This is a genomic window from Alteromonas sp. BZK5 (assembly GCF_014349115.1).
In the GTDB taxonomy this organism is placed as follows: domain Bacteria; phylum Pseudomonadota; class Gammaproteobacteria; order Enterobacterales; family Alteromonadaceae; genus Alteromonas; species Alteromonas macleodii.
The window spans coordinates 1-57,671 of the sequence record NZ_JACSOE010000003.1 but is presented as its reverse complement, the minus strand read 5'-3'; the positions used below and the strand labels follow the sequence as shown (position 1 = coordinate 57,671).

46 protein-coding genes are annotated in these 57,671 nt (G+C 45.1%); 28 read left to right on the top strand and 18 right to left on the bottom strand.

Features of this window, described 5'->3' with window-relative positions; translation table 11 throughout:
* Positions 1 to 141 precede the first annotated feature (141 nt).
* The 3 genes from dnaG to rpsU form a co-directional block, all read right to left on the bottom strand.
* Positions 142 to 1,920 (bottom strand): DNA primase, encoded by a 1,779-nt coding sequence (gene dnaG / locus BIZ39_RS01780; protein ID WP_049587032.1) that lies wholly within the window; start codon positions 1,918 to 1,920, stop codon positions 142 to 144.
* A 204-nt stretch (positions 1,921 to 2,124) separates the two neighbouring features.
* A complete protein-coding gene (locus tag BIZ39_RS01775) occupies positions 2,125 to 2,571 on the bottom strand; it encodes a GatB/YqeY domain-containing protein (RefSeq protein ID WP_012517256.1) in 447 nt (148 codons plus the stop codon).
* Between the two features lie 235 nt (positions 2,572 to 2,806).
* Positions 2,807 to 3,022, bottom strand: coding sequence for a 30S ribosomal protein S21 (rpsU, locus tag BIZ39_RS01770; protein WP_012517258.1), 216 nt, complete (start codon positions 3,020 to 3,022; stop codon positions 2,807 to 2,809).
* 520 nt (positions 3,023 to 3,542) lie between these two features.
* Between rpsU and tsaD the strand changes: the two genes are divergently transcribed.
* Together tsaD and BIZ39_RS01760 are read left to right on the top strand one after the other, a co-directional pair.
* On the top strand, positions 3,543 to 4,568 hold the full coding sequence (tsaD, locus tag BIZ39_RS01765; protein ID WP_039224515.1) for a tRNA (adenosine(37)-N6)-threonylcarbamoyltransferase complex transferase subunit TsaD: 1,026 nt from the start codon (positions 3,543 to 3,545) through the stop codon (positions 4,566 to 4,568).
* 192 nt (positions 4,569 to 4,760) lie between these two features.
* Entirely contained in the window at positions 4,761 to 6,077 is a 1,317-nt protein-coding gene (locus BIZ39_RS01760; RefSeq protein ID WP_187446194.1) for an ectonucleotide pyrophosphatase/phosphodiesterase, read from the top strand.
* Here the strand turns inward: BIZ39_RS01760 and plsY are convergent.
* Entirely contained in the window at positions 6,067 to 6,669 is a 603-nt protein-coding gene (plsY, locus tag BIZ39_RS01755; RefSeq protein WP_014948270.1) for a glycerol-3-phosphate 1-O-acyltransferase PlsY, read from the bottom strand. The genes BIZ39_RS01760 and plsY overlap by 11 nt on opposite strands.
* Before the next feature lie 282 nt (positions 6,670 to 6,951).
* On the opposite strand from plsY, the gene folB reads away from it, so the two are divergent.
* The 4 genes from folB (at position 6,952) to BIZ39_RS01735 (ending at position 9,141) form a co-directional block, all read left to right on the top strand.
* A complete protein-coding gene (gene folB, locus BIZ39_RS01750; RefSeq protein WP_014948271.1) occupies positions 6,952 to 7,305 on the top strand; it encodes a dihydroneopterin aldolase in 354 nt (117 codons plus the stop codon).
* The gene (folK, locus tag BIZ39_RS01745; RefSeq protein WP_187446193.1) at positions 7,305 to 7,799 is read left to right on the top strand and encodes a 2-amino-4-hydroxy-6-hydroxymethyldihydropteridine diphosphokinase; all 495 of its coding nucleotides are present in this window, start codon (positions 7,305 to 7,307) and stop codon (positions 7,797 to 7,799) included. Before folB ends, folK begins: the two co-directional genes overlap by 1 nt.
* 8 nt (positions 7,800 to 7,807) lie before the next feature.
* Positions 7,808 to 8,608, top strand: coding sequence for an undecaprenyl-diphosphate phosphatase (locus tag BIZ39_RS01740; protein ID WP_014948273.1), 801 nt, complete (start codon positions 7,808 to 7,810; stop codon positions 8,606 to 8,608).
* Between the two features lie 161 nt (positions 8,609 to 8,769).
* On the top strand, positions 8,770 to 9,141 hold the full coding sequence (locus tag BIZ39_RS01735; RefSeq protein ID WP_014948274.1) for a histidine triad nucleotide-binding protein: 372 nt from the start codon (positions 8,770 to 8,772) through the stop codon (positions 9,139 to 9,141).
* 82 nt (positions 9,142 to 9,223) lie between these two features.
* On the opposite strand, the gene BIZ39_RS01730 is transcribed toward BIZ39_RS01735, so the two are convergent.
* Complete coding sequence (locus BIZ39_RS01730) at positions 9,224 to 10,918, bottom strand: dipeptidyl-peptidase 3 family protein (protein WP_187446192.1); 1,695 nt, start codon at positions 10,916 to 10,918, stop codon at positions 9,224 to 9,226.
* Between the two features lie 449 nt (positions 10,919 to 11,367).
* Here BIZ39_RS01730 and BIZ39_RS01725 point away from each other — a divergent pair, with 449 nt between their 5' ends.
* Entirely contained in the window at positions 11,368 to 12,204 is an 837-nt protein-coding gene (locus BIZ39_RS01725; RefSeq protein ID WP_049587051.1) for an HDOD domain-containing protein, read from the top strand.
* A 126-nt stretch (positions 12,205 to 12,330) separates the two neighbouring features.
* On the opposite strand, the gene BIZ39_RS01720 is transcribed toward BIZ39_RS01725, so the two are convergent.
* Positions 12,331 to 13,521, bottom strand: coding sequence for a benzoate/H(+) symporter BenE family transporter (locus tag BIZ39_RS01720; protein ID WP_187446191.1), 1,191 nt, complete (start codon positions 13,519 to 13,521; stop codon positions 12,331 to 12,333).
* A 187-nt stretch (positions 13,522 to 13,708) separates the two neighbouring features.
* On the opposite strand from BIZ39_RS01720, the gene BIZ39_RS01715 reads away from it, so the two are divergent.
* Entirely contained in the window at positions 13,709 to 14,272 is a 564-nt protein-coding gene (locus tag BIZ39_RS01715; protein ID WP_187446190.1) for a helix-turn-helix domain-containing protein, read from the top strand.
* A 217-nt stretch (positions 14,273 to 14,489) separates the two neighbouring features.
* On the opposite strand, the gene rdgC is transcribed toward BIZ39_RS01715, so the two are convergent.
* Together rdgC and BIZ39_RS01705 are read right to left on the bottom strand one after the other, a co-directional pair.
* Positions 14,490 to 15,401, bottom strand: coding sequence for a recombination-associated protein RdgC (rdgC, locus tag BIZ39_RS01710; protein ID WP_014948279.1), 912 nt, complete (start codon positions 15,399 to 15,401; stop codon positions 14,490 to 14,492).
* A 117-nt stretch (positions 15,402 to 15,518) separates the two neighbouring features.
* Positions 15,519 to 17,249 (bottom strand): sensor histidine kinase, encoded by a 1,731-nt coding sequence (locus BIZ39_RS01705; RefSeq protein WP_187446189.1) that lies wholly within the window; start codon positions 17,247 to 17,249, stop codon positions 15,519 to 15,521.
* 254 nt (positions 17,250 to 17,503) lie between these two features.
* Here BIZ39_RS01705 and phoB point away from each other — a divergent pair, with 254 nt between their 5' ends.
* From phoB to BIZ39_RS01650, 11 genes are all read left to right on the top strand, one after another.
* Positions 17,504 to 18,193: a phosphate regulon transcriptional regulator PhoB gene (gene phoB / locus BIZ39_RS01700; protein WP_014948281.1), complete on the top strand. Its 690-nt coding sequence runs from the start codon at positions 17,504 to 17,506 to the stop codon at positions 18,191 to 18,193.
* Positions 18,194 to 18,293: 100 nt separating this feature from the next.
* Positions 18,294 to 19,595, top strand: a complete 1,302-nt coding sequence (phoR, locus tag BIZ39_RS01695; protein ID WP_014948282.1) for a phosphate regulon sensor histidine kinase PhoR — start codon at positions 18,294 to 18,296, stop codon at positions 19,593 to 19,595.
* A 16-nt stretch (positions 19,596 to 19,611) separates the two neighbouring features.
* Positions 19,612 to 20,643, top strand: coding sequence for a PstS family phosphate ABC transporter substrate-binding protein (locus BIZ39_RS01690; RefSeq protein WP_080986402.1), 1,032 nt, complete (start codon positions 19,612 to 19,614; stop codon positions 20,641 to 20,643).
* Positions 20,644 to 21,067: 424 nt separating this feature from the next.
* Positions 21,068 to 23,848, top strand: a complete 2,781-nt coding sequence (locus BIZ39_RS01685) for a hypothetical protein (protein ID WP_020742896.1) — start codon at positions 21,068 to 21,070, stop codon at positions 23,846 to 23,848.
* Between the two features lie 117 nt (positions 23,849 to 23,965).
* Positions 23,966 to 26,614 (top strand): TonB-dependent receptor domain-containing protein, encoded by a 2,649-nt coding sequence (locus BIZ39_RS01680; RefSeq protein ID WP_168533576.1) that lies wholly within the window; start codon positions 23,966 to 23,968, stop codon positions 26,612 to 26,614.
* 176 nt (positions 26,615 to 26,790) lie between these two features.
* Complete coding sequence (locus tag BIZ39_RS01675; protein ID WP_014948287.1) at positions 26,791 to 27,549, top strand: DUF3450 domain-containing protein; 759 nt, start codon at positions 26,791 to 26,793, stop codon at positions 27,547 to 27,549.
* A 13-nt stretch (positions 27,550 to 27,562) separates the two neighbouring features.
* Positions 27,563 to 28,927, top strand: coding sequence for a MotA/TolQ/ExbB proton channel family protein (locus BIZ39_RS01670; protein WP_014948288.1), 1,365 nt, complete (start codon positions 27,563 to 27,565; stop codon positions 28,925 to 28,927).
* Positions 28,928 to 28,929: 2 nt separating this feature from the next.
* The gene (locus BIZ39_RS01665; RefSeq protein WP_012517279.1) at positions 28,930 to 29,448 is read left to right on the top strand and encodes a MotA/TolQ/ExbB proton channel family protein; all 519 of its coding nucleotides are present in this window, start codon (positions 28,930 to 28,932) and stop codon (positions 29,446 to 29,448) included.
* 32 nt (positions 29,449 to 29,480) lie between these two features.
* On the top strand, positions 29,481 to 29,888 hold the full coding sequence (locus tag BIZ39_RS01660; RefSeq protein WP_014948289.1) for an ExbD/TolR family protein: 408 nt from the start codon (positions 29,481 to 29,483) through the stop codon (positions 29,886 to 29,888).
* 3 nt (positions 29,889 to 29,891) lie between these two features.
* A complete protein-coding gene (locus BIZ39_RS01655) occupies positions 29,892 to 30,500 on the top strand; it encodes an energy transducer TonB (RefSeq protein ID WP_075175980.1) in 609 nt (202 codons plus the stop codon).
* 6 nt (positions 30,501 to 30,506) lie between these two features.
* Positions 30,507 to 31,856 carry a tetratricopeptide repeat protein gene (locus tag BIZ39_RS01650; protein ID WP_014948291.1) on the top strand — a complete coding sequence of 450 codons (1,350 nt, stop codon included), beginning with the start codon at positions 30,507 to 30,509 and terminating at the stop codon, positions 31,854 to 31,856.
* Between the two features lie 348 nt (positions 31,857 to 32,204).
* On the opposite strand, the gene BIZ39_RS01645 is transcribed toward BIZ39_RS01650, so the two are convergent.
* Both BIZ39_RS01645 and BIZ39_RS01640 read right to left on the bottom strand, forming a co-directional pair.
* Positions 32,205 to 33,773: an AMP-binding protein gene (locus tag BIZ39_RS01645; protein ID WP_187446188.1), complete on the bottom strand. Its 1,569-nt coding sequence runs from the start codon at positions 33,771 to 33,773 to the stop codon at positions 32,205 to 32,207.
* 112 nt (positions 33,774 to 33,885) lie between these two features.
* A complete protein-coding gene (locus BIZ39_RS01640; protein ID WP_239218740.1) occupies positions 33,886 to 34,359 on the bottom strand; it encodes a hypothetical protein in 474 nt (157 codons plus the stop codon).
* 117 nt (positions 34,360 to 34,476) lie between these two features.
* On the opposite strand from BIZ39_RS01640, the gene BIZ39_RS01635 reads away from it, so the two are divergent.
* From BIZ39_RS01635 to lysC, 7 genes are all read left to right on the top strand, one after another.
* Entirely contained in the window at positions 34,477 to 35,703 is a 1,227-nt protein-coding gene (locus tag BIZ39_RS01635) for a PQQ-dependent sugar dehydrogenase (RefSeq protein WP_187446187.1), read from the top strand.
* Between the two features lie 399 nt (positions 35,704 to 36,102).
* Entirely contained in the window at positions 36,103 to 38,913 is a 2,811-nt protein-coding gene (locus tag BIZ39_RS01630) for a bifunctional aconitate hydratase 2/2-methylisocitrate dehydratase (protein ID WP_187446186.1), read from the top strand.
* Between the two features lie 116 nt (positions 38,914 to 39,029).
* Positions 39,030 to 39,260, top strand: coding sequence for a hypothetical protein (locus tag BIZ39_RS22135; RefSeq protein WP_239218738.1), 231 nt, complete (start codon positions 39,030 to 39,032; stop codon positions 39,258 to 39,260).
* Positions 39,261 to 39,405: 145 nt separating this feature from the next.
* Entirely contained in the window at positions 39,406 to 40,359 is a 954-nt protein-coding gene (locus BIZ39_RS01620) for a DNA ligase (RefSeq protein ID WP_187446185.1), read from the top strand.
* A gap of 360 nt (positions 40,360 to 40,719) precedes the next feature.
* Positions 40,720 to 43,332 (top strand): bifunctional aconitate hydratase 2/2-methylisocitrate dehydratase, encoded by a 2,613-nt coding sequence (acnB, locus tag BIZ39_RS01615; RefSeq protein ID WP_187446184.1) that lies wholly within the window; start codon positions 40,720 to 40,722, stop codon positions 43,330 to 43,332.
* A 72-nt stretch (positions 43,333 to 43,404) separates the two neighbouring features.
* Complete coding sequence (locus BIZ39_RS01610) at positions 43,405 to 43,854, top strand: DUF192 domain-containing protein (RefSeq protein WP_014948302.1); 450 nt, start codon at positions 43,405 to 43,407, stop codon at positions 43,852 to 43,854.
* Positions 43,855 to 43,914: 60 nt separating this feature from the next.
* Positions 43,915 to 45,264: a lysine-sensitive aspartokinase 3 gene (gene lysC, locus BIZ39_RS01605; RefSeq protein ID WP_014948303.1), complete on the top strand. Its 1,350-nt coding sequence runs from the start codon at positions 43,915 to 43,917 to the stop codon at positions 45,262 to 45,264.
* Between the two features lie 64 nt (positions 45,265 to 45,328).
* Here lysC and BIZ39_RS01600 read toward each other — a convergent pair whose 3' ends face one another.
* From BIZ39_RS01600 to lptD, 8 genes are all read right to left on the bottom strand, one after another.
* Positions 45,329 to 45,910, bottom strand: coding sequence for an SOUL family heme-binding protein (locus BIZ39_RS01600; protein WP_014975692.1), 582 nt, complete (start codon positions 45,908 to 45,910; stop codon positions 45,329 to 45,331).
* Between the two features lie 227 nt (positions 45,911 to 46,137).
* Positions 46,138 to 48,162 (bottom strand): methyl-accepting chemotaxis protein, encoded by a 2,025-nt coding sequence (locus tag BIZ39_RS01595; RefSeq protein ID WP_014948305.1) that lies wholly within the window; start codon positions 48,160 to 48,162, stop codon positions 46,138 to 46,140.
* Positions 48,163 to 48,444: 282 nt separating this feature from the next.
* A complete protein-coding gene (locus tag BIZ39_RS01590; RefSeq protein WP_156085947.1) occupies positions 48,445 to 49,272 on the bottom strand; it encodes a symmetrical bis(5'-nucleosyl)-tetraphosphatase in 828 nt (275 codons plus the stop codon).
* A gap of 7 nt (positions 49,273 to 49,279) precedes the next feature.
* On the bottom strand, positions 49,280 to 49,654 hold the full coding sequence (gene apaG, locus BIZ39_RS01585; RefSeq protein WP_014948307.1) for a Co2+/Mg2+ efflux protein ApaG: 375 nt from the start codon (positions 49,652 to 49,654) through the stop codon (positions 49,280 to 49,282).
* Positions 49,655 to 49,661: 7 nt separating this feature from the next.
* The gene (rsmA, locus tag BIZ39_RS01580) at positions 49,662 to 50,489 is read right to left on the bottom strand and encodes a 16S rRNA (adenine(1518)-N(6)/adenine(1519)-N(6))-dimethyltransferase RsmA (RefSeq protein WP_187446183.1); all 828 of its coding nucleotides are present in this window, start codon (positions 50,487 to 50,489) and stop codon (positions 49,662 to 49,664) included.
* Entirely contained in the window at positions 50,486 to 51,472 is a 987-nt protein-coding gene (pdxA, locus tag BIZ39_RS01575; protein ID WP_187446182.1) for a 4-hydroxythreonine-4-phosphate dehydrogenase PdxA, read from the bottom strand. The genes rsmA and pdxA overlap by 4 nt, the downstream gene beginning before the upstream one ends.
* 13 nt (positions 51,473 to 51,485) lie before the next feature.
* Positions 51,486 to 52,799 carry a peptidylprolyl isomerase SurA gene (surA, locus tag BIZ39_RS01570; RefSeq protein WP_258312597.1) on the bottom strand — a complete coding sequence of 438 codons (1,314 nt, stop codon included), beginning with the start codon at positions 52,797 to 52,799 and terminating at the stop codon, positions 51,486 to 51,488.
* Positions 52,800 to 52,827: 28 nt separating this feature from the next.
* Complete coding sequence (lptD, locus tag BIZ39_RS01565; RefSeq protein WP_187446181.1) at positions 52,828 to 55,080, bottom strand: LPS assembly protein LptD; 2,253 nt, start codon at positions 55,078 to 55,080, stop codon at positions 52,828 to 52,830.
* Between the two features lie 409 nt (positions 55,081 to 55,489).
* Between lptD and djlA the strand changes: the two genes are divergently transcribed.
* Both djlA and xerD read left to right on the top strand, forming a co-directional pair.
* Positions 55,490 to 56,350, top strand: coding sequence for a co-chaperone DjlA (djlA, locus tag BIZ39_RS01560; protein WP_014948312.1), 861 nt, complete (start codon positions 55,490 to 55,492; stop codon positions 56,348 to 56,350).
* On the top strand, positions 56,351 to 57,277 hold the full coding sequence (gene xerD / locus BIZ39_RS01555; protein WP_061094239.1) for a site-specific tyrosine recombinase XerD: 927 nt from the start codon (positions 56,351 to 56,353) through the stop codon (positions 57,275 to 57,277). It begins immediately after the preceding gene.
* Positions 57,278 to 57,671 lie beyond the last annotated feature (394 nt).

Here is a 57,671-nt window from a genome sequence, read left to right as displayed (position 1 = left end):
AAAACAGCGCGTATTCCAGACAGCGCGTATTTTAGCTAAACTAATCTTGTTAACTTAATCTCACCAACATAAGTGTTTAAAAAAGCCTTGTGCAAAAGCCTACAGAAGAACAGGCTAACCTCTAGGTCAGTTTGCCCAAGGTTAACTCTTCTGCCTTTCCCTCATAAGCAGGTTCAATTCCTGTTTTTCCGCCTGTGTCAGCGGCTGAACCCGCGAGCGTGAAATTAAGGTTTCAATGCGGCTATCGAAATGCCCGTCCAGTAAGCGAGCGAAGCTGTCGTTGTAAACCCGTTCAGCATCCTCGTCTTTAACCAAGTGTTCTTGTAACAATAATTTCGCGATAGTAGAAGAATGGGGATGGTCGCGGAAATTTTCAACAAGCTGCGCGGTTTTTGCTTGAGGGTGACTCACGCAATAGCGATGCACATCGCGTAATAAATCCATGCCAGCAGCGTTGCTGCCCGCAAAAATATCAATTTGAACGTCTTCACATAGTGTGGCTAATTCAGGTTTATCAAGCAGCAAGCGTATCAGCATGCGAAGCGGTGATAGTTTAGGCTTGTTTACTTGATTGCGATTCGGAGAATAAGCTTGCTTCGAACCTTGATTGGCTTTGGTGATATCTTGCTGAAGTTTAAACCGATCGAACTCGCCAGTGTGCTTGGCTAGTTCTTCCAGCAGCATTTGCTTTTGATCATCACCTAATGTGCTTTCGATAAGCGGCATTGCCGCTTTCTTAAGGGCAATTTTACCTTCTGGCGTGCCCACATTGTGCGTCTTTAATAAGTTTTCAAAGAAGAAGCGGGATAACGGCATAGCGTCATCTAGCATTTCCATAAACGCATCTTTCCCCACCTGACGCACCATCGTGTCAGGATCCTCGCCGTCGGGTAAGAATAAAAACGAAATACGCACGCCGTCTTTTAACGCGGGCAGGGCGTTTTCTAACGCGCGCCATGCAGCTTCACGCCCTGCGCGGTCACCGTCATAACAGCATACAATGTGAGACGTAGCGCGAACCAGCATTTGAATATGTTCAGGTGTGGTAGCTGTACCTAGCGCAGCAGTAGCAATATTAATGTCGAATTGACTTAGCGCCACTACGTCCATATAGCCTTCTACAATAACGACGGTATCCAGGCTACGATTTTTTTGTCTGGCAGAATAAAAGCCAAAGAGCTCACTGCCTTTGTGGAAAATGCGGGTTTCTGGCGAGTTTAAGTATTTAGGGCCGCCGTCATCTAATACTCGGCCGCCGAAACCCACAACACGACCCCGTTTGTCCCGGATAGGAAACATAATGCGGTCGCGGAAGAAGTCGTAGGTACGCCCTTGGTCGTTTTTATTGACCAGCTTTAAATCGACCAGCTGCTTGATGCGCTGTGGATCTTTGCCAAAGGTATTTAGCAACGCGTCCCAACTGTCTGGTGCGTAGCCAATTTCCCATTGCTTAACGATATCGCCGCTTAATCCACGGTTTTTCAAGTAGTCGATGGCTTTTTTGCTATTACCATTTTGACGTAACTGGTGCTGGAAGAACCGCGCAACTTGCTCCATGACTGCATAATCGTCTTGCTGTTGCTGCTTTTTCTCTTCGCTCATGGCAGGGCGACTGCCCTTTTCACGGGGGACTTCAAGCCCGTGATAGCGCGCTAGCTCTTCTATCGCCTCGACAAATTCTAAGCGGTCGAACTCCATAATAAACGAGATAGCGTTACCGTGAGCGCCACAGCCGAAACAGTGGTAAAACTGTTTGTCTTGACTAACAGTGAAAGATGGCGACTTTTCGTTATGAAAAGGGCAGCACGCTTGGTAGTTTTTACCTGCTTTTTTAAGTTTAACTCGGCTATCTACTACTTCTACCACATCGGTACGTGACAGCAGGTCGTCTATAAAATCGCGAGGTATCTTTCCAGCCATGAGGGTACTTTCAAAAAGGGTTAGTTAAAAAAGATTCAGTTCAAAAAGAATGAGAAAAGCACAAATCGTAACTGCGCTTCAAGCGACAGGCTACAACATTATGAAAACAGTAATCTACTTTAACAGGGAAGTGTAAAAATGAGAACAATGAAGGTGTGACAATGCACACCTTCTACACGCTTCTCTTTTACGAAAGGGCAGAGTTTAAGCGTTCAAACGCGCCTTAATTTTTGCACTCAAAGCACCCATGTCGGTGCGGCCTTGAACCTTAGGTTTCAAGGCGCCCATGACTTTACCCATATCCTGCATACCCGATGCTCCGGTCGCAGCCATGGTTTCGTCGATAAGTGCATTTAGCTCATCGTCAGTCAAAGGCTGAGGTAAGAAATCTTCAATGTAAGTGATTTCTTCACGCTCTTTGCTAGCTAGGTCGTCGCGATTGGCTGCGTCGTATTGCGCGGCGGCGTCTTGGCGCTGCTTAACCATTTTGGTTAGTACCGCTAAGATTGCACTGTCGTCTAGCGTAATTTGCTCATCGATTTCTTTTTGTTTAATGGCAGCCATTGCCATACGAATAGTACCAAGACGTACTTTTTCTTTTGCACGCATCGCATCTTTTTGCGCAGCTTTTAAATCATCAATTAGTGCCATGATGTTTCCTGATTTTTTATTAGTAGAGTTCATACCAATCCGCATAGATCATTGCCCACTCAGAAGATAATCATCTATGCGGACTGGTATTATTAAGCCCCAGGTTGAAAATCAAATGCAACCATTTGAAAAGGAAAAAATGGAGTCGATAAGAATAAGGCCAAAAAATAGAGGCCCAGAAACGCGAAAGGTGCTGCAATTGCAACACCTTTCAGACTCGTTACTTAACCCTATATTAGTAGAGTTTTACGCGACGTGCGTTTTCACGAGCTAGCTTCTTAAGATGACGCTTCTTAGCGGCAGCTTTCTTGCGCTTGCGTTCCCAAGTTGGCTTTTCGAAGAATTCACGACGACGAACTTCAGAAAGAACACCTGCTTTTTCACAAGAACGCTTAAAACGACGCAGCGCCACATCAAACGGCTCGTTTTCTCTAACTTTAACGATAGGCATTAAACACTCACCTCAAAACTTTTACTGTGTAAATCCGGGTAAAATTGTGCGCTAAAAAGGCCACCCGGGTTAAAAATGGTGCGAAATTCTAATCATATCTACAGAGAAAGTAAAGGATGAATTGCCAAAAAATAGCCAATATTGTGCATTTACCGTTCATTTACCTGTTCACTGGCATTCCATGAATGCAGGATTAAAGGTAAACTCTGCGCTCGTTAAGCACCGTGTTGTTTAACTCGGCTTGTATAAGCGCCCTTTTCAGAATGTTCTCTTGCTTAATTCCCTTTTGAAAAATGGTGATCAAAAGTGTGGAATCAGATGATCCTGACTAGGGTAGTGTTATGATCGCGGCGGGATCATAAAGATGATCGCATCAGATCGCCAGAATTATTTTCTCAGTTTTTGATATTTGCTTAGTCATTATGGCTCTCAACAATTGTGTGAACACGTGTTGTGATAAAAAGACGACAGCAAATCCAAAAACGAAGCATTGAAGTTAGTAGTAAAAGGGTTACTCCCCATGCGTATTTTAGGAATAGAAACATCTTGTGACGAAACTGGCATCGCCGTTTACGACGATGAAAAAGGGTTGCTGTCGCACGAACTATATAGCCAAGTAAAGCTGCACGCAGACTATGGTGGTGTTGTGCCTGAACTTGCGTCACGGGACCACGTGAGAAAGATCATTCCTTTAATTGAAAAGGCTATGGAAGACGCTAACACCCAACCATCAGAGATCGACGGCGTTGCTTTTACCCAAGGCCCCGGTTTAGTGGGCGCATTGTTAGTGGGTTCGTCTGTCGGGCGTTCATTGGCCTACGCGTGGAATGTGCCAGCAGTGGGCGTTCATCATATGGAAGGGCATTTATTAGCGCCTATGCTTGAAGACGACGCACCTGAATTTCCTTTCGTTGCTTTATTGGTTTCAGGTGGCCACTCAATGCTAGTTAAAGTCGAAGGCATTGGTCAATATGAAGTACTTGGTGAGTCTATTGATGATGCCGCTGGTGAAGCCTTTGATAAAACCGCCAAGTTACTTGGCCTTGATTACCCAGGCGGCCCTCTTTTAGCAAGATTGGCTGAAAAGGGAGAAGCGGGACACTATAAGTTTCCTCGCCCGATGACCGACAGACCAGGACTAGATTTCAGTTTCAGTGGTTTAAAGACCTTTGCGGCGAACACCATTCGCGATGCTGACCTAACCGGTGGTGATGCTGAGCAAATAAAAGCGAATATTGCCTACGCGTTTCAAGAAGCAGTAGTTGATACGCTTATTATAAAATGTAAGCGAGCATTAAAGCAGACTGGCATGAAGCGTTTGGTTATTGCTGGCGGCGTAAGTGCAAATACGATGTTGCGCAGTGAGATGAAAGCCCTGATGCAAGAGCTAAAAGGTGAGGTGTTTTATCCTAGCTTAGCGTATTGTACAGACAATGGTGCCATGATTGCCTATGCGGGCATGCAGCGTTTGAAAGCAGGGGAAACCTTGGCCTTGTCTTCACAAGCCAAGCCGCGCTGGCCCCTTGATACTTTATCGGCGATTTAGGTATTCATAAAAAACCGGTAATTAGGCGCCACACCTCGTTGTAAACGCTACTATGTCTTCCCTAAGTTCACTGGGGAAATATTGAGCATAGCAAGCAGGTAAAACAAAAAAGCATAAATAAAAGGCAATGGGAGCGCATTCCATTGCCTTTTGTTTTACTAAAATGAACATTGAGTAAGGACGTTAAACACCATGCGCTTAGCAACAGACGGAACAAAACAAAATGCACTGCTATTCTATTTAGCATTGTCGTTATTTATTTCGCTTACCTTTGCAGCGCTCACTGCGTCCAATGCATTTGCATCAAGCAAAGCACCCTTGAATGACCTTGTAAAAGGCCTGAAGCAAGAGCAGCAAGATCAGTATGTCGTGCTCATTTCTCTTGATGGATTTCGCCACGACTATATCGAATTACACAACGCGCAACACCTTGGTGCTATTGCAAAGAAAGGGGTAAGAGCGTCGTCTATGACCCCTGTTTATCCTTCAAATACCTTTCCCAACCATATTTCACTTATCACTGGGTTATTACCGAAACACCACGGCATCGTGAACAATCGATTTTTTGATAAGTCTCGCCCAACGAAAGAAGGCTACGCGCAGTACAAGCTGGGTTACGGCGGCATGGACAGCACGTGGATTACGGCAACGCCGCTATGGAACTTAGTGGAATATCATGGCATGAAGGCAGCTACCTTCTTCTGGCCAGAGTCTGATTCACGCATATCAGGTACCTTGCCTAGCTACTTCTATCACTACTCTAAATACGCCGATTACCAGCAGCGGGTAGATCAAATTATAACTTGGTTGAAACTGCCTGAGGTGTCGCGCCCTCGCTTTATTGCGGGTTATTTCTCGCTTACCGATTCGGTTGGACATGATGAAGGACCTTTTGCCGACAAAACCAATGATGCGGTGCAGGAAGTGGATGCGCTTATTGGTCAACTTTATGAACGCATTAACGCATTAGATTTGCCGGTAAACTTGGTAGTGGTGTCGGATCACGGCATGACACCCATTGATGAAAGTCAGCTTATAGAAGTTGAGTCTTTATCTATACCTGATAGCTTCATTATTGAAAATGAGGGAGCGCAAGTTCATCTTTACGCCAAAGTGGGCGTGAACGATAAACAAATCACCGAAGAAACAGAACGTCTTACCCATATAGCCGAAAACCGTTACATTGTGCTCAATGATACCCAGCGCGCTGAGCGACATATGGAAGTGGGAAATAGAACCGGCGATATTATTATTGAGATAGCCCCGCCAGCACGCTTTAAAAACGCCAACAGCATGCATATTAGTAAAGGTGGGCATGGCTACATGAACACGCTGCCTGATATGGGGGCGACATTTGTTGCAGTGGGACCTGCGTTTAAAACGAATACCACCCTACCTGTGTTTAGCAACCTGGAGGTTTATCCTGCGTTGGCCAAAATACTTGGCATTGCGCCGGTTACGCCGATAGATGGTAAGTTAGATGTGCTGGAAAAGGCGCTTACTCTTTAACTTTTCCCTTATCCCATACTTTACTTTCATTGCCCGCTAAAAGACGGGCAATGTTGTCTTTGTGGCGTAGAATGATAAGCAGCGAAAGCATTGCCACGGGCACGGTATATAAAGGCTTAATCAAAAATGTAAATAACGGCGCAAGAGATACTGCGATAAGCGCGCCCAATGAAGAATAGCCTGTAAGAAACACCACTACTACCCAACTCAAAATAAGCAAACCTGCTAAATCGAGCCCAATAGGCAGCATAGCGCCAAACGCAGTGGCGACGGCTTTTCCACCTTTGAAACCAAAATAGAGCGGAAAGATATGCCCTAAGCACGCAAAAATAGCAATGACGCCTAACATAATTGGCTCTATGCCCAGAAAGTAACTGCCGTAAACGGGAATAGTGCCTTTTAGTATATCCATGACAAGCACGAGGAGTGCTGGAACACGACCGCCCAGTCGATACACATTGGTAGCACCTGGGTTTTTAGAGCCGGCGGTTCGTGGGTCTGGTAAACCAAACAGCTGGCTTATAACCACAGCACTTGAAAGTGAACCGAAAAGATAGGCAACAGCGATCATCAAAAGAGTTAGCGAAATCATTTTGTCATTCTAATTATTAAAAATATTGCCTTTTATTACGTTAAATTTGGTGTGTGCAAGTTCAACGGGGGGGTAGTCGCATTAAATTGTGAAACCTTGGTTGCTCCCAGTTGTCATACAGCGGTATAGTTGTGCCACACAAGCGTAAAGCTACTCCATCCAAACGCGATATACCACCGTTTACCAGCAATATGTGGGTGAAAGCGCAGTAGTAAGACCAGTAGTAGGACCAATAAAAACGGCGAAAAACTGGTTTGATAACAGTACAAGATGAAAAATTCCATGGGAAAAATTTATATAACAGGGCTTGAAGTAGACACCCTGATTGGTGTTTATGATTGGGAGCGAGTAAGAACCACCCAGCTACTTCTTGATGTAACACTTGATGTTGATTTAAGCGCTGCGATGCAAAGCGACGATGTTGCAGACACTGTAGACTATGCAAAAGTGGCAGAGTGTATTGTAGAAGTAGGCAAAGAAAGCACATTTGAGCTACTTGAAGCTCTAGGTAATAAAGTGATGGACGCCGTTCTTGATAATTTCACCGTTGCGTCAATAACGCTTAAAATTGTTAAGCCTAATATCCTTCCCAATGCGCAAACGGTTGCTGTTGAAATGCGTAAAGAGCGCAATTAATGTCACAACACACCATCTTAATCAGCATTGGCTCTAATATTGAACGTGAGCATTACACCAAGCAATCTTTAGTTGCCCTGAAAAAGCACTTCTCAGATGTTGCAGTGTCTTCGGTCTACGAGAGCGAAGCGGTGGGCTTCAATGGAAGCCCTTTTTATAACGCCGCTGCTCGGGCGACGACATCAAAAAGTATAGAAGAGGTGTGCGCAATTCTTAAAGCCATTGAAAAAGACAATGGTAGGGTGCATACAGACAAAAAATTCTGTGCCAGAACCCTTGATCTCGACTTGCTTACCTATGATAGTAAGGTGACCACAACCCCTGTGGTTTTACCTCGCGAAGAGATTTGCTACAACGCGTTTGTGCTTTGGCCGTTAGCTGAACTTGTTCCCAACGACATTCACCCTGAAACGCAAGAAACCTATGCCAAAATGTGGCAAAACTTTGATAAACAGAAACAGCAATTATGGCCGATTGACTTTACTTGGAGTTAAGCAAAGGAATGACACTTTTTGAAATTATTATTTTAGCAATTATTCAAGGCGTTACTGAATTTCTTCCTATCAGCAGCTCTGGACACTTGTTGTTGCCCGCTGAACTTTTTGGTTGGGTAAGTCAGGGCTTAGCGTTTGATGTCGCCGTTCATGTGGGAAGCCTGCTTGCGGTTATGATCTATTTTCGTCAAGAAATCGCTCAGATGACCGTAGCTTGGGTAACACAAGGGTTTAGCAAACAACAATCTACCGACAGTAAGCTTGCTTGGTACGTTATTGTGGCAACTATTCCAGCGGTTATTATTGGCTTTTTAATGAAAGGCTGGATAGAAGAAAACGCACGTACAGCGCTGGTAATAGCGGGTACCACTATTATTTTTGGTTTGCTGCTATGGTACGCCGATGCCACTGCAAAACGCGAACAAGAGCTTGAAGGACTGACACTTAAGCAAGCCATCTATATCGGGTTAGCCCAAGTATTGGCACTCATTCCTGGTACATCTCGCTCAGGTATTACGATGACCGCAGGTTTGATGTTAGGCCTTAAGCGCGAAGCGTGTGCACGCTTTTCCTTTTTGCTGTCTATTCCAGTTATTTTAGGCGCGGGGCTTTTAGCCACTCTCGACCTGCTTAATGCCAACGAAGCGGTAGACTGGTATGCGTTGCTTTATGGCGCGGCGTTTTCATTCGTAAGTGCATACCTTTGTATCTATTTGTTCCTAAGCTGGATATCGCGTATCGGCATGCTGCCTTTTGTTATCTATCGCTTGGCGTTGGGCGTAATACTACTGTGGTTTGTTTTCGCTTAAGTAAAGAAAAAGGGCGCTATTCTTCGTATGAGGGGGTTATTCGCATGAGAATGTGCCCCAGCGCCGCACAATAGCACTTAATTTTTAATTATGTTCGCAGGCAAATGTTTTAACACCGCTAACATAATTGGTAATCACCTAATTGGTAAGGGAAGTGAGATATGGCAGAAACAATATTTGACAAAATCATCAGCAAGGAAATTCCAGCGGATATATTGTACGAAGATGAATTGGCGCTGGCGTTTAAAGATATAAACCCTCAGGCACCGACTCACTTTCTGGTTATTCCGAAAAAGCAAATTGCAACGGTAAATGATATAGCCGAAGAAGATCGCGAAGTGGTGGGGCACTTGTCATTTGTTGCAGCAAAAATTGCAAAGGAGCAAGGGTTTGCTGACCAAGGCTTTCGTACGGTAATGAACTGTAATGAATACGGTGGTCAAACGGTATATCACATTCACCTTCACGTGTTGGCAGGCAAACCGCTAGGCTGGCCTCCTTACACTGAAAATATGAAGCAACACGTAGAGTAGCGTGGAAAGATAGGAATACAAAAATGCCGCCCTTGATAGTTATCTCAGGGCGGCATTTTTATTTTATGAGTACAGTACTTACTTAGTTAGCAAGCCCCAGTACTTTCTTACCTTGGTTGAAGTGAATATCAACTGGAATGCTCGCTGCCTCTAGGCGCGCTAAATCTGAAGCAAGATCGGGTTTAATTACACCCATAGTTTCTACTAGCTTCGCTACGCCATCGTAATCGCCGTCACCTTGTAACGTAAGGATTAGTTCAGATAGTGCTTCTACTGCGGCGCCCATCTTCTCCATATTTACGCGATACATGCCGTCTTCTGTTTTCTCGAAGGCGCCTTGCTGGGCAAAGAAGTTAAAGCGGATCATGTTCGCTTTTCCGTGTGCAGAGCTTGCGCCGAAGCGCACAGAACGGAAGATGCCAGCCATAAAGGTAACGTAATAATCTTCTAGTGTACCTTCAGTGATTTCACCTTTTTCAAGAAGACTTTGCACCATGTACAAACCTAGAATATCCGCTTTGCCTTCTTCAAGAGCCGACGCATGCTCTTTAAGTGCTCCGCGCACAGTCCCTGAACCATCTAGAGTATTCTTAATCCCTAAACCGTGTGCCACTTCATGAAACATGGTGTTCGCGAAAAAGGCGTCGAACGTAATGTGTTCACGTTGCTCTGGTACAATTAACGTATCCGCAATAGGCACCAAAATTGTATCGAACTTTGCACGCATTGCGTTTTTAAGCTGCAGACGGCGGGTACCTTTTTCTAGCTGTACTCGCTCGTCATTGGGCAAGTTAATTGCAATGGTCTTACTGCCTGCATTAGAGTGGCCGGCATAATAAATAACATCATAAGCGTTAAGGTCTGCATCAGAACCTGGCATTTCCGCTTTATATGCCTTAGCAACCGGAAGGCCTTGCTGTAATTCAGGTAAGAAGGCCGCGTATTTAGCTAGCTTTTCACTCCATGCTAAATCTTTAATGAGTACATAGGCTTCAAACGCTGCGCGATAGCCAAAGAGCTGATCTTCGTAGCTTTCAATAGGACCGATAACCAGCTCAACAGGGTTGGTTTTCATATCCATCCACGCCATGTCAGAAGCCAGGTAGTCGTTTGATAGTAGGGCTTCAGAACGCAGCTGCAAATATTGTTTAAAGCTTTCATCTTCAGCAAGCTCTGACGCTTTTTTAAGTAAGTCAGACGCCTTCATTAATTCGCTTTTAAAGGCTTCAGAATAAGGAACCGAATAAAGGTTGCCCGCTTCATCGCGCTTCACCATGGAATAAAGGCCTTGTTTGTCGCCAAAATCTGCCGTGGCAAATTCCTCTTTTTCCATATCATGGGGGTAGAACTCAGCGCCCAGCGCTTTGTCTTCATAGCCACTTAAAAAAGGCGTATCGCCATTTAAGCGATCCCAAGGTCCATAGTTTATCGCTGCAAAGTGGCGAACTTTTTCGTCACTAATTGACGAAAGAAATGCATCTTTATCTTCAAAGAACGCTTGTTTCCAGAACAAGTCGTCCATGATTTTCGATGCATCAATTAACAGTGAAAGCATTTTGTGTTGATTGTCACTAAGGTGTGACAAATCGCTGGTAAGATCTACGCCGTGATAAATAGACAAGCGAGACTCATCAACAAGTAAGGTTTGCTCAGAAGCGGTTTCAGGCTTTGCTGTTTGAGTTGGTGTTGTATCGGCGCTTTTGCTGCACGCGGTCAGCATAAATAAACCCGCTACTGCAGCTGCAATAGGAGAATAAGTTGTAATTGTTTTTTTCATAATGACTCTTACCGTGTGGTTTAACCGCATTGATTTACAGTATGCGGGGCGGTGAATAGATAGCTCACTATAGCTATGCTTTTGATTTAATACAAAAGTATGAAAAATATTTGCTTAATATCAATAGTGGTTTGCTACCGGTTGACTATACTTTTAAAAAAAGCTCTGGTGGTTCTACCGTTGCTAATAATTCGCATCGACACTGTATTTTTTAGTTGGTCGAAACTAAAGCGCTACTATAGTATGGTGATAGAAATACCATAATAAAACAATAAACGGTTTGTATTTTAGCGTGAAGCATAGAGGCCTATGTAAGTTAACGCACGGAATGCAACGCACAAACATCGAATCTATTTTAGTCATCAGTTTTGCTGGTGGTCGAGATGATTAACTGGTAAAGCAACCTATCGCCTTCACGAGGCTATTTGGAACTTTCTAAGGGTAGAAATATGTCTACACAGAACGCGCTTTCAACCATTTTGGTTGAAAAAATTAACAATGACACACTCGTCCTTCCCACGCTTCCAGCTATTGCATTGAAAGTCCGCAAAGCGGCAGACGATCCCGATATTAACTTAAACGCGATGGGTGATGTGATTGGTCAAGATCCATCACTTAGCGCAAGAATGATCAAAATTGCGAACAGTGCTTATATGGGCCGCAGCGTAAAAGTGACCTCGATCAGCCAAGCGGTTACACGAATTGGTTTACGCCAAATTAAAAACATCTCTACTGCACTCGCTATGGAGCAATTATTCGTCTCTAAAAACGATGTAGTTGCACGCTATTTACAACAAGAGTGGGCAAATACAGTTAATATCGTGGCTAACTCTATGGCGGTGCTTCAGCTCTACATAGCGCGTACCAAAAAGCGTGAAATGAGCATGGATACCATGACACTAGCGGCACTGGTTCACAACATTGGTGTTCTGCCTATTTTGACCGAGGCTGAGCGTCACCCTGAAGTCTTTGCGAACCCTTCATTTCTTGAAGTGGCAATCGATAAATTAGCTGGCCGTATTGGTGCAAGTATTATGACAGAGTGGGGCTTCGGAGAAACTTTCGTTAACGTTTCAAAAAATTGGAAAGACCTAAGCTACATGCCAGAAGAGTTAACCTACATTGATTTCGTTCGTGTTGGCGCTGCAGTCTCAGGTGCGGTAGACAGTCAAAAAGATGCGATCTTAAACTTAGCTATTCAGCGCGGTGTGGTTGAAGATATGGGCGAGCTTCACTCTGGTGAGTTTGAAGAGCTTGCAAGCGCAGCGAAGCAAATCTTCTTGTAAGTATTTTAAGCTACAAAATACTGCAAAGGCCGGTACAGAAGCACAACTTCAGTACCGGCCTTTTCGTTAGGGGAAGCTGACAAATGGAAAGCTGACAATGAAACAGCACAAAGCAAACAAATGCTGCTACGCGCTAACAGGCTTCTTTTGAACGTAAAGCAGCAATAAACCTAACCCCAATCCCCAAACCGCTGAGGTCATGGAATATAAACTAAACCCTGACGCCGTACACAGCATGGTAAGCAACGCAGGAGCCCTGTGGTGCTCTACTTCCATAGCGCGAACCACCGCTCCTTGCAGCGTAGCTAATAAGGCTAGTCCAGCAAGCAGGTGAATAATGATACTGGGCATATTCACAAATAGCGCAACGACCACAGACGCAAATAGCCCCATGAACAAATACGCCACCCCCGCTGCTATAGCGGCTTTATAGCGCTGCGACTTTTCATTATCCGCTTGCTCGCCCATGCATAGCGCTGCCGTTATCGCCGCTAAGTTAAAGGAAAAACCACCGAAAGGTGCTAATAAGGCTTGAACAATGGCAATGCCTGACAAAATGGGTTTGTGGTCGGGCGTATAGCCATGGGCGTGATGAATAGCTATGCCTGGCAAGTTTTGAGAAAGCGTGGTGATAAGAAAAAGGGGAAATGCTAATCCAATGGCAGCACTCAGTGAGAAAGTGGGCGTTACCCAAATAGGCTCGGGCAGGGTGAACATTGATGACAGCCCAGGTGAGTCGCTTGGTAAAGCAACTACACCATCTACACTACTCATAAACAAACTAATGGTCACCGACATGACCAGCAACAGCAGCATAAGGTAGCGGGGGAATAGTCGGCTTCCTACTAAATAAGTCGCGATAAATAATGCGACTAAATACGGCGCGTCATTAACATCACTAAATATCGCAAGGCATATAGGTAAGAGAATGCCGGCCAAAAGCGCCGATGAGATTGCTGGAGGAATTCGGCTTATTTGTTTAAGCAGGCTACGACTTTGCGCTGTTACAAGAGAAAGCAAGGCACATAGTATAAATGCACCAATGGCTTCACTTAAACGGTACTCATCGACACTGGTTAACAAAAAGGCCGCGCCAGGGGTAGACCAAGCGGTAACAACGGGCAGTTTGGATAGCCACGAAAACAGAATGCAGGTAATGCCCATACCGAGCCCAAGCGCCAACAACCAACTCACTACCATGTCGTTGCTGGCGCCGGCCTTACGCGCTACATCAATGATAATGACAACAGAGCTACTGTAACCTACTGTAACCGCGGTTAGCCCTGCGCTGATATGACTTAACTTCCATTTACTCATGAAAACCCTCGTGATGGAATTTCGATTTGGAATCGACTGAGCGATAAAAACACGCTTCTAGAGTCTATCGAATGTGATATTCTACCTTTTTGTGCGCTATAACGTACAATAGGTAATTTAACATCTGTGCGTTATAGCGCACAACTTTTTTATTAACATCAGCGACAAAATAAAAGGCCTTCATTACATGACAAAAGCAAATGCGCAGCCTTCTGCTATTTCAAGAAGTATTGCACAGCACCTGCAGTCTGTTCGTAAAACTCGGGGGCTTTCCCTTGATAAAACCGCGCAGTTGACGGGAGTGTCTAAAGCCATGTTGGGGCAAATAGAACGAGGTGAGTCCAGCCCCACAATCGCTACCTTGTGGAAGATAGCAACCGGTCTTGCGTGTTCTTTTTCTTCTTTCTTGTCAGGTGATGAAACCGCACCTACGTCCCAACGTGCCGATAACAAGTTCGCTAACGACCCAAACGTAACCATAAAAACGCTATTTCCGTTTAACTCAGCCACCCAGTTTGAAATGTTTGAACTATGCTTAACGGACTTTCATGAGCAGCACTCTTCGGCGCATCAAATAGGCGTCACCGAACATATTCACGTACTACAAGGAAAGTTAGGGGTTTTGCAAGATGGTCAATGGCAAACCTATCAAGCGCAAGAGCAATGTATATTGCGCGCAGACCAGCCCCACGGTTATCGAGATGAAGTAGGAGAAACGCGCTTTATTGTGGTTATTCACTATCCCACTTAAAGCGGTTGGGCAACTTTGTTGCAAAAGCTAGGAAAAAGGCTAGGAAAAAGGCTAGCAAAAAAGCTAAGAAGCATTTGCGCTACATGACAATTGCCAGTTCAAACAAGTAAGTTAATTAACAGGCCCTAAAAAAAAGCCTAACTACCCCAAGGTAATTAGGCTTTTCGATAGCGCTAGGCTATCTTTCTCATCGGCTTAATATTTATTTGCCGTTCGTTTATAAACTATCGTCGTTAAGATTAAGCGCACCACGAAGGAAGTTTAGCAGTGTACAAATTTCGGCTGACATAAGCGCGAACTCTGCATCAAGACGCGCTTCAACCTGATCTTTTGGCACATCGTCAGTTTCTTCTTTAATCCGATCGGTGAACTTAACACGTTTAATGGCGCCATCCTCGCACATAATAGCCGTTAACGTCTCTGCATATTCGAATGCTACCTTTTGAACCAACTTACCGGCATCCAAATGAATACTAATTTCTTCGCTATCTAGCGGCTGGTTCTTACAACGAATAACGCTGCCCGTGTCATCGGTAGATTTAAGCTCAGCTTCTTCAAGTAGACCTACACCTTCTGGTGTTGACTCAGTAACCCAGTGCGTAAGCTCGCTTTGAAGGCTTCTACGCGTAAATGGCACTACTGGAAGTGAGCCTATGGCTTTTCTTACCATGGCCAAAAAGGCTTCGGCTTTGCCATCAGATGATGCGTCTACTACGACTAAGTTGTCAGCAAGCGAAATAAAGCCGTGAGTGTAGGTGTTTTTCGTAAATGCCTGGGGCAGCAAGCGGGTTTGAATTTCTTGTTTAAGATCTGCCTTGGCTTTTTTACCTACTGGCGAACCGGTTTCCATTTCAATTTTGGCCACCATTTCGTCAAGCTCGGCATTTACCACTGCGCCGGGCAAGATCTTTTCCTGTTTCTTTAGGGTTATCCAAAAACGCTGTTGAACAACATGGAACATGGTGCCTTGCTTACCCGCCTGAGAAAACGGAGAGGCGAACCCCATGGTTGCTAAATCCTGGCTGCCGCATGGGCGAAAAGCGTGTTCGTTAAGGGCACGTTCTAAATCGCCCTCGTCTAGCGATAACGGCTGAGTAATTTGATAGGCTTTTACATTTTTAAACCACATAGTGTAAGCATTCTCTTGATAAAAATAGGGCGCAAGCCTACCAACGTAAGACTCGCGGTGCAATTGAATAAAAGGCCCTAGAAAGCGGGCACCTTAGATTGATAGTGGCAAGAAAGGTTAAGCACTCTTTTTCGGAAAACGAATGGTGTACTGTAAGCCGTTGCCAAGCGTACTGTCGGCCTCTATATGTCCATGCAGTGACTGTGTAACCAGGTTGTACATAATATGTGTGCCTAGACCGCTACCACCTTCTCCGCGTTTGGTAGTAAAGAAGGCATCAAACAACTTACTGAGCTCTTCTTCGCTTAAACCTTTTCCGTCATCTTGGTAGTTAATCACCACGTTTTCACCGGCTTCTTTCACATCTAACGTGATTGTGCCCGCTACATTGTTTTCAAAGCCGTGTGTGATTGAATTAACCACCATATTGGTAACGATTTGAGCGATGGCACCAGGTGCACAGGTCACAACTAAATTGTCGGGGCAGGATACGTTAATTTGATGTTCAGTATGCTTAAAACTGGGCTTAAGCGACTGAATGATCTCGTTAATATAGTCGCCCAACACAAATTCGCGCTCGGTCTCGCTGGTTTGGTCAACGGCCACCTGTTTAAAGCTGGCGATAAGGTCAGATGCGCGCTCTAGGTTACTTAAAAGTAGTAGCGCAGTTTGTTCCGCTTCATCGATGAAGCTTGCCATGTTCTTACTGGTCAGGCTTTTATCTTCGAAGTCGGTTTTTAAATTGTTAAGTCGCTCTTGTAAAAAGCTGGCTGCGGTCACGCTCACGCCTAATGGCGTGTTTACGTCATGCGCGATACCGGCCACCAGACCGCCAAGCGACGCCATGCGCTCCGACTCGACCAATTGCTCTTGCGCTTGATGAAGTGTATCCATCGAACTGGCTAGCTCTTGGTTACGTTTGCGCAGTTCGGCTTCTATATACTGACGATTTTCGTTTTCCTGGCGAAGCTCTCGCTGGTGGGCAATAAGCTCGTCTTTTTGCTGCTCTAAGTCGAGCATGATCTGAGACAACGATGCGGTTTTCTTTGCCACTTCTTGTTCTAAAATCAGGTTTTGGTCGTCTAGCTTCTTGTTGGCAAGAGTGAGTTCATTCTGCGCGTCTTTCAGCTTATTGTTTGAAATAATCAGGTCGTCAATAACGTGGTTGTAAGATTCCTTAAGCTGTAATAGCTCGTTGTCATCATCGAGCTTTATGCTGAGTTTGCTCTCTTCTGGGTGCTGAGGATCGAAATTACCCATTTGCTCGGTAATGGTTTGCAGCGGTTCAGAAAGCATGGTGCGAAATGCGGTCATGAACAAGAAGACCAGAAAGGTGGTTTTTACTAACGCATTACCGATAAGAAAAAATACGCCTACTTCAATACGGCTAAAAATAGTATCAAAGCTAGAATACAAGGTAACGTCGCCAACCGTAGATTCGCGACCTGAGAATTTAAATACTAGTGGGAAGCTGTAGCTAAATACGCCGCCGGGATGATCTTCAATTATTTCACGGTCAACCGGAGCAGGAGAGCGCTGAGCACGGATGCCGTACTCGGCAATGTAGTTACCGTTTTCACCACGAACTTGAAGCCCTTCAACAATAGGCAATGACATAAGGCCTTCGGCGATGGCACGCACTTGGTCGTGGTTAAGTTCCCACAAAGCGCGGGTCAGGCTAGAAGAAAAGGTGTTTTTTAGCGTTTGAAGCTCGCCTTCAACGTGATTTTTCGTGCTGAGGTATTCTGTAAAGATCTGTCCTACCGTCACTAGCAGCGTGAGAGAAAAGTACACTGACAACACTCTGGCTAAGAGTTTCCTTGATAACCCTGTCTTGACCGCAGCCATCGATAAACACACCCCTGTTACATCAGACCTTTTAAATCACCGACAACGCTTGGTAGTTGCTCACCTTTGCAACAATAACAGTCGGTTTTATGTAATTTCAAGAATATGCGTAATCGTATGAATAAACAAGATTATGGTTTTAAACTTTGGAACAAGCTTGTATTAAACTTGACACATAAATGTAATCGTTTTAATAAAACTGTCACAGACCACATTAATAATAACGGCGTTTAAAAATGAGCAGGAATATTACGATGTCTCGTACAGTGTTGGTGGTTGAGGACGAAGCGCCTATCCGTGAAATGCTTAAGTTTGTGCTTGAGCAATCTGGTTTTAACATTATTGAAGCCGAAGATTTCGACATCGCGCAAGAAAAAATTTGCGAACCTTACCCAGATTTAATCTTATTAGATTGGATGTTGCCGGGAGGAAGCGGTGTACAGCTAGCTAAAAGTTTAAAGCAGCACGAGTTTACTCGTGACATTCCCGTTATCATGCTTACAGCCCGTGGCGAGGAAGAAGACAAAATTCGCGGCCTGGATGCAGGTGCTGATGACTACGTTACTAAACCATTCTCGCCGAAAGAGCTTGTGGCAAGAATCAAAGCAGTGATGCGAAGAGTAACGCCTACATCAAGCGAGGAGCCCATTGAATTTAATGGTCTTAAACTTGAACCGGTATCACATCGCGTAATGGCGAATGAAGAACCGTTAGACATGGGGCCGACTGAATTTAAGTTGTTGCACTTCTTTATGACGCACCCAGAACGTGTCTATAGCCGAGAGCTACTGCTAGATAATGTTTGGGGAACCAATGTTTATGTAGAAGACAGAACGGTAGATGTACATATTCGACGTCTACGCAAAGCTATCTCTCGCCACGGACATGATGCTATGATCCAAACAGTACGCGGCGCGGGTTACCGTTTTTCTACTAAGCTGTAATAAATGTAGTGTTTAGGGAGTAACATGGTGTTATTCCCTTGATGTCGCTGCGCCATCTGGGCATGCGCCCAATTCCACCTTTAACAACGCGAGCTATTTCATGTATTACCCGTTCTCTTGGTTGAGAAGTACATTGCGCTTAGTGCTATTCCTTGTGGTTTTTGCGCTAGTCGGGTGGTATCTAGATGATATGTTATTCGCCGTTGCCATTGGCGCAACCCTGCTACTGCTATTTAACTACTGGCATCTTTACAAGCTAAATCGCTGGTTATGGCATAGTCGTAAAATGTCTCCACCTACCGTGCGTGGCGTGTGGGAACATATTTATGAAGGGATTTATTACCTTCAGCGTCGTAACCGCAATAAGCGTAAAGAGCTTGGTGAATTGGTAAAGCGTTTTAGAGAGGGGTCTGAAGCCTTGCCTGATGCGGCGGTAGTGGTTGATGCTAAGGCCTGCATTATTTGGTGTAACCGCCTTGCTCGCTTGGATTTAGGGCTTAAATGGCCGCAAGACTCTGGGCGTCGAATCGACAACTTGTTGCGCCATCCGGAGTTTATTCAGTACTTTCATGCAGGGAATTATAAATACCCCATTGAAGTACCGTCACCTACCAACCCCAACAAAACCTTTGAATACCGGATTATGCCTTATGGCGATGAGCATTTGTTGCTGATTGCCCGTGACATAACGCGGGTGTCCCAGCTTGAAGAAATGCGTAAGGACTTTGTGGCAAATGTGTCTCATGAATTGCGTACACCGCTAACGGTCATTAACGGATACCTTGAAATTCTTCCTATTGATGAAGACTCCGATCCATTCATGCAAAAAGCGATGAAAGAAATGACATCGCAAACCCACCGTATGCAAAACTTGATAGAAGACTTGCTGGTGTTGTCGCGCATTGAAGCAAGCTCGGAACGCATCTACGAAAATGTTGTGAATATTCCTGTGGTTCTTGCGCAAGTGGAAAGAGAAGCGCAGGCGCTTAATAAAGAGAAAAACCACACAATAAACTTCCACATCGACAAAGAACTCTATGTTTTCGGTGTAGAGACCGAACTGCGCAGCGCTTGCTCAAACTTGGTGTTCAATGCGGTGCACTACACACCTGCCGGTGGTGAAATTAATGTGTACTGGCGACGTAAACCCAATGGCGCGCAATTTTCTGTGGTAGATAACGGTGATGGTATTGAGCCAAATCATCTAAACCGCCTTACCGAGCGCTTTTATCGCGTGGATAAAGCGCGCTCTCGCAAAACCGGTGGCTCTGGCTTAGGTCTTTCCATTGTAAAACATGTACTAAGTCATCATAATTCCCGTTTAGATATAACCAGTACATTGGGTGAGGGCAGCAATTTCTCGTTTGTGCTGGATAACGAGTTGATTGCAGAGCAACTGTAACCCTAAGAGGCGAGAAGTGTTGGTGAGCAAAAAGCATGACAAGATGAAAGGGCAACGCTACCGCCTTTCAACGTTACTTTTAGTAATAGGCTTATTGTTACCATTTGGAGCCCTGGCTGATTTTCAAAATACTCAAAGCTCGTCATCTGCTTCTGGTAGCTATCAAGTACCTGCCTATGAACGTAAGCCTGGGGTGGCAGGAAAAATATCCTCTGTTGGCTCAGACACGCTGGCAAACTTAATGACCTTTTGGTCACAGGAATTCAAAACCCTTTATCCTCAGGTCGGCTTTCAAATACAGGCGTCAGGTTCATCTACCGCTCCGCCGGCACTTATTGAAGGTACTGCCACCATAGGCCCTATGAGCCGAGAACTAAAACCCAGTGAAATACGGGATTTTACGCGAACCCACGGTTACCCGCCTACGGTATTAAAAGTGGCAATGGATGCCATCGCCATTTTTGTGGATAGACGCAATCCGCTGCCGGGTATGACCCTTGAGCAAGTTGACGCGGTGTTTTCTGAAACCCAGTTTTGTGGCAGCAATACAGCCATTACCAATTGGTCTCAGCTCGGCGTTGACGATATAGGCTATCGTTCTCCTATCAGGCTGTACGGTCGAAATTCAGTATCGGGTACTTACGGCTTGTTTAAAGTGATGGCGCTGTGCGATGGTGACTTTAAGAATACGGTAAACGAACAACCTGGCTCTGCATCTGTAGTATTGTCCGTGGCCAGCGGTACAGGCGCGATTGGCTATGCCGCTTACGGCTATAAAACCGCAGGAGTTCGCGCTCTGCCTTTAGGTGAGTCGCTAGATAGCTTAATCCCTCTTTCTATTGATACGGTGCGCAACGAAACGTATCCGTTTGCCCGTTTTCTTTATTTAGTGATAAATAAAAAGCCTGGTGAGCCTTTACCTACTCTGGAAAGAGAGTTTTTGCGCTATATCTTGTCACAGGAAGGGCAGCAGCAGGTGTTAAGAGACGGATATTTCCCCATTCGTGAAGACGTACTGGTACGCCAACGCCGACTGCTTGACGAATAAAAAGTGCCATTCAGAATAACGCTAACCACTCTAATGCCGCTGAACAAATCAACAAGTTTTTTAGGTGGAAGCCTTTTTAAAGTCTACTTCACTCTACCTGCTATGTCATAATTGCGTCACAAATCAAAAGAGTATATTGACGAAAACTGACTAATTGGGATTGAAAGAAGGGGGCGGTTGACAAAAAATAGAGTCTACGTTCGGTCAATAAATTCAGGTTTTTACCAATTAAGTTTTGGAAAAATATACAAAAAACAAATCCCCAGTTGCCAAAGTAAGTCTTCTAAACGTTTTTTTAGCCCAAAATTGAACTTTTTCTATGAAACTTTTGTTACAGCGACTTAATGTAACAAATGTGTCATCTACCTCAGTTAAAGTTTCCGCGTTTTCAAAATCCATAACTATACCGTACCTGGAGAAACACATGGAACTTAAGCAACTTTTCAAGGCTTCAGCTATTGCTACTGCACTTGTTCTAGCAGGCTGTGGCGGCGATATTAATATCAGTGAAGGTGATATTGATAACAGCGTAACTAATAATAACGGTGGAAACACTGGTGGCGATACTGGTGGCGATACTGGTTCAGATGATACAGCTCCAGGTGAAGTAAGCTCTTTCCTAAGTGGTGAAGTTTCTGATGCGTTCGGCCAGTCGGTTGAAGTACGCGTTCTTTCTGGTCGTTTAACAGCTGATGATGCTGACGATCAAGGCGTTATCACGCTAACTAATGACACAGTGTGGGCACTTGAAGGTCCAGTATTTATTGGTAACGACAAAGCAGACAGCGTAACGCTAGCAATCGAAGAAGGTACAGTCATCTTTGGTCGCACTGGTGCAGATTACCTTGTAGTTAGCCGTGACTCTAAAATTGAAGCAGAAGGTACAGCATCTTCTCCAATCATCATGACTTCATTCAATGATGTTGTAGGCGACGAAGTTGGTGCTGGTCAATGGGGTGGTGTGGTTATTCTTGGTAACGGTACATCGACTAAATGCCCGCAAGACGGTTCTGATTGTGCGCTTCAGGTTGAAGGTGCAGAAGAGGGTGCAGTATTTGGTGGTACAGACGATACAGACAGCTCTGGTATCCTTAAATACGTAGTAGTGAAATACGCTGGTTTTGAAATTGCGCCAGACAACGAACTTAACGGTATTACGTTTGGTGGTGTTGGCTCAGGTACAGAAGTTGATTATGTACAAGTACACAGCAACGCTGATGACGGTGTAGAATTCTTCGGTGGCGCGGTAAACGCGAAACACTTAGTTTTAACAGCTAACCAAGATGACTCAGTAGACTGGGACAACGGTTATAAAGGTAAGCTTCAGTATGTTTATGTTCAGCATGCCGCTGACAACTCTGACGCAAACCGCGGTATTGAAGGTGACGGCGACGGTGGTGACGGTCTAGAATTCTCTAAGCCAATGCTCGCTAACATGACAGTTATCGGTAACACTTTCGACACTGCTGACGCTGACTCTGAAGGTCTTCTACTTCGCGACCAAACTGGCGCAAACCTAATGAACTTCCTAATCACTGGTCCAGAAGCAATGGGCGAGTGTTTAGAAATGGACACAGACGAAACGGTTCAAGCTAACCTTTCTGACGGTGATCTAACCATGACTTACTCAGCGATTGCTTGTTCTGAGCCGTTCAACACGCCAGAGGGTGCAGTAGACCTTGAAACATGGTTCACAGGCCAAGAAGGTAATCAGCTAATCGCATTTGAAGACCGTGCAAATCTTGGTCTTAACCCAGACGGTACACTTACAGCAGAAAGTGCGCTTCTTACTGCTGGTGGCGACGCATCTACATTGCTTGATACTTTCTTTGAAGCAAACACATTCATCGGTGCGATTGGTGAAGATGACTGGCGTCAAGGTTGGGCTTTTGGTTTTGGTGGCGGTAACATCGAACTAGCACAATCTGCTTCTGGCTGTCCATCAGGTACAACGTCAATTACGCCAGTAGACGGTTCAACTACTACGTGTGAAGTGTCTGGTACTATCACGTCTGACCTAACGCTTACAGAAGGTAATTTCTACGCGCTTTCAGGTGCAGTATTCGTAGGTGGTGATAAAGAAAACAGCGCAACCCTTACTGTTGAGCCAGGCGTAACTGTTTATGGCGCATCTGGTAACGACTACCTAGTAATTAGCCGTGACTCAGAAATCAATGCAAACGGTACTGCTGAAAACCCAATTACTTTCACATCACGTGACCACGTTGTTGGCGGCCTTGAGGCGGGTGAAGCTGGACAATGGGGCGGCATGATCGTTCTAGGTAACGGCGAATCAACTAAGTGTCCTCAAGACGGTACAGATTGTTCACTTCAAGTTGAAGGTGCACAAGAAGGTGCAGTTTTCGGCGGAACTGACAACACAGATAGCTCTGGTACACTTCGCTACGTTCGCGTAATGCACGGTGGTTTTGAAATTGCACCAGATAACGAACTAAACGGTATTACGTTTGGCGGTGTGGGTTCTGGTACTACTGTTGAGTATGTACAAGTTCACAAAAACGCAGACGACGGTGTTGAGTTCTTCGGTGGTGCAGTAAACGTTAAGTATCTTACGCTAACAGGCATTCAAGATGACTCAGTAGACTGGGATAACGGCTACGTAGGTAAGCTTCAGTTTGTACTTGTTAAGCACGCTGAAGATAACTCTGATGCTAACCGCGCAATTGAAGGCGACGGTGACGGCGGCGACGGCACAGCGTTCTCTAACCCTATGGTTGCTAACATGACTATCATTGGTAACGAGTTCGACACTGCTGATGCAGACTCTGAAGGTGTTCTACTTCGCGACCAAACTAATGCACAACTTTACAACTTTGTTGTAACTGGTCCAGCGGGTATGGGTGAGTGTTTTGAAGCCGACTTAAGCGATGGCGATACTACGCTACTTGCTAACATGGATGGTACCAACACGCCTCAGCTTACTTTTGAAACATCTGTACTAGCGTGTGCTGAAAACATCAAAGACTCTGGCGACTTTAGTCAAGAAGATTGGTTCACTGCGCAGGCAGGTAACAGCCTACTTGATAACACTGCAACAGTACTTAACGGTATTTACACAGTAGATGCAACAGTAGCGACTGACGTATCGACGCTAGACAGCTTCTTCTCTTCAGTAGACTTTATCGGCGCAGTTAAAGACGCTGATAACGACTGGACTGCGGGATGGACTGTTGGTCTTGAATAAGACTCAGTTCGCATAGCTAAAAACAAGCAAGTGCGTTGCAAAAGTGGCGCACTTGCTTTTAAGTTTGTAAAACACGAATAATTATCGTGAAAGTATTCCTTTCTAAAGAGGTTCATCATGAACAGACCTGCTAACAGGTTTCTTCTAAAGCCCATTAGCTTAGCCGTTGCAGCAAGCATTTTGTTTCCAACGACTATAGCCAACGCTCAATCAAACGAAGAAGAAGTGATTGAGGAAGTTGTCGCTACCGGTACGCGCTTAAAAGGTACCGCGACAGCAGTAATGGAAGAACGTAAAAATCAAGCCTTCGTAGCTGACATCATGGGTGCTGAGCAGATAGCTCGTACTGGTGACAGTGACGCTGCGGGCGCACTTCGCCGTGTAACTGGTCTAACACTTGTAGATGGTCGTTTCATCTATGTTCGTGGCCTTGGTGAGCGTTACTCATCAACACAATTAAACGGCGCAATCGTGCCAAGCCCAGATCCAACGCGTAACGTTATCCCTCTCGACTTGTTCCCGTCGAGCATTATCGAAAGCCTTGCGGTTCAGAAATCGTATTCACCATCTATGCCCGCGGCATTCGGTGGTGGTAACGTAAATATCCGATTGAAATCTATACCTACACAGCGTGTTTTCAACGTATCGGCTGCGGTTGGTATCGATACGGAAAACTCTGGTGATGTGTTAGATTATGCTGGTGGTGGACGCGATTGGACAGGTGAAGACGACGGTACTCGTGGCGTTTCAGCAGCTATTCAAGAACGTTGGGATTCAAAAAATTTCTTAGACGATCTTGAGCCAGAAGAAGCATTAGAACTATTCAAAGGTGTTAATAGAGAATACGGGCTAGAAAGAGAGTCTGCCGATCCTGACATGCGCGTTAATGTCACTTATGGTGACAGCTATGATTACGATGACGACTGGCGCTTTGGCTTTTTGGTAACTTCACGTTATTCAGCCCAAACCCGCTCTTCTGAAGAATACGAGCTACAAGACCCTGACTTAGTCGGCGATGACATTATCAATGTACGCTTCTTTGATGATATCCAAGGTACAGAGCAAACGGTGACTTGGTCTTCACTATTAACACTAGGTGTAGACTATAACCGTCAACATCGTATTGATTATAGCCTTATCGTGCTAAACGATACGCGCGACGAAATCCGCGAGATGTTCGGTAATACTGAAAACCTGAACCAAGCAGAAGGCTTGCGTATTAGAGATATTGATGTTCAGTACGAAGAACGCTCGCTATATACCAATCAACTTAAAGGCCAGCATACAATCCCAGAGCTAAACTTCATGGGTATTGACTGGACATACTCATTAGGCCGCTCGGTACGCTATGCGCCAGGTAACTTCAATGCACGCTTCGTTATGGAAGATGTGAATGAAGATGGTATTTTTGACGATGAAAACGAAATCTTCTTATCTGATGCACAAACTGCTGCTCGTTATACTTTCCAAAATCTTCACGACCGCTTGGAGAACTTTGGCTATAACGTGACTTACCCGATGACAATGGGTAAGTGGGAAACTGAGTACAAAGTGGGTGCAAGCTTTGTAACCAAAACTCGTACTGCAGAAAACCGCCGTTTCGATATCAATACGTTAGGTGTTGAAGACCGTTCAATATTAGATGGTAACGACTTTAGCGAAATCTTCAGCGACAGCGTTTTAGACACCCTGTCTTTGTCTAGCCGACCTATCATTCGTGATACGACTATTGCTGGTGATGACTATGTAGCGGGTCAAAAAATTGATGCGTACTATCTAGAAGCTGATTTCTTCTATGACAACAAGTGGCGTTTCACTGGTGGTGCCCGTTATGAAGACTTCCGTCAGGTAGTGGCGCCATTGGATCCGCGAACAAACCAATTTGACTTGAGTGATGAAGCAGATCGTTCACAGCTAGCGTTTCAAGAAGACGGGTTTTATCCAGCGCTTGCTGTAACTTACTTCTTAGAAGACGATATGCAGTTAAGAGCGAGCATCGGTCAAACAGTTGTGCGTCCTGATCTTCGTGAAGTGTCATCAGCAACTTACCTAGACCCATTAACTAACTTCCCGATTGCAGGTACACCTGGTGTAAGCACAACAGATATCATTAACTATGATTTACGTTGGGAATGGTACCGTGAAGCAGGCAACAACGTATCGGTAGGCTTATTCTACAAAGACATGGAAGCGCCAATTGAATCGGTACAGTCTCCAGCTCAGGATGGTCCACCGCTAATTCGTATTGCTAACGCAGAATCTGGTGAGGTTTATGGTGTCGAAGTTGAATTCCTACAAGATTTGGCCTTTATTGGTGACGGTATCTGGGACAACTTGTTTACTACAGGTAACATCACTGTCAGTGATTCTGAAATCGTATTAGATCGTCAGAATATTGTTGAGCAAACCGGTGTTTCTGCGGCGATTACTAATGTTGAGCGTCGTATGACGGGTCACTCTCAGTATGTACTTAACATGCAGTTGGGTTATGACTCAGATAACGGTGAACACTCTGCCTCACTCGTCTACAACGTATTTGGTGAGCGTATTCTAATTCCGGGTATCGACGGTTTCGACGATAACTTCGAACAACCATTCCATTCACTTGATATGGTGTACAAGTATTACCCAGACTTTAATAGCACTGTCACATTACGCGTTCAAAATATTCTAGGTGAAGATCGTGAAATTGAATTCAATGATACGTTGCTTAGGTCGGAGACAAGGGGTACAGGTATTAGGTTGTCATATAAATATGACTTCTAAACCTTAACTTATTACAAAGGCCGCTAACCAGCGGCCTTTTTTATGTGCAATAGATGACACTTTTGGTCTATTTATGACAGTTTCGTAATAAAACTGTCACAGAAAACTCCTATCCTACGCGCAGAAATTTATAGTCGGATACAACCGATTTCTTTTAACTTTAAAGGTTTGAATGTATGAAGCTTATCAATGCCTTGCTTGTGGCAGGTGCGCTAGCAGCGACACCCGTGCTTGCACAAGACGATGAAGTCTTAAAACCCGTTGTCGATGAGGCAGCGAAAATAAACGAGTCAGCGGCGAAATCGCAAGAAAAGATTAACGGTATTACCGATCAAATCGACAGCAAACTTCAACAGTTCAAAACATTGATGAAAGAAATCGAAGGCCTTGAGGTTTATAACACTCAGCTTCGTAAGCAAATCAATAACCAAGAACAAGAAATGGCAGACCTAAATGCTGCTATTGATGAAGTGTCTGTTGTTGAGCGTCAAATCACGCCACTAATGATGCGCATGATTGACGGCCTAGAGCAGTTTGTTGCGCTAGACGTACCTTTCCTTCCAGAAGAGCGCGCAAATCGCGTAGCTGACCTTCGCGCCATGATGGACCGTGCCGACGTTGCTGCGTCTGAGAAATTCCGCCGCGTAATGGAAGCGTATCAGGTAGAGATGGACTACGGCCGCACCATGGAGGCGTACAGCGGTATTCATTCAATTAACGGTCAAGAGCGTGACGTTGAATTCCTACGCCTTGGTCGCACAGCGCTAATTTATCAAACACGTGATGCAAGCATGCAGGGTGTTTGGAACAAGCAAACTCGTCAGTGGGAAGAGCTTGATAGCAGCTACCGTACACAAATTACAAAAGGTCTGCGCATGGCGAAGAAGCAACTTGCGCCAGACTTGCTAATGCTGCCAGTGGCAATTACAGACTAAGAGGTTGATGAGAATGTTTAACACAGTAAAACGTATCGCTGTTGGTCTAGCAGCCCTTAGCATCAGCGTTGGTGCTTTCGCACAAAGCGACCGTGCCATGGACTTAGACGCACTTCTTAAGCAACTAGAAGAAGGTCAGTTCGCACAGTCTCAGCAAAACAAACAGCGCGAGCGTGATTTCCAAGCGCAACGTGCAGAGCAAGATCGCATTCTTCGCGAAACTCGTGAAAAGCGCGACCAAATGCTTGCACAATCAGAGCAGCTTGAAACTCAGTTCGAAGAAAACGAATTCAAACTGGCTGACTTAAACGGCGCACTAGACACACGTCTCGGTTCACTTAAAGAGCTATTCGGTGTGCTTCAGCAAATCGCTGGCGACACCAAAAACAAATTCTATAACTCAGTGGTTTCTGCACAAATCCCTGGCCGTGCTGACTTCCTTGATAAGATGGCACAAGACATGGGTTCAAGCTCAAAACTTGCATCAATTGAAGAAATTGAGCGCGTTTGGTTTGAAATGCAGCGCGAAATGACTGAAGCCGGTAAAGTCACTACGTTCAAGACAGACGTTGTTGAAGCGGGCGGTGAAAAAGTGAATAAGTCTGTTGTTCGCGTAGGTCCTTTTGCACTTGTTGCTGATGGTAAATACCTAGAGTACAACGGTGTAACAGGTACAGTATCTGAACTTGTACGTCAGCCTGCTGACCGTTACATGGATTCTGCTGCTGAACTACAAGCATCAAGTGGTGAATTAGTGCAGTTCGGTATCGACCCAACGGGTGGTTCAATCCTAGGTCTTCTTGTTCAAGCGCCTAACCTTCAAGAGCGTGTAGAGCAGGGCGGTGTTGTAGGTTACATCATTCTTATCGTTGGTGCATTCGGTCTTCTACTTGCCCTTGAGCGTCTTGTAACGCTGACGCTTATTCGCATGAAAGTGAACAAACAGCTTAAGAGCAAAGAAGTAAACACAAACAACCCGCTTGGCCGTGTACTTAAAGTACGTGACGAGCACCCAGACGCCGACGTTGAAGCACTTGAACTTCACCTTACAGAAGCGATTTTGGGCGAAGTGCCTAAGTTAGGTCGTAACCTAACTATCATTAAAATTATCTCTGTTGTAGCGCCGCTTATGGGTCTACTAGGTACGGTAACCGGTATGATCAACACCTTCCAGGCTATCACCTTGTTTGGTACGGGTGACCCGAAACTGATGGCAGGTGGTATTTCAACAGCACTTGTAACAACAGTACTAGGTCTAGTTGTAGCGATTCCAATGACACTGCTTTATGCAATGCTTAACACACGTTCTAAGAACATTGTGTACATCCTACAAGAACAGGCGTCTGGCGTAATTGCAGAGCGCGCTGAGCGAGGCTAATCATGATCGAGTTTCTAGAAGCAATTCGTGATTTCACAGAAACAGGTGGCCAGGTTCTCCTGGTCATCGGTCTGCTGATATTCGTTATGTGGCTTTTGATCCTCGAGCGTGCGATGTATCTGATGGTTTGGCACAAGCAAGCCAAGAAAGAAGCTATAGCAATGTGGACAGCACGTGCCGATCGCTCTTCTTGGTTCGCAGAGCAGGTTCGTCAGAAAACAATTTCACAGTTAACCATGCGCCTAAACGGCAGCATCCCAATTATCCAGTCACTGGTTGCGCTTTGTCCGCTGCTAGGCTTGATGGGAACGGTTACCGGTATGATTGAAGTGTTCGATGTAATGGCAATTGCGGGTTCAGGTAATGCTCGTTCAATGGCCTCAGGTGTATCGAAAGCCACTATCCCCACAATGGCTGGCATGGTTGGCGCACTTTCAGGGGTATTCGCCGCTACCTGGTTAACTCGTATGGTGAAATCAGAACGCACGCATCTTGAGGATGCATTGATTATTCAACGTTAATGCTAGCTAAGCGTTAAGGTAAGGTATTTATTATGAAGCAGCACTTTCAAAACTTAGTCGATGAAGAAGAAGCAGCCATCGACATGACGCCCATGCTGGACGTCGTATTTATCATGTTGATCTTCTTTATCGTGACTGCGTCATTTGTGAAAGAAGCGGGTATCGATGTTAACCGTCCAGAAGCAGCCACTGCTGTGAAAAAGGACCGCGCTAATATCCTTATCGCTATTTCGGATAAAGGCGAAATTTGGATTAACAAACGCCGTATCGACGTTCGCGCAGTACAAGCGAACATTGAGCGTCTTCGCGCAGAAAACCCACAGGGTTCTGTTGTAATTCAGGCTGACAAAAAAGCCACAACAGAAACACTGATTAAGGTTATGGACGCGTCGCGAGCCGCTGGCGTTTACGATGTTTCGATTGCAGCCCAAGAGCAATAAATCATGCCACGATATTTAATCGCATTTGTTATTTCCCTTGCGATCACGTTAGGCCTGTTCTTCTTGATGCAATCGCTTATCAAGATGGGTGGCAGTGCACTAACTGAGCCGCCAAAGGGAAGCGTGCTTGACTTCGTAAGGGTTAAGCAGGATGAACAGGTTGAGAAAAAAGATCGTAAGCCGAAGAAGCCACCTAAGCCTGAAGAGCCGCCACCGCAAATGGAGCAGCCTCAAATGGACTCGCCTTCTCCAGATGCAGAAGGTACGTCGATGGACTTTGGTGCTGAAGTCGGTGACGACATCTCGCTAGAGGGCGGTTTGGCTCTTGAATCTGGTGACGGTGAATATCTGCCTATCGTTAAGGTAGCGCCAGTGTATCCACGACGTGCACTTCAGCGGGGTATTGAAGGTTTCGTTATTGTTGAGTTTACGGTAACCAAGCAAGGCGCAGTACGCGACCCAATTGTTGTTGAAGCGAATCCTTCAGGTATTTTTGAACAAGCGGCGATAGATGCGGCGATGAAGTTCAAATATAAGCCTCGCGTGGTTAACGGTGAAGCAACAGAAGTGTCTGGTGTACAAAACCGTATTTCGTTCCTAATTGACGGGTAACAGAATATGATGAGAAAACAAACGAATACCTTGCTTAGTGCACTGGCGTTTGCATTTGCATCGGCCACGGTATCTGTGCCTACTATGTTCATTGCTTCTAACGCTACAGCGCAAGAGGCTGAGCAGCAAGATGGACAAGAGATAAAAGCTAGCGATAAGCAAACCCGTCGCGTGCCTACGCTTCGCGGTAAAGTCTACGAGCAGCTAGCCCGTGCACAAACGGCAGCTGATGAAGCGGGCAATGTAGAAGAAGCTATTTCCATTTTGAAAGAAGTGGAAGATAAGTCTCATTCTATGAACGCCTACGAAAAAGCGATGATGTACAACTTTTTCGGCTTCATTTATTACAACAACGAAGACTATGCAAAAGCGTTGGAGTCGTTTGCCAAGGTAGTAGAGCAACAGCCTATTCCTGAAAAGTTCGAAATGACTACACTTTTCAGTTTGGCGCAGCTTAACCTTATGCAGGGTAATTACGACGATACCATCACTTACTTAGAGCGTTGGGAAAGTCTTAATGCGGGCCCTGTGCCGGTGAAAAACAAAGTCATCAAGGCCCAAGCGTACTATCAGAATAAGCAGTACGAGCAAGCCGCAACGTGGATTTCTGAAGCCGTTGCCGACCACGAAGCAGAAGGCATGATCCCTGACGAAGGGTGGTTAATTCTTCAGCGTGCTATTTTCTATGAACTCAAGCAGCCTCAAAAGGTTAAAGACGTTCTGGTTAAAATGGTGAAGCTATTTGACGAGCCTAAGTATTGGATCCAGCTAGCGGGTATGTACGGTGAGCTAGGAGAAGAGCGCAAGCAGTTGGCTATTATGGAAACCGCCTATCAGCGAGGGTTCGTTAATACATCCGCTGATGTGTTTAACATGGCGCAGCTTTATTACTATCATCGCGTACCTTACAAAGGTGCTAAGTTGATGGAGCAGGCGATGAACGACGGTGTGCTAGAGAAAAACTTGCGTAACCTTAAGTTCTTAGGCCAAAGCTGGTCACTTGCTAAAGAGCAAGACAAAGCCATTCCCGTTATGATGCAAGCTGCTGAACTGTCTGAAGACGGTGAGTTGGATGCACAGTTAGCGCAAATTCTTCTTAATGAAGAGCGTTTCGACGATGCAATTGCTGCGGCAGACCGAGCGGTTGAAAAGGGCGATTTGAGAAACCCTGGTTTGGTTTACCTGATTAAAGGCATGGCACTTTACAACAAGAAGCAATATGCCCTTGCGCTTAATCAGCTAGCTGAAGCAGAAAAGCATCAGAAAAGTCGTGCCATGGCACAGCAATGGAAGCAGTTTGTGCAGGGCGAAAAGCGTCAGGCAGACGCCATTGCAGCTGAGCTAGGTACAAGTTAAAAATCGTACTTTCGTTAATACATCATTTAAAAGGGTCGAATAATATTCGACCCTTTTTTATGCGCTAGGGAAAAGCACTTTGGGCTTCGTCGTACGCTTTTTGGAGCTTTTGTTCTGATATATCGGTGGCAATAGCAATTAGGTGGTCTACCCGCGGCGACGACTTGATGACGGGAACCAGAGTGGTGAATACGTACCAAGGCTCGCCCAACTTAGTCAGACTATGTACTTCGCCTTGCCAGGTTTGCCTTGAGGTATTGAAACAAAAATATCTGATTTTTCGATGGAAAACGCGTAAAACTGGGTATTAAGCGCCGCGCTGAATGTGCGGCGCAAGTGGGAGAGTCATTAGGCCGAACGAAGCTCTCTACGTAGAATTTTTCCGACGGTAGATTTTGGTAGCTCGTCAAGTATCGTGATCGACTTAGGAATCTTGTAATTTGTGAGGCGCTGTTTACAGAAATCAATGACGTCTTGTGTCGATACATCGCTTGAAACAGTAATAAATGCACACACTCGCTCACCTGTCTTTTCATCGGGTTTACCCACAACTGCGGCTTCCATCACGCTAGGGTGCGTTGTAAGAACATCTTCAACCTCGTTTGGATAGACATTAAACCCAGAGACAATAATCATATCCTTTAAACGATCTACAATTTTAATTGCCCCAGACTCGGTGCGAATGCCAATGTCCCCAGTTTTAAAGAAGCCATCTTGGGTCATGACTTTGGCAGTTTCGTCGTCTCGGTTCCAATAACCCAGCATAACCTGAGGTCCGCGAACTGCAATTTGCCCCGACTCGCCTTCGGCCACCGGCTTATCATGGCTATCCAGTAACGCAACTTCAGTGCCTTCTAGTTCGTGCCCCACCGTGCCAATCTCTTCTTTACCTGGAATGTTAAAAGATACAACTGGCGCAGTTTCTGATAGCCCATAGCCTTCGGTGATGGTGTTCCCGGTTACGTCTTGCCAAATGGATACTGCGGCTTGAGTAAGTGCGGTGCCGCCAGACATCGTGAGGTGTAATTTAGAAAAGTCTAACTTTGTAAATTCAGGGTGTCTTCCAAGACCAACAAACAAGGTGTTGATCCCCATGAATGCTGAAATTTTATGGGGCTTGAGTGTTTGAATGAAACCGTCGATATCCCGCGGATTGGGTATAAGAATTATCTGAGTACCTTTGGCAAAGAGCGCCATCATTCCAACCGTAAATGCATAAATATGATAAAGCGGTAATGGGCATACCAATACTTCTTCACCATCTTTGAAGCCCTCACCAATACGGTCGAGCATTTGGATGCAGTTAGCTAAAATGTTTTTATTACTTAAGGCTGCGCCCTTCGATACCCCTGTAGTACCACCGGTGTATTGCAACATGGCGAGTTCATCTAGAGCAATAGAAGGACGTGCAAATGCAGGCAGTGTATTGCCTAGCTCCACTGCTTGTGTGAATGAAACCGTACCTTCAAGGTTTGGTGCAGTGTTAGGGTCTAAAAGCTCTGTTGCCGACGTGGTGATAACGGTTTCGATACTAGTATCATCTTTTATGCTAGTGAATTTGGGGAGCAAATCACCCAGAATAACCAGAGCTTTCGCGCCACTATCAGTGAACTGGTGCTTCATCTCTCGTTCGGTATAAAGCGGGTTTGTATTTACTACAACAAGGCCTGCGCGTAAGGCAGCATAAACAACAATAGGGTTTTGAATTAAATTAGGAAGTTGTATGGCGACTTTGGTACCAGGAGACAATTTAGCTTCGTGAACAAAGTAGCGGGCTAGCGCTGATGACTTACGGTCTATCTCGGCAAATGTAAGTGTTTGTCCAAGCGCCGTATACGCTGGCCTGTCGGCAAATTTTTGCAAAACGCTTTCAATATAATCGGCTAAGCAGGTCACGTTATCAGGATAAGTTATCATGTTGCTTGTTCCTAGTAGGGCAAAGTAAGTAGGGTGTTTATGCCTTACAGTAGCAAACTCAACTTTTCATTTACATTAGGGTTGGGTTATTTAGTATTATAATTTTTAGTTATCAATTGTTTGTAGAACTATTACTTAAGTAACTATATAGCCCACCAGCACAGATGCCTGCCATGCATTGTGCGGAGAATCCTAAGGTAGTGCGAGCGCCTGCAATTAGGGTCACATTCAATATGGGCTGCATGGCAATGAGCATTAATAAGAACGACAGGCCTCCCGCTATTGTGAAAAGAATAAATCGGGTACGGTTGGAAGAGCCACTAGCATTTTGATTAAGACGCCTAACAATGAAATGTGTCGCCAAGAACGCCAACAATAAGGTAACAGCAATAATCACGCCGTAAGTAGGCAAAAGGCCTAGTGCATCTTGCCATATCATGAAAAACCAATCGCTTGGATTCATATCAACATCAATTCGAATGAGTCCGATTAAAACGGCACACGAGTGAAACGTACTTGCTAGTAGAAAGCCGACGGCCCATGATGGTAAAAAATGGAAAATAGTGCGTCGTATTAGGTTGTTCATTTTTGTAGTCCAAGATTTGTCGCACAGTGCATTAGAACAAAACTCAACAGGCCTCAAATGGTTTGAGCGTGGCAATTGGGTATACCATAGTATGTTAAGTAAAAGAGGACAATCACAATGAAGTCATGGCGTACGATGATCAGTTTACTGGCTTTTTCTTTATTGGGAGCTGCTTTGGCTCCTGCTTTTGCCGTAACTACTGCCTCTGAACTCACTCAAAAGCACGCATCTAATACTGAGCAACGTGAAGCAGGTAGCTCAAATCTAACGGCCTATGAAAATTTTGACCAGCATGTCATGACAGAAGATATCGCTACCTCACTGGCGTTTCCCAAGGCCTTAACGACGGTTATCGATAAGGCTCAGGCAAGCACCCATATATTGATAGTAACGCGAGATGGTGAGCTGGTAATTATTGACAATAAGGGGGAAAGTGCGCGGTTTTCTTTAATGCTCGATGACTTGTACACCAAAGGGCAAGGAGGCGTACTCGATCTTCTTATACCCTCGCAATTCCCTGAAGACAGAACCGTGTTGCTGAGTTATTCCAAGGGGAACGATAGTGCAAACCGTCTTGCCATAGTAAAAGGACAGCTTTTCCTTACTTCTGGCATTACTAACATTCAGCCAGTGTTAGCACTGGCACAAGCCAAAGACACGCCTGTGCACTACGGTGGGAAACTGCTTCAACTAGAGGGCAGTGCTTTACACACAAAACAGGGCTTTTTGGTTACGACAGGAGATGGCTTTGATTATCGCGAGCAAGCGCAAGTTATCAGTTCACAACTAGGAAAAGTGCTAGGGTTCACAATAGACGGCAAGCCGTTGGCCAACCCTCCTTTTCCTGATAACCCCTTTATTTTTAGTATTGGACACCGCAATCCCCAAGGACTTGTAGAGGGGAGTGATGGCAACCTATTTTTGCATGAGCACGGCCCAGATGGCGGTGATGAAGTAAACCTTTTACAACAAGGCGCAAATTATGGTTGGCCAGTTGTTACACTAGGCAAAGACTATTCCGGCGCTAGAATTTCGCCTTTTTCGACCTATCCGGGTATGACTGGCCCCATTGTAGACTGGACACCTTCTATAGCGCCATCCTCCATGATCTACTATTCCCATGGGCGTTTCCCGATGCTAGCTAATACGTTACTTGTTACCAGTTTGAAAGCCAAAGCTTTGTATGCAGTTAGAGCCGTATCGAACGAATATATCTCTACAAAAATTTTTGAGGGACCTGGGGAACGGCTGCGGGATATTGCGCTTGATCATCAAGGTAACCTGCTTCTTTTGACCGATGGTGAAAATGGAAGAGTGATCAAGGTATCGCCAAGAGAAAATTAGCCACAGAAAACATTAATAAATGAAATTTTGTTTCAAAATTGATGGTAATTTGTACTGGTATCACCATAAATAAAATGAATGTCTGTCATAAGTGCAACACTATTATTTATCTTTATTGGTCAAACCATTCAAGCTAAATATTGTCATTGATTTCAAATGATTTAATTCTAACTGTCTGAAATAGTTGGTTTAATTTTGCTTTTAATTAAAATGCGTTTTTCTAGCAAAAAATTACGTGCTTTAACACAACGACCGTTTAGGCGGGTGAATACCTAACTGTTTACTTTCAGTCATTACGTAACCGCTAAAAATCGGTTAAAATATCCCTCATTTTTATATGCGTATAGCTAAGACCGACTTAACACTACGCCCAAGTAAAACTAAGACCGAGAGAACTATATGAGTTTGTATTCAGAATATCTGGCAGAGATCGAAACCCGTAAAACGGAACTAGGTCTTAACCCTAAGCCAATCGACAGTGCAGATCTGCTGTCTGAAATTATTGCTCAAATTAAAGATACAACAAACGAGCACCGCGAAGACTCTCTAAAATTCTTTATCTATAACACCTTGCCGGGTACTACACCTGCTGCCGGTGTTAAAGCACAATTCCTAAAAGAAATTGTACTTGGCGAAGAAAAAGTAGAAGAAATCACCCCTGAGTTTGCACTTGAGCTTCTTTCTCACATGAAAGGTGGTCCATCGGTAGAAGCTTTGCTAGACCTTGCGCTTTCTGACGATGAAGCGGTTGCAAAGCCTGCGGCTGAAGTACTGAAAACGCAGGTTTATTTATACGAAGCTGATACTGAGCGTTTAGAGACAGCATACAAAGCGGGTAACGCGATTGCTAAAGACGTACTAGAGAGCTACGCAAAAGCTGAGTTCTTCACCAAGCTTCCTGAAGTACCAGAGAAAATTGAAGTTGTGACTTACATTGCAGCTGAAGGTGATATTTCAACTGACCTTCTTTCTCCAGGTAACCAAGCGCACTCACGTGCCGACCGTGAACTTCACGGCCAGTGCATGATCTCTCCTGAAGCGCAGCATGAAATTGTTGAACTTGGTAAGAAGCACCCGAATGCTAAAGTGATGCTTATCGCTGAAAAAGGCACAATGGGAGTAGGTTCATCTCGTATGTCTGGTGTGAACAACGTTGCACTATGGGCAGGTGAGCCAACAAGCCCTTACATTCCATTTGTAAACAAAGCGCCAATTGTTGCTGGTACTAACGGTATCGCACCAATCTTCCTTACTACTGTAGACGTAACTGGCGGTATTGGTCTTGACCTTAAAAACTGGGTTAAGAAGACGGATGAAAATGGTGAAATCGTTCGCGATGCAAACGGCGACCCAGTGCTAGAAGAAGCATATTCTGTAGCAACAGGTACGGTACTGACTATCGATACTAAAGCGAAGAAGCTTTACAACGGTTCAGAAGAGCTTGCTGACGTATCAGCGTCATTTACTCCTCAGAAAATGGAGTTCATGAAAGCGGGTGGTTCTTACGCCGTAGTTTTCGGTAAGCAGCTACAATCTTTTGCTGCACGTACACTAGGTGTTGAAGCACCAGCAGTTTACGCGCAATCAAAAGAGGTTTCACACGAAGGCCAAGGCCTTACTGCTGTAGAAAAAATCTTTAACCGCAACGCGGTAGGCGTAAACTCAGACGCACCACTTCACGCGGGTTCTGACGTACGCGTTAAAGTAAATATTGTAGGTTCTCAGGACACTACCGGCCCAATGACGTGCCAAGAGTTAGAGTCAATGGCGGCATCGACTATTTCACCTACTGTTGACGGTGCATATCAGTCAGGTTGTCACACGGCGTCGGTATGGGATAAGAAAGCACAGGCTAACATTCCTAAGCTAATGTCATTCATGAACAACTTTGGTGTAATCACAGCCCGTGACCCTAAAGGCGTTTACCACGCAATGACTGACGTTATCCACAAAGTGCTTAACGACATCACGGTAGACGACCGCGCTATCATCATTGGTGGTGACTCACACACGCGTATGTCGAAAGGCGTGGCGTTCGGTGCTGACTCAGGTACGGTAGCACTAGCACTTGCAACGGGTGAAGCGGCAATGCCAATTCCAGAGTCTGTGAAAGTGACCTTTAAAGGTAGCATGAAAGAACACATGGACTTCCGTGACGTGGTTCACGCTACTCAAGCGCAAATGCTTAAGCAATTCGCTGGCGAGAATGTATTCCAAGGCCGTGTCATTGAAGTACAAATTGGTACGCTGCTGGCTGACCAAGCGTTTACGTTCACCGATTGGACTGCAGAAATGAAAGCGAAAGCGTCAATCTGTATTTCTGACAACGAAACTATGATTGCGTCACTTGAGCTTGCTAAGAGCCGTATCCAAATCATGATCGACAAGGGCATGGACAACGAAGCGAACATGCTTCAAGGCCTAATTGATCTAGCTGATAAGCGTATTGCTGAAATCAAGTCTGGTGAAGAGCCAGCGCTTGCGCCAGATGACAACGCGAAATACTACGCAGAAGTGGTTATCGATCTAGATCAAATCGACGAGCCAATGATTGCTGACCCAGACGTAAACAACGAAGACGTATCTAAGCGTTATACCCACGACGTTATCCGTCCAGTTTCTTACTACGATGGTAAGCCAGTAGACCTAGGTTTCGTTGGCTCTTGTATGGTGCACAAAGGCGACATGCAAATCATCGCGCAAATGCTGCGTAACCTAGAAAAGCTTAACGGTTCTGTTGAATTCAAAGCACCACTAGTTGTAGCTCCACCTACATATAACATTGTTGACGAGCTTAAAGCGGAAGGCGATTGGGACGTTCTAGCGAAATATGCAGGCTTCCAGTTCGATGATGCTAAGCCTAAAGAAGCGGCGCGTACTAAGTACGACAACATTCTTTACCTAGAGCGTCCTGGATGTAACCTATGTATGGGTAACCAAGAAAAAGCTGAGCCAGGCGACACAGTTATCGCGACATCTACACGTCTTTTCCAAGGTCGTGTTGTAGCTGACTCTGCTGAGAAGAAAGGTGAATCACTACTAGGCTCTACGCCGCTAGTAGTACTTTCAACGGTTCTTGGTCGTTTCCCAACGACAGAAGAGTACAAGCAAGCGGTTGCAGGCATTGACCTAACTAAGTTTGCTCCACCTTCTGAAGACTTGGCAGTTAAGCCTAAGTTCGAAGCAGATGTAGCCGTTAAGCGCGTATAAGTACTTAACGCTTTAAAAGCCCCAACCTCGGTTGGGGCTTCAGACTGTTGAAAAAGCCCCAGACGAAAGTCTGGGGCTTTGATCTAATAGGCATAGTGAAATTCGGAGTGTTCACCATGCTAACCCCAAAGTCCCCACAACAATACGAGTTTGAAACGGTATATATCAATGAACTGATGCCAGAAGACCACTTGGTTCGTCTGAGCACGATGGCTATCAGGTTTATATTAATAGACAAAAACGCTTGCTTGGAAACTTACAAACTGCGACGTGATAAAGAAAGAACGGCAGGTGAAGCGTTTGCCGAAGACGTGCTGATCTCAGCTATTGATATTATTACCGACTAGAGCCGTTTCGATTAAGCGAAAAAACCTTCCTACGTACAGTTATAAAAACGAAGAAGGCAGAGTAATTTACTCTGCCTTCTTTGTTTTTGCTTCTCTATTAAAAGCGTTAAAGCAAGCAAAGGTTAACACGTTATAGGAAGAGCCGATGCGAAACTTTTTGACTGCTGTATGTGTACTTTCAATCACCGCCATTGCTAACGTTAATGCTAATCACATGCTCGATACTGTCGAGGGGCTGCAGCTTGCTAAGCAATACGATCAAAGTCGCACTGATATTAACGTAGCTGACTATTGGGTTAGTGAGAAGCTAGACGGTATTCGCGCAAGATGGAACGGTACTGAATTACTGACCCGTAATGGGAACAAGATATTCGCGCCAACATGGTTCACCGCTAACTGGCCAGAAACCACTATTGACGGTGAACTTTGGATAGGAAGAGGGGAGTTTGAACGTACGGCTTCTATTGTGCTTTCAACGCTGACAAACATCGAGCCGCATTCTGTCGCTAACGCTTCATCTAGCACAGTGTCTTCAGCAGACACTATTGCCGCAGCAAATTCTCTATCTGCAAAACGCTGGGCCAAAGTTAGATTTATGGCCTTTGACATGCCTATGATGGGTGAGCCCTTTGGTCGGCGACTCAACATGCTTAACAGCCTAAGTAAATCTACACCCAATCCAACGTTTGCAGTTATCCCTCAATTTAAGCTTACGTCTATTGCTTCACTTGATGAAAAGCTGGAGCAAGTAACCCAGGAAGGCGGAGAAGGGTTAATGCTTCATCATGAACAAGCGCTGTACACATCCGGGCGAAGTGACAAGTTACTCAAAGTAAAACGCTTTGAAGATGCAGAAGGGAAAGTACTGGCACTGCTTCCGGGAAAAGGACGATTTAAGGGAATGATGGGCTCGCTTCTTGTAGAAACGCGAGAAGGCATTCAATTTAAATTAGGAACGGGCTTTTCAGAAAATGAGCGCCAATCTCCGCCCGCTATCGGTAGCTGGGTAACCTTTAAGTACTACGGTTTGACGAAAAATGGAAAGCCAAAGTTTGCAAGCTATCTTCGCATTAGACCTCAGACAGACTTGCCCAAATAACACTTACTTACTGCCAGTATAGTCACAATGAACTGCCTCTCACTTACTGGTATTAATCGTTTACGGTTTGCTTTAATTGAAGAAGCATCGTATACAGCTAACCCCTTGTCTTTAAGTCATAAAGCCCTATAACTTTACTACATGTTAATTGCTAAAGTGACTTTGCTTATTTCTTTTTAATCGCTTTTGCCGTTTAAAAGTAATGCGATGAATAGCGATTATAAGTGAATTAAAAGGGCTTAAAATTTAAAAAATGAGTCCGTGAAGTTATACTGTTGATGATTTATTAAACACACCTTGCGTCAAGTGCGTACAAGACCGTTTACTCCCATTGCGCAAGCTAACTTAGAGGAAGAGACTGTGTTACAAGACTACCGCAATCACGTTGAAGAACGTGCCGCTCAAAATATTCCACCAAAACCACTTAATGCTGAACAGGTAGCAGCCCTTGTAGATTTATTAAAGAATCCGCCAGAGGGTGAAGGCGAATTCCTTTTAGAACTGATTTCAGAACGCGTACCGCCTGGGGTTGATGAAGCGGCCTACGTTAAAGCGGGTTTTTTAAGTGCAATCGCTAAAGGCGAAGACAGTTGTGAGCTTATCTCTAAAGAAAAAGCCGTTGAGTTATTAGGTAATATGCATGGTGGCTATAACATTGCCACCTTAGTTGAGCTACTTGATGACGAGGCGCTTGCGCCGTTGGCGGCCAAAGAGCTAAAACACACCCTTTTAATGTTTGATGCTTATCACGATGTGGAAGAAAAGCACAAAGCGGGTAATGAATACGCCACTGACATCATTAAATCTTGGGCGGAAGGTGAATGGTTTACATCGCGCAAGTTAATGGACGATAAAATCACCTATACCGTATTTAAGGTGACAGGTGAAACCAATACTGATGATTTGTCGCCAGCCCCGGACGCATGGTCTCGCCCAGATATTCCTCTGCACGCCCTGGCAGCTTATAAAATGCCCCGCGAAGGTCTAGAGCCAGAAGAGCCTGGTGTTAAAGGCCCAATGGCGCAAATAGAAGAAGTCAAAAGTAAGGGGTATCCCGTGGCGTTTGTCGGTGATGTAGTCGGTACAGGCTCGTCACGCAAGTCGGCAACTAACTCTGTATTGTGGTTCTTTGGTGAAGACTTACCGGGTGTGCCTAATAAACGAGGCGGTGGTGTGTGCATTGGTTCAAAAGTCGCGCCTATCTTCTTCAACACAATGGAAGACGCCGGTGCATTGGTGTTTGAAGCTGATGTAGACAAAATGAACATGGGTGATGTGATAGACATCTACCCGTTTGAAGGAAAAATCACCAACCACGAAACCGGTGAACTTCTCGCTGAATACAGCTATAAGTCGAAAGTGATTCTGGATGAAGTGCGCGCAGGTGGGCGTATCAACCTGATTATTGGTCGTGGTCTTACCGAGAAAGCGCGTGAGACATTAGGCTTAGGCCCGACGGACTTATTCAGAAAACCTGAACAACCAAAAGACAGCGGCGCGGGTTTCTCGCTTGCCCAAAAAATGGTGGGTAAGGCGTGTGGTGTTGAAGGTATTCGTCCAGGCACCTACTGCGAACCTAAAATGACTACCGTGGGTTCACAAGATACTACAGGCCCTATGACTCGCGATGAACTCAAAGATCTAGCTTGTCTTGGCTTTACTGCCGATTTAACCATGCAATCATTCTGTCACACTGCCGCTTATCCAAAGCCGGTGGATATAGAAACGCAGCACACGCTACCTGATTTTATAATGAATCGCGGTGGTGTATCGCTTCGTCCTGGCGATGGCATTATTCACAGCTGGTTAAACCGCATGCTGCTGCCAGACACAGTAGGCACAGGTGGTGACTCCCATACCCGCTTCCCATTAGGTATTTCATTCCCTGCGGGTTCAGGTCTGGTCGCGTTCGCTGCGGCTACTGGCGTTATGCCGCTAGATATGCCCGAGTCGGTACTAGTGCGATTTAAGGGAGAAATGCAGCCGGGTATTACGCTACGCGACCTAGTACACGCCATTCCGCTATACGCCATCAAACAAGGCCTGTTGACGGTCGAGAAAAAAGGCAAGATCAACGCCTTCTCTGGCCGTATTTTAGAAATCGAAGGACTAGAGAACTTAACCGTAGAACAGGCGTTCGAGCTTTCTGACGCGTCGGCGGAGCGTTCTGCAGCAGGTTGTACTATCAATCTATCTGAAGCGTCGATTGCTGAATACCTGCGTTCAAACATTACCATGCTTCGCTGGATGATTAACGAAGGTTATGGCGACCCTCGTACGCTAGAGCGTCGAGCGCAAAAAATGGAAGAATGGTTAGCTAACCCAGAGTTGATGCGCGCCGATGCAGATGCTGAGTACGCTGAGGTAATCGAAATTGACCTTAACGATATTAAAGAGCCAATTGTGTGCTGCCCTAATGATCCTGACGATGCGAAAACCTTATCTGACGTTGCAGGCGATAAGGTAGACGAGGTATTTATTGGTTCATGTATGACAAACATTGGTCACTTCCGCGCAGCCGGTAAGCTACTTGAGCAGTACAACAAAACACTGCCCACCCGTTTATGGATGTCACCACCGACTAAGATGGACAAAGCTCAATTAATGGAAGAGGGCTATTACAACATTTATGGTCGTGTAGGTGTGCGTACGGAAATGCCGGGCTGCTCACTATGTATGGGTAACCAAGCACGGGTTGATGCGGGCACAACAGTGCTTTCAACATCCACTCGAAACTTCCCTAACCGCTTGGGCGATGGGGCGAATGTTTATTTGACCTCAGCCGAGCTTGCTGCTGTGGGTGCCATCGTTGGGTGCATCCCAACTGCTGAAGAGTACATGGAATACGCCAGCAAAATTAACGCAATGTCGGGTGAAGTATTCCGCTACTTAAACTTCGACAAAATGCCTAGCTTTAAAAAGGCTGAGGAAGAAGCAAAAGCGCGCATTATTCCAACATTGAATGTTGCTTAAAATAGTGTATAAACTACAAAGCCGGTGACCGTTAAGGTGACCGGCTTTTTTTATGGCGAAAAGGAATGTCTAATGGGAAAATCTTTCTTTATTGTTGCTGCACTTGTATTAACCTTAGGGTGTGCAAAAGCGCAGGTTGACCCTGTATCGTCGCTGAATTCAGTGGACTTTGAATCCATTACACTTGAGATTGGCGGCAAGCACTATGAAGTTGAGTATGCCAAAACCTTTGAACAACGCGCACAGGGCCTTATGTTTCGCAAAGCCTTGTGTGAAGACTGCGGTATGTTTTTTAAGTTTTCTAGCCCAAAGTTTGCGGGCATGTGGATGAAAAATACCTTTGTTCCTCTAGACGTAGCATTTATCGACAGAAAAGGCGTAATAACGGATATAAAACCTCTCACTCCGCATAGTTTGGAGTCGGTCGGATCATCGAAAGAGGTACTTTACGCGTTGGAAATGAACCAAGGGTGGTTTGCCGAGAATAATATTAAAGTAGGCGACCAAATAACGATTGATTAACCGCGCAAAAGGCGCGGTTGCTGCTAGCGAAATGCTAGTTTTATTCTGGAGTTAAATATAGTGACAAATGCCTTATCGATAGCTAAGTTCGGTGGAACTAGCGTTGCGAATTACGAAGTAATGCAAAACTGCGCCCGAATTGTTGCCGGTAATGACAAAACGCGCATTGTGGTAGTGAGCGCTGCGGCAGGTGTAACCAATCACCTGGTAAGCTTAGCGCACACACCTATGACGCAACAGCAAATTGAAGAGACTTGTCAGGCCATTATCAATATTGAGCTTGCCATTCTTAACAAGTTGAAAGATAAAGACGCGGTTGAGCCAAAACTCAACGATTTGTTAGATGAAATGCGAAGCTTAGCGTTTCATGAAGAAATCCTTCACCGTGATGATTTAAAAGATCAGCTGCTTTCAATGGGGGAGCGGATGTCATCGCTGATGTTCTCTTCAGTGCTTGCAGAGCAGGGCGTAAAAACCATGAACTTTGACGTACGTAAGGTGTTACGTACGGACAGTGAGTTTGGAGAAGGTGCGCCGCAAATCGAAGAAATCGAAAAGCTGTCTAAACAATTGCTGGCACCTGAAATTAAAGACGCGATAGTGGTTACTCAAGGCTTTGTTGGTGCTGACGAGGAAGGCCGTACTACAACGCTAGGTCGTGGTGGTTCAGATTTTACGGCGGCGCTACTTGCTGAAGCGCTTGATGCCGAATCGTGTGAGATTTGGACTGATGTAACAGGGGTGTACACAACTGATCCGCGCATTACGCCAGCCGCTCATCCGTTACCTGAACTCAGCTTTGAAGAAGCGGCGGAAATGGCCACCTTTGGTGCCAAGGTACTACATCCTGCCACTATGGAGCCTGCGCTTCGCAAGGACATAAAGGTGTTTGTAGGCTCTAGTAAGGAGCCAGAAAAGGGCGGTACTTGGATTGTGCGTGATTGTGAGCACGAACCACCGTATCGCGCTATTACTCGCCGTAAAGAGCAGGTAATGGTGACAGTGAAAACACCGAAGATGATGTATGCGCAAGGCTTCCTACAGCAGGTATTTGCCATCATCGCTAAGCACAAGCTAAGTGTTGATTTGGTTACCACGTCAGAAATCTCGGTATCTTTCACCCTTGATAACCCTGCAAACTCTGTGGCTCAGCGACTAAACAAAGAAACCATTGCTGAACTTGAAACTATCTGTGATGTGAAAGTAGAAAAAGGTTACGACCTTGTCACGGTTGTAGGTAACAACATGCAAACCGCTGTAGGTGTTTCTAGCAAGATTTTAGCTGCGGTTTCAGATTTCAACCTGCGTATGATTTGCTTTGGCGCCAACCCGCACAACCTATCGTTCTTGGTTAACGAGACCGACAGTGACGACGTGGTTCGCAAGCTTCACACGGCGTTATTTGAATAAGCACCTACTGTGCTGAATGACCCCAAAAAACGGTCGCCTTAAAGGCGGCCGTTTTTATTTCACATCAGTTTGTAGATGATTTCAAAATGTCGACCGGTACAATGATTTCGTGACGTTTATTCCACGGTAGGGTGAAAGGCGAGTCGTAGCCCATATAGCTAGGTTCACCATCAAGCTCAATATTATTGTCCCTAAGGGCTTTAAGCAGTTTATTGGTATACTGCTTCTTATCGCTGTCCTTGTTAAAACCTGAATAACGAATAGCGGCTACCGTTCTCGCTGGTACAGTAACCAGCGATACATCTTTGTGCGTAGGCACAGGAGCGCTTTTAATGTCATATTTGCTGGGTAAGAAAAACATCATTGTTTCTGAAGATGAGACTTCGACAGGAGAGGTCATTGCAATTTCTTGAGAGCGCTTTCCAACTTCTACGGGGGACGTCATTGACACATTGCTACTGGATGTATTCTCACCAGAGATATAATTAAAGAGTAGCTGAAATGCTCCGTTATCTTCATTTCCACTGGACATTACGCCTAACGCTTCATTGTAATGCCTCACTTCAATATCTTCATCAAGGGTCTCGATAATGGAATAGGGAAGGGTTTCTGTATCTTTGTAATATGATGGCTCAGCCTGGATCATTGTTGACACCAATAAAGTAGTAATGAAAAGAGGCAAGCGAAAACGGGAAAATATCATTCTTTTTTAGTGGTTTGTTACGAATAGTCCTTATACGAATTAAAGCCGATTAATGCTCAGTTAAACGGTTCTAAAGTAACTATCTATGCATTCCTAAAGTGTGCCAGATTAATTGTTAGACACAAAAAAGGGGCTAAAAGCCCCTTCTTAAAACAGGTTTGTAAAAAGCGTTACACTTTAAACTGTCTGATAGACTGTTGTAACTCTTCAGCAAGTCGAGCCACTTCATGGCTAGACTCAGACGTTTGCTGTGCTCCAGCTGTCGTCTCTTCAGCGATACCCACAATAGTTTCAAGCTTTTCGCTGATCTCTTGTGATACCGTATTCTGTTCACGGGCAGACTGCTCAATTTGAGAGCTCACGTCATGGGCTTTGTGAACGGCGTCTGAGATGATATCCAATGCCTGTGTAGCCTTTTCAGTTTGTGCCACACACGCCGCAGTTTGCTCTTTACCTTGATTCATCACCGATACCGCTTTTTCAGCACCCGCTTGAAGCACTTCAATCATAGCGTTGATTTCTTGTGTCGATTCTTGAGTTCGGCTGGCAAGGGTTCTCACTTCATCAGCAACAACCGCAAAGCCTCGACCTTGTTCACCGGCACGCGCTGCCTCAATAGCAGCATTCAAGGCGAGCAGGTTGGTTTGATCTGCAACACCACGGATAACGTCTAAGATGCCACCAATGCTTGCGCTGTCTTGATGAAGCTTATTGATAACGTCTGCCGCTTCTTGAACGTCACGAGATAAGATCTCAATGGTGTTCTTATTCTCTAGTGAGATTTGGCGCACGTTCTCAGCCTCAGCATCCGCATGGCGAATTTGACTTAGTGTATCTTCAGCGTTTTGCACAACCAGCTGCGACGTAGAGTGCATTTCTGTGGTTGCTGTTGCTACTTGGCCAATTTGTGATTTCTGATCCTGAATTGAATGCGTCGTTTGCGCCGTCACTGCAGACGTTTGTTCTGAGGCGGCTGCCAGCTGTTCAGCACGAACGTTAATGGCTGTAATGAGCTCCTTCAGGTTTCCAATTAGCGTATTGCAGTTTCGGGCTAAAAGACCAAATTCGTCTTGCGCCGAATCGTCTAGACGGTGAGTAAGGTCACCCGATGAAGCCACCGTCAGAAGTTCATTTACACGATAAAGCGGACGTGTGATTGCGCGAACGGTCACGTAGCCAATAAATGCTGCTACTGCAATCGAGATAATAACAACCACAATAACGAACGTGTTGCCCGTCGCAATGGCGCCGTTAACCTGACTTTCTACATGTGACGCTTTCTTGTCTGCAAGATTGAGCAGGTTCTCTAGAGCGACAACCGCTTGCGCGATATTTGAGTCTGAAGCGTTAAGCGCTTTTTCAGCATCATTTCTGCGCTCTAGACGATCAACATGAAGCTGAACCACGCCATCGTTAGCTTTAATCGCGTTGATTGCGTTGTTAACCAAGTCGTTAATATCATCAAGAGTACCAGAATCATCGCGGCCGCCCGCAGTTTGCATCATGTCGCTTAATTGCGTGACCACTTTCTCGACAACCAAATCAACTTCGTTGCCTAGCGTCTGTGAACGAACCAGTGTCTCTGTTTTAATGTACTCGTATGAAACCGTTAGCAAAGAAAGCAGCGACGTCTCAAGTTGACTGCCGATTTCTGCCGCACGTCGTAGGTTAGGGTCGCGCTGAACAGCATCTAAGTCTGAGAAGTCTAGAAGGTAGGTAGATGCATCGTCTGCGTTGTCTTCAGCGTCACCCAGTCTGTCTTGAATAGTGTTGCGTATATCAAGGTACATTTGGTGATTTTTGTACATCGCTTCAACATTGGTGATATATGCTTCATATGACTCACGTACAGTATTCAGCGTGCTCTTTAGTTCAGGCTCGTTATTAACGGCCTGTGCCAGTTTCTTATATTCACTCTCAAAGGTGTCTTTGGCAGAGTTAAAAGACGCTCGTTTGTCTTTTAAGCCATTTAGATCTTCTTCGATGTAGCTCTCGAAGGTAAGTCGGCCCATATTGAGAAAGCTGGCTTTAAGTGCATTGCTGCCTGCTACTGTGGGTAATGCAACGTCATTTACTTCTTCCGTTGCTGAGCCTATTGAGTTGAGGTTATAAAGTGAAACAACACTAATGACGATCAGAAGTGCGCTAATCGCTACAAATCCCCCGATTACGCGTGTGGCTACCGTTATTTTCATCGGAACTCCTGGATGAGTGTTTTTTATTTTTATCCCTAACGATATTACCCATCTCAGCAAACAAAATATAGCGATTAAAGAAGCTAGTTTGCTTAATTACTGAGTAGATAATGAGACATTATCGTTACTATCGTAAGTAAGTGTATCGGCTACAATAACTTAATGTTTATTTTATTTAGCACTTAAGTGTAGAAAGTTTAACTGGTAATACCAGTTGATGCGTAAAATTATACACGTAAATATGTGCGAATTGGATAATTGCGGAGCCAGTAAACTCTGGTTTTAGGCAGAAACACTAACAAGCGAAGCGGAGTTCAGGTTTAGCAAAGTCATGCTTTGCCCCCAAACATAGCCTGTATCTAAGCCGATAAATTGATGACTGTTTGTTTGGCCCGACAGAGCTGCCCAATGCCCAAATACCACTCGTTGATCGTCACCGAGCTTTTTATTCTCTACTTCAAACCATGGTTTTAACGTGCTACTAGTGCTGTGGGATACTGCGCTGGGATGAGATTTGTTATCAAAATCGAGTGTGCCATCGGTATGAACAAAACGCATGCGCGTACACGCATTCACAATAAAACGCAGTCGCTCATCACCCTTAAGTTTATCTGACCAGTTGTTGGGTTTATTACCATACATTTCTGAAAGAAAAGCAGCGTAATTGTCGGATTTTAGGATGTTGCTAACTTCGTCACTAAGTGAAACGCACTCATCGATAGACCATTTAGGATAGAGTCCAGCATGCACCATTACTGATTGCTCATCTAACTTCATTGCCAACGGGAACTGACGCAACCAGTCAATAAGTTCGGCCAAGTCTGAAGCATTAAGTAGAGGCTCTAATTTGTCGGATTTTTTTGCTTTGCGGATGCCGTTTACAACGGCAAGTAAGTGAAGGTCGTGGTTTCCTAAAACACTGCTAAACTGGCTGCCGAGAGACTTTAAAAAGCGCAATGTGCTCAAAGAATCTTCTCCTCGAGCAACTAAATCACCTACTGCGAGTAGCGTATCGTTTTCTTCGTCGAATTTTACTTTATCTAACGCGCGACGAAGACCATCGTAACAGCCTTGTATATCACCAATGACGTACGTGTTACCTTGCGACATAGAAACCTTAATGAAGAATACTTGGAATGGCTAATCGGAAAACGTCGATAGGAACGCGAAAACGCTCGCCGCTCTCTAATTCCATTACATAGTAGCCTTCCATATTCCCAACCGGTGTGTCAATGACAGCGCCACTGGTATAGTCAAAATGCTCGCCCGCTTTCATGATAGGTTGCTTGCCTACAACCCCATCACCTTCAACTTCTGATGTTTTGCCATTTGCATCGGTAATTTTCCAGTAGCGACTGAGTAATTGCACCGTATGGTCGCTATTGTTCTCAATCGTAATGTGGTACGCGAAGGCAAATTGCTTTGAATCTGACGGAAGGTGGTCGGGAAGGTGACGGGTTTTCACCCGCACCTTAATATCAAGTACATCCATAGAGAACTTACTGCTCTTGTTGGTGCTCTTTTGCCGACACAGCGTTTGCTATTGTGGCAAAATCGTTAAGTGATAATACTTCTGCGCGAGAGGTAGGATCGATACCTAGCTCACGGATCTCCTCTTCACTTAAACTGTCTTTCAGCGAGTTGCGAATGGTTTTTCGGCGCTGGTTGAACGCTTGCGCACAGACGCGCTCAAGCGTATTTACAGACTCAACGTCTACTGGCGGAGCCTGATGCGGCACTAGCTTCACTACTGCAGAATCAACCTTCGGGGGTGGCTTAAAGGCACCCGGCGGAACATTGAGTACCGGAATGACGTGGCAGTAATACTGCGCCATAACGGAAAGCCTGCCGTAATTCTTAGAACCTGGTCCTGCTGCCAAGCGGTTTACCACTTCTTTTTGAAGCATAAAATGCATATCTTCTATGCAGTGAGCATGATCAAAAAGGTGAAACATTAGTGGTGTCGAAATGTTGTAGGGCAAGTTACCAAATACGCGAAGCTTTTTGTCTTTGACTGGCATTTCTTTAGAAAGGGCGCCAAAGTCCATGGTCATTGCATCTTGTTCAATAACCGTTAGCTTATTGCCGTTAAATGGATGGTGTCTCAATCGCTTAGCAAGATCTCTGTCTAGCTCAATGACTGTGAGTGCATCTACTTCTTCACAAACAGGATCTGTTAATGCGCCTAAACCGGGTCCAATTTCTACCAGGTTTTGTTCATTTTTTGGCGCGATAGCCGCAACAATCTTGCCTATCACGTAATCATCGTGAAGGAAGTTTTGTCCGAATCGCTTTCTGGCCGTATGGCCTAAGTGTTTTTTACTCATTGTTGATGATGTGCAAGCTCGATGGCTTTTTCCAATGCTTTTCTGAAACTACCGGCGTCGGCTTCACCTGTTCCTGCTAAGTCTAATGCAGTACCGTGATCTACCGATGTACGAACGAAAGGTAACCCTAGCGTGATATTCACTGAAGCCCCAAAACCCTTATATTTTAGCACGGGTAAGCCTTGGTCGTGATACATAGCCAGCACTACGTCAGCATTTTCCAGATATTTGGGTTGAAATATGGTGTCTGCAGGTAGAGGGCCTGTGATCTTTAAGCCTTCTTCTCTTAGTTCGTTAAGCGCCGGAATGATGGTATGAATTTCTTCAGTGCCAATGTGACCATCTTCACCCGCGTGAGGGTTCAAGCCACACACATAAATGTGAGGTTCTTTAACGCCAAACTTCAATTTAAGGTCGGTGTTGATGATATGAATGACCTTATGAAGACGCTCTCGGGTGATAGCTTTCGCTACATACTCAAGGGGAATATGCGTGGTGGCAAGCGCTACATTAAGACCTTCAGTTGCCAGAAGCATAACCACATCAATGGTATTGGACTGATACGCAAAAAACTCAGTATGACCGCTGAATGATACCCCTGCTTTGTTGATAATGCCTTTGTGTACGGGGCCGGTAACGACGGCGTCGAAGTCGCCATCCATATTTGCCTGACACGCCTGGCGCAGAGTTTCTACTACGTATAACCCGTTTTCGCTATCAAGCTCGCCTGGCATAACGTCAACGGATTTATCTATTTGCTTTATAAACAACGAACCCGCATCTTGAATTTGCGGGTTAGTGGCATCGTAATCGATTAGCGTTAATGGCAGCCCCAAGGCGCTTGCTCGTGCTTTGAGCATTTCGCCATCGGCAAACACGACAAGCTGCGCTTGCCATGCTTCCTGGGCCAGTTTTATGATCAAATCTGGCCCGATACCTGCCGGTTCTCCCGGCGTTATTGCTATTTTAATTGGTGTACTCATGAATAACTTATTGTTACGAGTCGACAACTTCTACGTAAGCGGCATCACGCATCTCACGTAACCAGTTCTCGGTTTCCTCTGAAAATTTACGGTTGAAGATAAGCTGGTAAGCTTTATCTTCTTTGCGCTTATCGGTAGCGTCATCAATACGACGTTCAATAAGCTGAATTAAATGCCAGCCGTGCACGGTACGAACAGGTTCACTAAATTCTCCAGGCTCAAGCTGTGCAAGTGCGTCTTTAAACTCAGGCACGTAATTATTTGGATCCGACCAGCCAAGCTCGCCACCGCGAAGGGCTGAACCAGGATCTTCTGAATGCTCTTTAGCTAGCTCTGCAAAATCAGCTTCACCATTTTTCACCTCTTCCTTGAAGCGGTTTAGCATGGCTTTAGCTTTGTCTTCGCTAAGAATGATTGACGGCTTAACAAGAATGTGGCGAGAGTTTACTTCTTCCACCGTGACTTTCTCAATACCGCGCGTATCTAATACTTTTAGGATATGAAAGCCTGCACCGCTTCGAATAGGTCCAACAAGAGCATCTTTGTCTTTGTTTTGAATAGCTTCAGCAAAAAGCGTCGGCATGGCGTTAATGTTAAGCCAGCCCATGTCACCGCCTTCGAGCGCTTCGTTACCTGATGATGACGCAATGGCGATTTTAGCAAAATCAGAGCCTGACTCTAATAGTGAAATGACTTTGTCTGCACGCTCACGTGCCGATTGAATATCTTCATCTGTAGGCTCCGGCGGGAAACCAATAAGAATGTGACCTAAGCGATATTCAGCTTGAGTAGCGCCTTGCTGTTCCATCAGGTCAATCAAGGTTTCAATTTCTTGAGGTGTAATATAAACACGGCGACGTACGTTAGCACGGCGAACTTCACCCATGATAACTTCTTCGCGAATGTCTTCGCGGTAATCATCGTATGCAATACCTTCTGCCGCTAATTGGGCACGAAGTTCTTCAATCGTTGCATTTTGGTTCGCTGCAATGTTGCTAATGGTTTGCTCTAGCTGTGGGTCGCTAATGCGAATACCCATACGCTCTGCCATTTGAAGCTGAAGGCTCTTAGTGATTAAACGCTCAATTGCCTGTGTACGAAGCGCACGATCTGACGGTAGCTGTTGATTATTAGCTTCTGCGTTGCGTTTAACGTCTTGTACAAGGGCATCAATTTCGCTTTCAAGCACAACACCTTGGTCAACAATTACGGCCACGCGGTCAAGCATGACCTCTTGCGCAACACTGTTAAACGAGAGTAGGGCACCTAACATCAATGCACGGATAATGAACTTCATACACACTCTTTTATTATTGGTTGATTGCATTTAAGCGCAGTAAGCGCTCAACTGCGGGTTAATTTAAACTATAAGGCTGACGATAGCCAAACATACCGTCTTGAAGCATGCTTCTTTGGGTACCAGATGACCCGATGCCTTTGAAAATAAATTGTAGCGATATTCCAGAATCAAAATCGTCTGTTGTCTGTTCGCCGCTAGCATTGTAACGGTTGTTCAGGCTGCGCTGCGCAACTAATCGCACCGCCCAACAGCATGATTCATACTGGATACCTGCATAGGTTTCTACACTTCTATTGCGTTCAAGATCTCGGTAAGTACGGCCAACCCACTGCCAATTTTCAGAAATAGGCCAGCTTGCCGAAATACCAATTTGATCTATGGTTTCACCACTGAGATCGCGAACATAGCGATGACTTAATTGAATAAAGCGCGAATCATCTTTGCGGTATTCAATACCCACGCTGCTTAAGTCAACTTTGTCTGTGTCAGTGGTCACTTGCACATCAGAATGGAAGAACCAGTTTTTATTAAAGCGCCAATCCACTTCAGCGGCGAGCGCTGAACGATCTTGATTCTTGGTTGCCGCAATGACTTTGTTATCTTCAAGGTAGAATATCTGACCCACACTAAGAACAAATTGTTCCCGATTGTTTTTATCCAACATGCGTGTGGTCGCGCCAAGGGTGATTTGGTTGTTATCGCTTATCCTATCAAGGCCAGTAAATTCCTGACCTCTAAACAACCCTTCAACGTCGGTTAACAGCGGCGTTGAGTCATAGAATCCAATCGCAGTTTGGTCTTCATACGATGTATAAAGATATTGAATCTTTGGCTCTAAAGTCATCGACATATCGTCGCTGAACCACGATTTATCCCTTTCAAAGTATAATGCGCCATAAAGGCGAGCTTGTCCTAATGTGCGTTCAACATCTTCTTTTAAGTCAGTTCCTTCAACATTGTCTTGTTGATAAACCGTTTGAAAAAGCGTGGTTTCTGCGACAAGTTCACCCCATGCTGCGCGAAGCGGCACCGCTAAAGTAGGTGCAACGTGAAAACGAGTAGCCGTTGGAGCGGTATCGAGAGTATTGTCAAAGTGTGCGACTTCTGAGTCTAGGTTGAACTCTAAATATTCACCTATCGCTTTGTTGTAGTTGACTTTTATCTCGGGTACGGCGCGATAGCTATCTGCAGTATTACCCAGTACTTCAAAATCTTTTATCTGCATATTTACGGATAGATTCTGCGAGTAGTAACTTAATCCAACGCTACGATATAGGTGGGTGTCAGCGCGACCATAATAATCTGAACCAAGATCTACTAAATAGTTGTCGTCACTTAATCCGTTGAAATCAACGTTTAGTAGCCAGTTGTCAGCTATAAGCCCTTGATGTTCCAAGCGATAAAAATATCGGTCAGGGTTCCCACTAATATCTGAGTCGCTCGGCAAGTACTCCACGTATGCTTTGCCTTGGCTACGCTCCGTTAGATAACGGAACTCAGTATTCAGCTGAAGACCGCGAAGAGTCATCAATCGCGGTGAGATAGTCATGTCATAGTTGGGGGCAATATTCCAGTAAAAGGGCTGCGTATAGTCGACGCCCGTTCTGCTTGAACTGGTTAACTCTGGAAACAATAGGCCCGTTTGGCGCTCGTTGCTAACAGGGAACGCAAAATACGGTAAATAAAACACTGGAACATCGGCAATGTAGAAGCGTGTGTGTTTGGCTTGGCCCCATACGGTCCCTTTTTCCAAACTAATTTCACTGGCGCGTATTAACCAGTCTTCATCGCCTTCAGGACACGTAGTGAAGCTAACTTCTTTGAGCACAATTCCCGTATCTGTATCTAATACAATATCTTTTGCGGCTCCCTGACCCACAAAACCCGTCAACTGATAGCGGGTATTTTGCATTTCTAAGCGCTCTTCTTCAGAGCGAAGGGTCACAGCATCACTTTCTACTTTTAACTGCGAGTCTTGATACGTTACGTCGCCTTTCGCAATAAGGTCTCTGCCACTTCCGTTAATCTGTGCTTGAGATGCACTAATTACCGCAGTATCTGACGTGATATCAACATTACCAGAAAACAGCGCTACGGTATCTTGGATAATTTCAGTACGGTTAGCTTCAACTTTAACGTGGCCTTTGGGCATTAATGCCTGGCTACTGAAAGTAACAGGTTCGACTGAGCAGAATGCAAGAGGGGCTGCATCTGACGTTGGTTTAGAATTTGAAGCTGTCGTTTCCTGTGCAAACGCGACTGTAGGCAAAAGAGTCGCGGAAACAAGCATGGCGCAGGTGTTTTTCATGCGTTAATGGGCGGCCTGTTTTGTTGTATGTTGCTTTTAAACCCAAGTAAGACGACGTCCGTCTCGGTTAGTTCGACATAACGTTTAAAAAAACAGTGATAATGCACATTACTTCTTGGCAAAGAGTTAATGTAGCTTTCACTCGCTATTACTATTCATATAAGCGCTCAATTCTAAGCACTTCTGTCGTAATTACCAACCATTCAGACAAAAAAATGCACTTTTATATGCACAACACATCAAAGACGGAGGCAATTAGTGGCAGTAAGCTTGATTTCAAGCTGCACAAGCCCTAGTTAATTAACTTATGTATTTGATATGATGATTAATGGTATAACGCCTCTGCACGGCGTGATTTCACTACAGTAACATCAACTTTCTAAACAGTGCACCAACGGAGTATGACGCGATGTCAATTTGGGGAAAAATCCTCGGCGCCTTGTTCGGCTTTATGTTTCTTAAAATACCTGGGGCGATCTTAGGGCTGTTAGTCGGGCACTTTTTTGATAAAGCCTATCGCCAAGACTTCAATCAGCTAGGTGGCTTTGGGCGCTTTTTTACCGATCAGGACAATCTGAAGCAGCAAGCTATTTTCTTTCATAGTTTGTTTAGTGCGTTAGGCCATCTTGCTAAGTCTGACGGCAAAGTAACGGACAGAGAAATTCAAATCGCCACAGCATTAATGGACGAGATGCGTTTAACTGGGGATGCCCGTCGTGAAGCTCAGGATGCATTTAGAGAAGGCAAAGCGCGAGACTTTCCTTTAGTCGATACGTTGAAAGGTTTTTACGACGCCAGCCACGGTAGACGGGATATTCTTCAAGTATTCTTAGAGATTCTTATTCAAGCCGCTTTCGCCGACGGTCAGCTTTCACAGGAAGAATACAACGTACTTGAAAAAGTAGCGAAGCCACTAGGCTTTAGGCGTCGTGATTTAGATTATCTAATTTCAATGTATGAAGCTGAAATACGCTTTAGGCAGCGGTCTAACTCTGGCTCAGGACAACGCACTCATTCAGGTCAACGTCAGCACAGCCAATCAGCCTATTCAGAACAGCAAAGTTTAGATGATGCCTATCACATATTAGGTGTGGCGGCATCCGACGATGAAAAGACAATAAAGCGTGCCTACAGGAAGCGCATGTCTGAGCATCACCCCGATAAGCTGGTGTCTAAAGGGCTACCTGAACAGGCAATGGAAATTGCGAAAAAGAAAGCGCAAGATATTCAATCAGCCTACGAGCTGATTAAGCAAAAGCGTGGCTTTTAGATGGCAAAAACTCAACGTGAGTTAACTTATGTGCCTGCAGCGAGTCAGGCGCATATCGATGGTTTTATCGAGATGCTTTGGCTTGAGAAAGGACTGTCTGATCATACTCAGCAGAGCTATCGCACCGACCTTACTAAGCTTGCTATCTTCAGCAACAATCAAGGCGTAAAAGATATCGCTGTGCTGACCACTGAGCAGCTTCAGGATTATTTAGCCTATCGACACGACAAGGGGCTGTCCACACGCAGCACCCAACGTGCGCTTAGCGCTATCCGGGCGTTTTTCGTATTCCTAATTAGTAAGCAGGTACGTGTAGACAGCCCAGTTTCAGCGCTGTCTAATCCGAAAACACCCAAAGCTTTGCCTTCTTCACTCAGTGAGCAACAAGTTGAAGATTTGCTAAATGCCCCCCTTACCGACGACCCTATTGAATGTCGGGACAAGAGCATGCTTGAAGTGCTTTACGCGACCGGCCTTCGTGTAAGTGAGCTTATTGGGTTAACAATGGATCAAATAAGCCTTCAGCAAGGCGTAGTTAGGGTTGTGGGTAAAGGGAATAAAGAGCGCTTAGTGCCCCTTGGTGAAGATGCAATAGAATGGCTACTGACCTATATTAAAACAGCAAGACCGATACTCGCCAGTAAAGCTTCTGATATGGTTTTTCTAAGCAAGCGTGGACAGAAAATGACGCGCCAAACATTTTGGCATCGCATTAAATACTATGCGGTGAAAGCGGGAATTGAGCAGCACCTTTCTCCCCACACGTTGCGTCATGCCTTTGCGACACACCTTTTGAATCACGGTGCTGATTTGCGTGTTGTACAAATGCTGTTGGGGCACAGCGATTTGTCAACGACTCAAATATACACCCATGTAGCAACAGAGCGACTTCAAACTTTAATCCACAGTCATCACCCACGTGGCTAAATATTCAAATAAAGAATGCTATAAATTGGGGGCTGTATACGACGAGGCTCAGTGACGACGTATATAAAATAAAAAGGTCTATGGTAGGATACGAGCCATGCAAAACGTTTAGAACATACATTTTCCGTTAGTGCTGTAACGCGAGTGAGTTTAAATGTTGACGTTAAATGTACTGAGGTTAAAAGAAAATTAGCGTTTAACGTGCAATTTTTTGCTAAGTTTTACGGTCTGAACGTTATGAATGTAAAAATTTTTAGCAATTGCTTTAAATGGAAAGATACCGATTCAAGCAGTTGCATGTTAAGCCAGTAAGTACAAGCGAACTTAAATGGCAAAATGGAGAGTATTTAGTGAAAGCAGTAAAGAAAGTATTGTTAGCCAGTGTAGTTGCGGC

Bases quoted from the DNA above. Each gene is read 5' to 3' on its own strand.
- dnaG (WP_049587032.1), bottom strand. From the start codon at position 1,920: ATGGCTGGAAAGATACCTCGCGATTTTATAGACGACCTGCTGTCACGT.
- BIZ39_RS01775 (WP_012517256.1), bottom strand. From the start codon at position 2,571: ATGGCACTAATTGATGATTTAAAAGCTGCGCAAAAAGATGCGATGCGT.
- rpsU (WP_012517258.1), bottom strand. From the start codon at position 3,022: ATGCCTATCGTTAAAGTTAGAGAAAACGAGCCGTTTGATGTGGCGCTG.
- tsaD (WP_039224515.1), top strand. From the start codon at position 3,543: ATGCGTATTTTAGGAATAGAAACATCTTGTGACGAAACTGGCATCGCC.
- BIZ39_RS01760 (WP_187446194.1), top strand. From the start codon at position 4,761: ATGCGCTTAGCAACAGACGGAACAAAACAAAATGCACTGCTATTCTAT.
- plsY (WP_014948270.1), bottom strand. From the start codon at position 6,669: ATGATTTCGCTAACTCTTTTGATGATCGCTGTTGCCTATCTTTTCGGT.
- folB (WP_014948271.1), top strand. From the start codon at position 6,952: ATGGGAAAAATTTATATAACAGGGCTTGAAGTAGACACCCTGATTGGT.
- folK (WP_187446193.1), top strand. From the start codon at position 7,305: ATGTCACAACACACCATCTTAATCAGCATTGGCTCTAATATTGAACGT.
- BIZ39_RS01740 (WP_014948273.1), top strand. From the start codon at position 7,808: ATGACACTTTTTGAAATTATTATTTTAGCAATTATTCAAGGCGTTACT.
- BIZ39_RS01735 (WP_014948274.1), top strand. From the start codon at position 8,770: ATGGCAGAAACAATATTTGACAAAATCATCAGCAAGGAAATTCCAGCG.
- BIZ39_RS01730 (WP_187446192.1), bottom strand. From the start codon at position 10,918: ATGAAAAAAACAATTACAACTTATTCTCCTATTGCAGCTGCAGTAGCG.
- BIZ39_RS01725 (WP_049587051.1), top strand. From the start codon at position 11,368: ATGTCTACACAGAACGCGCTTTCAACCATTTTGGTTGAAAAAATTAAC.
- BIZ39_RS01720 (WP_187446191.1), bottom strand. From the start codon at position 13,521: ATGAGTAAATGGAAGTTAAGTCATATCAGCGCAGGGCTAACCGCGGTT.
- BIZ39_RS01715 (WP_187446190.1), top strand. From the start codon at position 13,709: ATGACAAAAGCAAATGCGCAGCCTTCTGCTATTTCAAGAAGTATTGCA.
- rdgC (WP_014948279.1), bottom strand. From the start codon at position 15,401: ATGTGGTTTAAAAATGTAAAAGCCTATCAAATTACTCAGCCGTTATCG.
- BIZ39_RS01705 (WP_187446189.1), bottom strand. From the start codon at position 17,249: ATGGCTGCGGTCAAGACAGGGTTATCAAGGAAACTCTTAGCCAGAGTG.
- phoB (WP_014948281.1), top strand. From the start codon at position 17,504: ATGTCTCGTACAGTGTTGGTGGTTGAGGACGAAGCGCCTATCCGTGAA.
- phoR (WP_014948282.1), top strand. From the start codon at position 18,294: ATGTATTACCCGTTCTCTTGGTTGAGAAGTACATTGCGCTTAGTGCTA.
- BIZ39_RS01685 (WP_020742896.1), top strand. From the start codon at position 21,068: ATGGAACTTAAGCAACTTTTCAAGGCTTCAGCTATTGCTACTGCACTT.
- BIZ39_RS01680 (WP_168533576.1), top strand. From the start codon at position 23,966: ATGAACAGACCTGCTAACAGGTTTCTTCTAAAGCCCATTAGCTTAGCC.
- BIZ39_RS01675 (WP_014948287.1), top strand. From the start codon at position 26,791: ATGAAGCTTATCAATGCCTTGCTTGTGGCAGGTGCGCTAGCAGCGACA.
- BIZ39_RS01670 (WP_014948288.1), top strand. From the start codon at position 27,563: ATGTTTAACACAGTAAAACGTATCGCTGTTGGTCTAGCAGCCCTTAGC.
- BIZ39_RS01665 (WP_012517279.1), top strand. From the start codon at position 28,930: ATGATCGAGTTTCTAGAAGCAATTCGTGATTTCACAGAAACAGGTGGC.
- BIZ39_RS01660 (WP_014948289.1), top strand. From the start codon at position 29,481: ATGAAGCAGCACTTTCAAAACTTAGTCGATGAAGAAGAAGCAGCCATC.
- BIZ39_RS01655 (WP_075175980.1), top strand. From the start codon at position 29,892: ATGCCACGATATTTAATCGCATTTGTTATTTCCCTTGCGATCACGTTA.
- BIZ39_RS01650 (WP_014948291.1), top strand. From the start codon at position 30,507: ATGATGAGAAAACAAACGAATACCTTGCTTAGTGCACTGGCGTTTGCA.
- BIZ39_RS01645 (WP_187446188.1), bottom strand. From the start codon at position 33,773: ATGATAACTTATCCTGATAACGTGACCTGCTTAGCCGATTATATTGAA.
- BIZ39_RS01640 (WP_239218740.1), bottom strand. From the start codon at position 34,359: ATGAACAACCTAATACGACGCACTATTTTCCATTTTTTACCATCATGG.
- BIZ39_RS01635 (WP_187446187.1), top strand. From the start codon at position 34,477: ATGAAGTCATGGCGTACGATGATCAGTTTACTGGCTTTTTCTTTATTG.
- BIZ39_RS01630 (WP_187446186.1), top strand. From the start codon at position 36,103: ATGAGTTTGTATTCAGAATATCTGGCAGAGATCGAAACCCGTAAAACG.
- BIZ39_RS22135 (WP_239218738.1), top strand. From the start codon at position 39,030: ATGCTAACCCCAAAGTCCCCACAACAATACGAGTTTGAAACGGTATAT.
- BIZ39_RS01620 (WP_187446185.1), top strand. From the start codon at position 39,406: ATGCGAAACTTTTTGACTGCTGTATGTGTACTTTCAATCACCGCCATT.
- BIZ39_RS01610 (WP_014948302.1), top strand. From the start codon at position 43,405: ATGGGAAAATCTTTCTTTATTGTTGCTGCACTTGTATTAACCTTAGGG.
- BIZ39_RS01600 (WP_014975692.1), bottom strand. From the start codon at position 45,910: ATGATCCAGGCTGAGCCATCATATTACAAAGATACAGAAACCCTTCCC.
- BIZ39_RS01595 (WP_014948305.1), bottom strand. From the start codon at position 48,162: ATGAAAATAACGGTAGCCACACGCGTAATCGGGGGATTTGTAGCGATT.
- BIZ39_RS01590 (WP_156085947.1), bottom strand. From the start codon at position 49,272: ATGTCGCAAGGTAACACGTACGTCATTGGTGATATACAAGGCTGTTAC.
- apaG (WP_014948307.1), bottom strand. From the start codon at position 49,654: ATGGATGTACTTGATATTAAGGTGCGGGTGAAAACCCGTCACCTTCCC.
- rsmA (WP_187446183.1), bottom strand. From the start codon at position 50,489: ATGAGTAAAAAACACTTAGGCCATACGGCCAGAAAGCGATTCGGACAA.
- pdxA (WP_187446182.1), bottom strand. From the start codon at position 51,472: ATGAGTACACCAATTAAAATAGCAATAACGCCGGGAGAACCGGCAGGT.
- surA (WP_258312597.1), bottom strand. From the start codon at position 52,799: ATGCAATCAACCAATAATAAAAGAGTGTGTATGAAGTTCATTATCCGT.
- lptD (WP_187446181.1), bottom strand. From the start codon at position 55,080: ATGAAAAACACCTGCGCCATGCTTGTTTCCGCGACTCTTTTGCCTACA.
- djlA (WP_014948312.1), top strand. From the start codon at position 55,490: ATGTCAATTTGGGGAAAAATCCTCGGCGCCTTGTTCGGCTTTATGTTT.
- xerD (WP_061094239.1), top strand. From the start codon at position 56,351: ATGGCAAAAACTCAACGTGAGTTAACTTATGTGCCTGCAGCGAGTCAG.